This is a genomic window from Flavobacterium sp. RSP15, from assembly GCF_003968755.1.
Taxonomy (GTDB): domain Bacteria; phylum Bacteroidota; class Bacteroidia; order Flavobacteriales; family Flavobacteriaceae; genus Flavobacterium.
In genome coordinates this window covers 115,343-173,013 of sequence record NZ_RYDL01000003.1, presented here as the reverse complement: position 1 = coordinate 173,013, position 57,671 = coordinate 115,343, and the positions used below count along the sequence as shown (strand labels likewise).

Annotated in this window: 44 protein-coding genes and 1 tRNA gene (2 of these 45 running past the window's edge); 20 read left to right on the top strand and 25 right to left on the bottom strand. The window is 35.6% G+C overall.

Annotation, left to right across the window (positions count from 1 at the left end):
* On the top strand, window positions 1-154 hold the final stretch of the coding sequence (gene mnmD, locus EKM00_RS05235) for a tRNA (5-methylaminomethyl-2-thiouridine)(34)-methyltransferase MnmD (protein WP_126515489.1). It extends 509 nt beyond the left edge of the window; 154 of the gene's 663 nt are visible here — the last part of the coding sequence; its start codon lies off the left edge, out of view; it ends in the stop codon at window positions 152-154.
* 165 nt (window positions 155-319) lie between these two features.
* Complete coding sequence (locus EKM00_RS05230) at window positions 320-517, top strand: hypothetical protein (RefSeq protein ID WP_126455626.1); 198 nt, start codon at window positions 320-322, stop codon at window positions 515-517.
* Between the two features lie 30 nt (window positions 518-547).
* Here EKM00_RS05230 and EKM00_RS05225 read toward each other — a convergent pair whose 3' ends face one another.
* A complete protein-coding gene (locus EKM00_RS05225) occupies window positions 548-1,489 on the bottom strand; it encodes a LysR substrate-binding domain-containing protein (protein WP_126455628.1) in 942 nt (313 codons plus the stop codon).
* A gap of 117 nt (window positions 1,490-1,606) precedes the next feature.
* Between EKM00_RS05225 and EKM00_RS05220 the strand changes: the two genes are divergently transcribed.
* The 3 genes from EKM00_RS05220 (at window position 1,607) to can (ending at window position 4,977) form a co-directional block, all read left to right on the top strand.
* Window positions 1,607-2,086, top strand: a complete 480-nt coding sequence (locus tag EKM00_RS05220) for a Dps family protein (protein ID WP_126455630.1) — start codon at window positions 1,607-1,609, stop codon at window positions 2,084-2,086.
* A 499-nt stretch (window positions 2,087-2,585) separates the two neighbouring features.
* Window positions 2,586-4,244, top strand: coding sequence for a SulP family inorganic anion transporter (locus tag EKM00_RS05210; protein ID WP_126515488.1), 1,659 nt, complete (start codon window positions 2,586-2,588; stop codon window positions 4,242-4,244).
* A 97-nt stretch (window positions 4,245-4,341) separates the two neighbouring features.
* The gene (can, locus tag EKM00_RS05205; protein WP_126455634.1) at window positions 4,342-4,977 is read left to right on the top strand and encodes a carbonate dehydratase; all 636 of its coding nucleotides are present in this window, start codon (window positions 4,342-4,344) and stop codon (window positions 4,975-4,977) included.
* A 45-nt stretch (window positions 4,978-5,022) separates the two neighbouring features.
* Here the strand turns inward: can and EKM00_RS05200 are convergent, their stop codons facing one another.
* Together EKM00_RS05200 and EKM00_RS05195 are read right to left on the bottom strand one after the other, a co-directional pair.
* Window positions 5,023-6,222, bottom strand: a complete 1,200-nt coding sequence (locus tag EKM00_RS05200; protein WP_126515487.1) for an LETM1-related biofilm-associated protein — start codon at window positions 6,220-6,222, stop codon at window positions 5,023-5,025.
* A 218-nt stretch (window positions 6,223-6,440) separates the two neighbouring features.
* Window positions 6,441-7,214, bottom strand: a complete 774-nt coding sequence (locus EKM00_RS05195) for a superoxide dismutase (RefSeq protein WP_126515486.1) — start codon at window positions 7,212-7,214, stop codon at window positions 6,441-6,443.
* A 295-nt stretch (window positions 7,215-7,509) separates the two neighbouring features.
* On the opposite strand from EKM00_RS05195, the gene EKM00_RS05190 reads away from it, so the two are divergent.
* The 4 genes from EKM00_RS05190 (at window position 7,510) to EKM00_RS05175 (ending at window position 12,810) form a co-directional block, all read left to right on the top strand.
* Window positions 7,510-8,424, top strand: a complete 915-nt coding sequence (locus EKM00_RS05190; RefSeq protein WP_126455639.1) for a YihY/virulence factor BrkB family protein — start codon at window positions 7,510-7,512, stop codon at window positions 8,422-8,424.
* A gap of 682 nt (window positions 8,425-9,106) precedes the next feature.
* Entirely contained in the window at window positions 9,107-10,258 is a 1,152-nt protein-coding gene (locus tag EKM00_RS05185; RefSeq protein ID WP_126455641.1) for a hypothetical protein, read from the top strand.
* A 60-nt stretch (window positions 10,259-10,318) separates the two neighbouring features.
* Complete coding sequence (locus tag EKM00_RS05180; RefSeq protein WP_126455643.1) at window positions 10,319-11,944, top strand: BCCT family transporter; 1,626 nt, start codon at window positions 10,319-10,321, stop codon at window positions 11,942-11,944.
* A gap of 8 nt (window positions 11,945-11,952) precedes the next feature.
* Window positions 11,953-12,810, top strand: a complete 858-nt coding sequence (locus EKM00_RS05175; RefSeq protein ID WP_126515485.1) for a universal stress protein — start codon at window positions 11,953-11,955, stop codon at window positions 12,808-12,810.
* Window positions 12,811-12,942: 132 nt separating this feature from the next.
* Here the strand turns inward: EKM00_RS05175 and EKM00_RS05170 are convergent, their stop codons facing one another.
* From EKM00_RS05170 to EKM00_RS05105, 14 genes are all read right to left on the bottom strand, one after another.
* On the bottom strand, window positions 12,943-16,227 hold the full coding sequence (locus tag EKM00_RS05170) for an amidohydrolase family protein (protein ID WP_126515484.1): 3,285 nt from the start codon (window positions 16,225-16,227) through the stop codon (window positions 12,943-12,945).
* Between the two features lie 155 nt (window positions 16,228-16,382).
* Window positions 16,383-18,188 (bottom strand): acyl-CoA dehydrogenase family protein, encoded by a 1,806-nt coding sequence (locus EKM00_RS05165; RefSeq protein ID WP_126455649.1) that lies wholly within the window; start codon window positions 18,186-18,188, stop codon window positions 16,383-16,385.
* A 147-nt stretch (window positions 18,189-18,335) separates the two neighbouring features.
* Entirely contained in the window at window positions 18,336-19,517 is a 1,182-nt protein-coding gene (locus tag EKM00_RS05160) for an acetyl-CoA C-acyltransferase (protein WP_126515483.1), read from the bottom strand.
* Between the two features lie 109 nt (window positions 19,518-19,626).
* Window positions 19,627-19,983, bottom strand: a complete 357-nt coding sequence (locus tag EKM00_RS05155; RefSeq protein ID WP_126455653.1) for a four helix bundle protein — start codon at window positions 19,981-19,983, stop codon at window positions 19,627-19,629.
* A 62-nt stretch (window positions 19,984-20,045) separates the two neighbouring features.
* The gene (locus tag EKM00_RS05150) at window positions 20,046-22,436 is read right to left on the bottom strand and encodes a 3-hydroxyacyl-CoA dehydrogenase/enoyl-CoA hydratase family protein (protein ID WP_126515482.1); all 2,391 of its coding nucleotides are present in this window, start codon (window positions 22,434-22,436) and stop codon (window positions 20,046-20,048) included.
* A gap of 43 nt (window positions 22,437-22,479) precedes the next feature.
* Window positions 22,480-22,989 carry a MarR family winged helix-turn-helix transcriptional regulator gene (locus EKM00_RS05145; RefSeq protein ID WP_233590911.1) on the bottom strand — a complete coding sequence of 170 codons (510 nt, stop codon included), beginning with the start codon at window positions 22,987-22,989 and terminating at the stop codon, window positions 22,480-22,482.
* A 401-nt stretch (window positions 22,990-23,390) separates the two neighbouring features.
* Window positions 23,391-24,443 carry a proline iminopeptidase-family hydrolase gene (locus tag EKM00_RS05140; protein ID WP_126515481.1) on the bottom strand — a complete coding sequence of 351 codons (1,053 nt, stop codon included), beginning with the start codon at window positions 24,441-24,443 and terminating at the stop codon, window positions 23,391-23,393.
* A gap of 5 nt (window positions 24,444-24,448) precedes the next feature.
* Window positions 24,449-26,224, bottom strand: coding sequence for an AMP-dependent synthetase/ligase (locus EKM00_RS05135; RefSeq protein WP_126515480.1), 1,776 nt, complete (start codon window positions 26,222-26,224; stop codon window positions 24,449-24,451).
* A gap of 1,789 nt (window positions 26,225-28,013) precedes the next feature.
* Entirely contained in the window at window positions 28,014-28,418 is a 405-nt protein-coding gene (locus tag EKM00_RS05130; protein WP_126456139.1) for a response regulator, read from the bottom strand.
* 77 nt (window positions 28,419-28,495) lie between these two features.
* Window positions 28,496-30,016: a sensor histidine kinase gene (locus tag EKM00_RS05125; protein ID WP_441316548.1), complete on the bottom strand. Its 1,521-nt coding sequence runs from the start codon at window positions 30,014-30,016 to the stop codon at window positions 28,496-28,498.
* Between the two features lie 295 nt (window positions 30,017-30,311).
* On the bottom strand, window positions 30,312-34,064 hold the full coding sequence (purL, locus tag EKM00_RS05120; protein ID WP_126515478.1) for a phosphoribosylformylglycinamidine synthase: 3,753 nt from the start codon (window positions 34,062-34,064) through the stop codon (window positions 30,312-30,314).
* A 91-nt stretch (window positions 34,065-34,155) separates the two neighbouring features.
* On the bottom strand, window positions 34,156-35,991 hold the full coding sequence (locus EKM00_RS05115; protein ID WP_126515477.1) for an endonuclease: 1,836 nt from the start codon (window positions 35,989-35,991) through the stop codon (window positions 34,156-34,158).
* 398 nt (window positions 35,992-36,389) lie between these two features.
* On the bottom strand, window positions 36,390-38,234 hold the full coding sequence (locus EKM00_RS05110; RefSeq protein ID WP_126515476.1) for an endonuclease: 1,845 nt from the start codon (window positions 38,232-38,234) through the stop codon (window positions 36,390-36,392).
* Between the two features lie 151 nt (window positions 38,235-38,385).
* Entirely contained in the window at window positions 38,386-39,912 is a 1,527-nt protein-coding gene (locus EKM00_RS05105; RefSeq protein WP_126515475.1) for a hypothetical protein, read from the bottom strand.
* 115 nt (window positions 39,913-40,027) lie between these two features.
* Between EKM00_RS05105 and EKM00_RS05100 the strand changes: the two genes are divergently transcribed.
* The 4 genes from EKM00_RS05100 (at window position 40,028) to EKM00_RS05085 (ending at window position 42,461) form a co-directional block, all read left to right on the top strand.
* Entirely contained in the window at window positions 40,028-40,465 is a 438-nt protein-coding gene (locus tag EKM00_RS05100; protein ID WP_126515474.1) for a PaaI family thioesterase, read from the top strand.
* On the top strand, window positions 40,465-41,541 hold the full coding sequence (locus EKM00_RS05095; RefSeq protein ID WP_126515473.1) for a chorismate-binding protein: 1,077 nt from the start codon (window positions 40,465-40,467) through the stop codon (window positions 41,539-41,541). The genes EKM00_RS05100 and EKM00_RS05095 overlap by 1 nt, the downstream gene beginning before the upstream one ends.
* Window positions 41,542-41,594: 53 nt before the next feature.
* Window positions 41,595-42,311 carry a bacillithiol biosynthesis deacetylase BshB1 gene (gene bshB1 / locus EKM00_RS05090; RefSeq protein WP_126515472.1) on the top strand — a complete coding sequence of 239 codons (717 nt, stop codon included), beginning with the start codon at window positions 41,595-41,597 and terminating at the stop codon, window positions 42,309-42,311.
* Window positions 42,312-42,385: 74 nt separating this feature from the next.
* Window positions 42,386-42,461, top strand: a tRNA-His gene (locus EKM00_RS05085).
* Between the two features lie 104 nt (window positions 42,462-42,565).
* On the opposite strand, the gene EKM00_RS05080 is transcribed toward EKM00_RS05085, so the two are convergent.
* A complete protein-coding gene (locus tag EKM00_RS05080) occupies window positions 42,566-43,771 on the bottom strand; it encodes an aminotransferase class I/II-fold pyridoxal phosphate-dependent enzyme (RefSeq protein WP_126515471.1) in 1,206 nt (401 codons plus the stop codon).
* A gap of 279 nt (window positions 43,772-44,050) precedes the next feature.
* Here EKM00_RS05080 and EKM00_RS05075 point away from each other — a divergent pair, with 279 nt between their 5' ends.
* The 4 genes from EKM00_RS05075 (at window position 44,051) to lpdA (ending at window position 46,803) form a co-directional block, all read left to right on the top strand.
* Window positions 44,051-44,509, top strand: coding sequence for an Lrp/AsnC family transcriptional regulator (locus tag EKM00_RS05075; protein ID WP_126515470.1), 459 nt, complete (start codon window positions 44,051-44,053; stop codon window positions 44,507-44,509).
* 48 nt (window positions 44,510-44,557) lie between these two features.
* Window positions 44,558-44,803 carry a hypothetical protein gene (locus EKM00_RS05070; protein ID WP_126515469.1) on the top strand — a complete coding sequence of 82 codons (246 nt, stop codon included), beginning with the start codon at window positions 44,558-44,560 and terminating at the stop codon, window positions 44,801-44,803.
* A gap of 313 nt (window positions 44,804-45,116) precedes the next feature.
* Window positions 45,117-45,272, top strand: a complete 156-nt coding sequence (locus EKM00_RS14700) for a hypothetical protein (protein WP_158614880.1) — start codon at window positions 45,117-45,119, stop codon at window positions 45,270-45,272.
* Window positions 45,273-45,399: 127 nt separating this feature from the next.
* Window positions 45,400-46,803 (top strand): dihydrolipoyl dehydrogenase, encoded by a 1,404-nt coding sequence (gene lpdA, locus EKM00_RS05065; RefSeq protein ID WP_126454661.1) that lies wholly within the window; start codon window positions 45,400-45,402, stop codon window positions 46,801-46,803.
* 76 nt (window positions 46,804-46,879) lie between these two features.
* Here the strand turns inward: lpdA and EKM00_RS05060 are convergent, their stop codons facing one another.
* Both EKM00_RS05060 and EKM00_RS05055 read right to left on the bottom strand, forming a co-directional pair.
* Entirely contained in the window at window positions 46,880-47,260 is a 381-nt protein-coding gene (locus EKM00_RS05060; protein ID WP_126462598.1) for a DoxX family membrane protein, read from the bottom strand.
* A gap of 36 nt (window positions 47,261-47,296) precedes the next feature.
* Window positions 47,297-47,701, bottom strand: coding sequence for a VOC family protein (locus EKM00_RS05055; protein ID WP_126454665.1), 405 nt, complete (start codon window positions 47,699-47,701; stop codon window positions 47,297-47,299).
* 142 nt (window positions 47,702-47,843) lie between these two features.
* Between EKM00_RS05055 and EKM00_RS05050 the strand changes: the two genes are divergently transcribed.
* Genes EKM00_RS05050 through EKM00_RS05040 form a run of 3 tightly spaced genes read left to right on the top strand, consistent with a single transcriptional unit; the run spans window position 47,844 to window position 52,492 of the window.
* The gene (locus EKM00_RS05050) at window positions 47,844-49,130 is read left to right on the top strand and encodes an anthranilate synthase component I family protein (protein WP_126515468.1); all 1,287 of its coding nucleotides are present in this window, start codon (window positions 47,844-47,846) and stop codon (window positions 49,128-49,130) included.
* A gap of 27 nt (window positions 49,131-49,157) precedes the next feature.
* Window positions 49,158-50,468, top strand: a complete 1,311-nt coding sequence (gene tilS, locus EKM00_RS05045) for a tRNA lysidine(34) synthetase TilS (protein ID WP_126515602.1) — start codon at window positions 49,158-49,160, stop codon at window positions 50,466-50,468.
* Window positions 50,468-52,492, top strand: coding sequence for a protein-disulfide reductase DsbD family protein (locus EKM00_RS05040; protein ID WP_126515467.1), 2,025 nt, complete (start codon window positions 50,468-50,470; stop codon window positions 52,490-52,492). The genes tilS and EKM00_RS05040 overlap by 1 nt, the downstream gene beginning before the upstream one ends.
* Before the next feature lie 173 nt (window positions 52,493-52,665).
* Here EKM00_RS05040 and EKM00_RS05035 read toward each other — a convergent pair whose 3' ends face one another.
* The 5 genes in view from EKM00_RS05035 to EKM00_RS05015 are tightly spaced (at most 6 nt apart) and all read right to left on the bottom strand, a layout consistent with a single transcriptional unit that may run on beyond the window.
* Window positions 52,666-53,739 (bottom strand): alanine/ornithine racemase family PLP-dependent enzyme, encoded by a 1,074-nt coding sequence (locus EKM00_RS05035; RefSeq protein WP_126462586.1) that lies wholly within the window; start codon window positions 53,737-53,739, stop codon window positions 52,666-52,668.
* Window positions 53,739-54,890, bottom strand: coding sequence for an alanine racemase (gene alr / locus EKM00_RS05030; protein ID WP_126515466.1), 1,152 nt, complete (start codon window positions 54,888-54,890; stop codon window positions 53,739-53,741). The genes EKM00_RS05035 and alr overlap by 1 nt, the downstream gene beginning before the upstream one ends.
* Window positions 54,880-56,034, bottom strand: a complete 1,155-nt coding sequence (locus EKM00_RS05025) for an amidohydrolase (protein WP_126515465.1) — start codon at window positions 56,032-56,034, stop codon at window positions 54,880-54,882. Before EKM00_RS05025 ends, alr begins: the two co-directional genes overlap by 11 nt.
* 6 nt (window positions 56,035-56,040) lie before the next feature.
* The gene (locus EKM00_RS05020) at window positions 56,041-56,475 is read right to left on the bottom strand and encodes a GNAT family N-acetyltransferase (protein ID WP_126515464.1); all 435 of its coding nucleotides are present in this window, start codon (window positions 56,473-56,475) and stop codon (window positions 56,041-56,043) included.
* Window positions 56,456-57,671, bottom strand: the 3' portion of a protein-coding gene (locus tag EKM00_RS05015) for a sodium:solute symporter family protein (RefSeq protein WP_126515463.1). It continues 257 nt past the right edge of the window; the window shows 1,216 of its 1,473 coding nt (coding positions 258-1,473); its start codon lies off the right edge, out of view; it ends in the stop codon at window positions 56,456-56,458. The genes EKM00_RS05020 and EKM00_RS05015 overlap by 20 nt, the downstream gene beginning before the upstream one ends.

Sequence of the window (57,671 nt, the reverse complement as noted above, 5' to 3'; positions counted from 1 at the left end):
AAGAATGCATACAGCACTCAAAAGTAAAGGCGTTTTAGTGACTTATGCTGCCAGAGGAGTTGTAAAAAGAAGCATGTTAGAAGTAGGTTTTACGGTTGAAAAATTAGCAGGGCCACCAGGAAAAAGAGAAATGTTCAGAGCTACTAAAAAATAAATATTAGTTAAGTAGCTTATTATCAATAATTTATTATATTTTTGGTCTAAAGTAGTACAAAAACTAAAAAAACTAAAAACTACGTTAAATAACTATGTTTTAGTTGTAAAAAATGTATTTTTACAACACTTTCAATTAAAATCTAACCTAAAATCTTCATTAATTATGTCGAAAATCATGTATGATTATACTAAATCAGTTTTAGAAAGAGTAAGCTTTGATGTTATGCTTTTTAGCAAAGAATTAGAAAAAGCTATTAAGACATTATTGCCCTATGAAATGGATCAATTACGAGAGTGGTTATTAAATTTCACTATTGGTAAACCGGAATTAAAGCACTGTTTATTAATAGTAAATTCATAGTAAAAAAGGAACCATAAGCGGTTCCTTTTTTTATTTTTTTGCGATGGGACTTATTATCTGAACATTTTGAAAAACAATTGCTCCTTTTACAACTCCTGTTATGGTAGTGCGAAGTGCATCTATTATTTGAATTTTTAATTCGCTTTTAGGAAAAATCAAACTGACTTCTCGTGCGGGCTTAGGTTCTTTAAAATGACGAAGTTTTAGCTTGTCTTTTTCTTTTAAATCTAAGGTATGCAAATAGGGAAGTAACGTTGTTCCCAGACCTTCATCAGCTAATTTTATCAAGGTTTCAAAACTTCCACTTTGTATTTGAAAATGATCGATTTCGTTTTTACCGGCACTCTTACATAAGTTTAAAATTCCTTCTCTAAAACAATGTCCGTCTTGTAATAATAAAATTTCATCCAAGTTTAAATCTGAAACTTCTATTTCTTCTTTTTGAAAAGTATGGTGGTTTTCAGGAATGTACGCAACAAAAGGTTCGTAGTACAAGACTATTTCTTTGATTTTTTCTTCCATCAAAGGAGTTGCGGCAATGGCTGCGTCCAGATGTCCATTATTGAGTTTAATAATAATTTCTTCGGTATTTAACTCCTCAATGACGAGTTTTACTTTTGGATATTTTTTTATAAAATTATTTAAAAACATTGGCAGTAAAGTAGGCATAATTGTAGGAATAATGCCTAATCTAAATTCACCGCCAATAAAACCTTTTTGTTGTTCCACAATGTCTTGAATTCTATCAGCTTCATTGACTATGTTTTTTGCCTGATTTACAATTTTATGTCCAATATCTGTGAGCTGGATTGGTTTTTTGGTACGGTCAAATATTTGAATATTTAATTCTTCTTCTATTTTTTGAATTTGCATACTCAGTGTCGGCTGAGTAACAAAACATTTTTCTGCAGCAAGAGTGAAATTCTTGTGTTCAGCTACCGCAAGTACGTATTTTAATTGAGTAATAGTCATGATTATAATTATATCTGATACAAATTTAATAAAACAATAACTTTTTATTATGGTGTTTTTCGTTAATCTTGCACTAAATTTGTTTTGTAACGTAAATAAATATAAAACAACAATAATATGAAAACAAATATTTTAGGTTTACCGGTAAAAGAGTCAGAATTAATAGCAACTGAACTAAATGTTTTGTTAGCGAATTTTCAAGTGTATTATCAAAATTTAAGAGGAATTCATTGGAATATTAGAGGAAAGCGTTTTTTTGATTTACATGTGAAATTTGAGCAATTGTACACGGATTCTCAAATTAAAATTGATTTAATTGCTGAAAGAGTTCTGACCGTTGGTGGAACGCCACTTCATACGTTTGAAGACTATATAAAAAACAATCAATTGGTAGTTGGTAAAAATATTTCAAATGATGAAAAAGCAGTGCATTTAATTGTTACATCATTATCTCATTTATTAAAAATTGAACGCGTAATTCTTGACAAATCGGGACAAATTAACGATGAAGGTACCAATGCAATGATGAGTGATTTCATTTCAGAACAAGAAAAGACAATTTGGATGATGCAGGCTTGGCTCGAAGAAAGTTTGTAATACTTAGTTTTAAGAATATAGCCAGATAAAAATGCATCATTTTTATCTGGTTTTTTTTTGAATGTTAATTTTTTTAAAAAATAAATATAAACTGTTACTTTTATTTTAAACTAAATTCTATTTTTGCGGGAATGAAAATGATATCTAAAATATTTTTGCTTCTATTTTTAGCTTTCCTTATTATCCCAACTATTGTTATGGTGATTGAGAAAAGTTCAGATATCTCTGTTTTCTATAGTGTTTCTGAAGAAGAAAATATCCATAAACAAATTAAAGTACTATTTAGTTCTGAATCTTCTTGGGAAATAATTACTACTAAAAAATTATCCTCTAATACTATTCTTTCTGAAAATTTATCAAAGCACGATAATATTATCTTTTCCATATTTATACTACCACCGAAATACGTTTAATACATTTTAGAATTTTTGTTTTTTTAAATCGATTTTCACTTATATAAAGTAGAAAATTCTTTGTATTTAATCTTAAGTACGGTATTATGACCAAAAAAATTAATCTTTTTGCCACCCTCAAATCTGATTTTGCATCAGGATTAGTGGTTTTTTTAGTGGCTCTGCCCTTGTGTATGGGTATTGCAATGGCTTCGGGTGCTCCATTATTTTCAGGAATTATTTCAGGAATTGTTGGAGGAATTGTCGTTGGGTATTTAAGCACATCGCACATCAGTGTTTCAGGCCCTGCAGCAGGTCTTACCGCAATTGTTCTTACCGCAATAACGGATTTAGGTGCATTTGATGTTTTTTTGACGGCTGTTTTTATTGCAGGTATAATACAATTAGTTCTAGGATTTCTTAAAGCAGGAAGTATATCTAATTATTTTCCAACAAATGTCATCGAAGGAATGTTGGCCGGTATTGGGATTATAATTATTTTGAAACAATTGCCTCATGCCTTTGGATACGATAGCGATTTTGAAGGCGATTTAGCTTTTATGCAAAAGGACGGAAGTAATACATTTTCAACCTTATTAAACATTTTTGATTATATTCAGGTTGGATCTGTAATTATCACTTTAACTTCTGTAGCGGTATTGATTTCCTGGAATAAAGTCCCTTTTTTGAAGGATTTAAAATTAATTCCAGGCGCATTGGTTGCTGTAGTTTTAGGTGTTGTTTTGAATGAGATTTTCATCACAATAGGAAGTCCGTGGGCTATAACTAACGAACATTTAGTTTCTTTACCGGTTCCTACCAGTCTGGAGGAATTTAAGACGATTATAGTTACTCCAAATTTTTCTGTAATTTCGAATCCAAAAGTTTGGATAGTAGCCTTCACTATTGCAATAGTTGCCTCGATAGAAACGTTATTGAGTATTGAAGCAGCAGATAGAATGGATATTCAAAGGCGTTATACGCAAACTAATATTGAATTGAAAGCACAAGGTGTTGGAAATGTCATAAGCTCACTTTTAGGAGGTCTACCCTTGACCTCGGTAATTGTGCGTACCTCGGCAAATTCTAATTCAGGTGCTAAATCAAAGATGTCTACTATGATTCATGGGGTATTATTATTAGTGAGTGTACTTGTAATCCCTGTTATCCTGAATAAAATTCCATTGGCTACATTAGCTGCAATTTTAATTTTGGTTGGTTACAAGTTAGCTAAACCAGCCACTTTCAAACATTTTTTGGAGAAAGGGAAATATCAATTTGTTCCTTTTATTGCGACTCTATTAGCCGTTGTTTTTACGGATTTATTAAAAGGGGTGGCATTAGGAATTGCCATCAGTGTTATTTTTGTTTTAAAAGGAAACCTGAAAAGAGCTTACAGTTTTAGAAAAGAAGAATATGAAGATGGTGATGTTATCCACATTGATCTGGCGCAGGAAGTTTCTTTTTTGAACAAAGCAGCCATTAAATACACTTTAAACGAGATTCCTGAAAATTCTAAAGTAATAATTGATGCCAAAGACACCGTGTATATAGCGCATGACATTTTAGATTTGATATATGAGTTCAAAACAACAAGAGCTATAGATCATAATATAAAAGTCAAACTCAAAGGATTTAAAAAAGCCTATGATTTAGAAAATACTCAAGAAACCAAAAACCATGTAACTATTGAGCATTATTATGATGCAGCAAAAAGGGTAATGGTTAAACGAGAGGTGCCTGACGAAGAATTCGGTAAAGAATAAAAATTAATTTCGCACTAATAAATTTAAAAATGAGTCCTTTACAAAGCATTAATTTGTAACTAAGTAAGGATATAAACAAAATAAGTACACAACGATTATGAGTGATTTTTATAAAAAAATACTGGAAAATAATAAAAAATGGGTAGAAACATCTTTGGCTTCTGATCCTAATTATTTTGAAGACTTGGCCAAAGGACAAACACCACCCTTATTATGGATAGGTTGTTCTGATAGCAGGGTTCCTGCAAATGAAATTGTAGGAGCTAAACCAGGCGAAGTTTTTGTTCATAGAAATATTGCTAATATGGTGGTTCATTCAGATATGAATATGTTGAGTGTACTGGATTATGCAGTAAATGTATTGAAAGTGAAACATGTACTGGTATGCGGTCATTATGGTTGCGGCGGTGTCAAGGCAGCGATGGGTAATGATTCTATAGGTATCATTGACAACTGGATTCGTCACATAAAAGATGTCTATCGTTTGCACAGTGCCTACTTAGATTCTATTTTAGATGAAACAGAGCGATTCAACACTTTTGTAGAATTGAATGTTAAAGAACAAGTTTTTGATTTGGCTAAAACTTCAATTGTTCAGGCAGCATGGCGAAATGGTCAGGACTTAACCTTACACGGATGGGCTTATGGTCTTAATTCCGGTTTTGTAACGGATTTAGAGGTAAATATCAGTTCCGAAAAAGATTTGGATGAAGTCTATCAGTTGAAATTTTAATCCCCCAAATTTGTACTAAATTAAAGCCGCTTTTAGTGGCTTTTTTTATTCGCTATCAAGATTTTCGTTAAAAGCGGAGGGTAGTAATTGAGGTATAAATTTAATTAAAATAGGCAGCAATAAGCTACCGCCGGGAAGAAGAAAGATAGTCAATGACGGAATGGTTTTACAAATTTCCAATAGTTGTTTCTTTACTTTTTTCTTCTCTTTCTCGTCTAAATCACGGCGAGTAGAGTAGGCTAATAGTACCATTAACTCCTTGCTTTGTGCGATTTCCTTTGACAATCTATTCTTATTACGACTAATAAGAGTAACCACACTTTGAGTCGTTTGATCATAAAAATGTTTTACTGGATTTGAATAATTAAAATAAGGAATTTCCTTTTTATGTTTTGTAATAAAGGCATTCGTACTGCGGATACTTTCATCCGAAAAACCATCCGGAATCGAAACCGTTTTAGCAAGTGAATGCAAAAAATAAGCCTCATTATCTTCAATTTCTCCATCACTCCATAAAGCCATTCCTGCAAGATCTATCAAATAGTATTTTTCTAAGTCGTTTGAAAAATAATCCAGTTCAAGTGTCTCTAAGTTTTGTACTGATACCTTAGAAAATTTACTATAGCGAATAGAAGCTTCAAAAAGCTTGATTAATAAATCATCATATTGAGATTTTTTTGTTTTAATTTTTAAAGCAAGTGTGACTACATTTACAATAGTTTCCTCGATCTTTTTTAAATACTTTTCTGGAATTTCACCATGAATTAAGTATTGACGAAAGGCCAAAACATCAATAAATAATAAGGCATTAGTGACTAGGTGGGAAAAATTTTTACTGATGATGCTATCATTTGTTTGAACACGCTCATCAATTATTTTTTCTAAAGTTAAAGCAGGAGAATTCTTTGGGAGTATTTTTTTAAATAGGTTAAAGCCTTGCGGATTCATTTGATTGTAAAAAGTAACTGCTTTTTTAATAAAATTATCAGGGCTGATATCTTCATTTGTTAAACAAAAAATTGCAAACAAAGTATTTAAAAGTGCGACTTTTGAAATCTCTTCTTTGAACCAACCCTTAGTTTCAATAGGTGCTACAGTTTCAAATGCAATGATATGTCCATATATAAAACCTGTTTCTCTAACTTTTTGATAAAATGTATCGGTAGTTTTTGAAACTGTTTCTTTTGAAAACTTTTGTTCAATAAAAAATTTATCTATCCAACCTGATGCTGAAGGGTTAATCATTGCTTTAATTTGAAGATACAAAGCTATACTTTTTTTCGTAATTTTAACTTCTGTTTTTTAGTTTAACACAGATATTACTTTTAATTAGTATTGGTTTTTTTAATATTGAACAGTCCGGATTTCTAACGTATAATTATTAAAAAATCAAGTCTCAAGGATCCTTTTTTTTAAATAAAAAACCCTGAATCCTTCTTTCAAATTCAGGGCTTTTATTATTTTTAAGAATTAAATAAATTTTCGGCGGCATCCCAATCGACTACATTCCAAAAGGAGTTTATATAATCAGCTCTTCGGTTTTGATTTTTAAGATAATACGCATGTTCCCAGACATCTAAAGCTAAAACGGGTTTCCCTTTAAGTCCCTTCCCTCGTAATCGCATCAAAGGATTGTCTTGGTTTGCCGTAGAGCCTATTACTAATTTTCCGTCTTGCACTACTAACCAAGCCCAACCGGAACCAAATCGTTTCATAGATGCATCACTGAATTGTTTCTTGAATTCATCAAAAGAACCAAAAGTTGTGGTTATGGCTGCTGCCAATTTACCTTTTGGAGTACCGCCACCATTAGGTTTCATCAAACTCCAAAACAAGCTGTGATTGTAATGTCCGCCTCCGTTATTCCGAATGGCTTCTGGGAATTTAGACATTTTTTCAAAGATACTTTCTAAAGATTTCGAATAATCAATTAAGTTTTTATCCAAAGTATCAATGGCTTTATTCAAATTTGTCACATAAGCTTGATGGTGTTTACTATAGTGAATTTCCATTGTAGCTTTGTCAATATGAGGCTCTAATCCGTGATAACTGTAACCTAATTTAGGAAGACTGTAGGTTCCAGGAGTATCTGTTACAGCTGCTTCGTAGGGTAGATCGTCAATTTGCAGTACTGGTTGGGCAGCAAATGCAGCATTGAATAAACCAGATCCAATAATTGTACCTGTAGACAATAGGGCTGTTTTTTTTAAAAAATTTCTTCGTGTATTATTTTCCATAATTTATCTGTTTGTCTTAAATAAGCGATTAAATATTTGTATAAAAATAATCATTAATAGATCGGCATGGGTTAATAAAGACTTAAAATTTGATTTGTTTTACCTACAATGATTTTTTAATAGCTGTTTTTTTATGGGAATTATATAAATTTCATTTTGAATTGACATCCAATATCTTTGTAATTTTGAAAGCATCAGTTTTGATATAATGATCAGGTTTTACTTTTTTGGATTAATAAATGAGAATATAACAGTGAATTTTTCTTTTTTCAAAGAGAATAAAAATAACTTTAAGATGAAGCATAAAAAATTAGCCCAGACTAGTTGGGGATTATTAAAACGCACCTATCAAGAATTTGATGATGATAATGCCATTAAATTAAGTGCATCATTGTCGTATTACACTATATTTTCACTTCCGCCATTGTTGATTATTATAATGTCGATTTTTAGTTTTTTCTTTGGTAGAGAAGCCGTTACGGGACGGTTTTTTAGCCAGATTAATGGAATGGTTGGGAACGAAGCTGCAATTCAAATACAAGAAACTATTAAGAACATTGAATTGTCTAACAGCAACACATTTGCAGCTGTTTTTGGTGGAATCATGCTCCTGATTGGTGCCTCGGGTGTTTTTGCCGAAATACAAAGTTCGATCAATTATATTTGGGGTTTAAAAGCAAAACCGAATAAAGGGATTTTGAAATTTATTACAAACAGACTTATGTCATTTTCTATGATTGCTTCTGTTGGTTTTTTATTAATGGTCAGCTTGATGGTTAATACAGTGATGGATGTGATAAATACCAGATTACTTATTTATTTTCCTGACACAACAGTTTATCTATTTTATGTTTTTAATATTTTAATATTATTCGCAACTACAGCGATGTTATTTGCTATTATATTCAAGACTTTGCCTGATGGAAACATTGCTTGGAAAGATGCCTTAGTAGGATCCAGTTTTACTTCTTTTTTCTTTATGTTTGGCAAATTTGCCATTGGTTTTTATTTAGGAAGTTCTACCGTTGCCACGGTTTATGGTGCCGCGGGTTCTGTAATAATTATTTTGATTTGGGTGTATTATTCGGCCATTATTTTATATTTTGGTGCTGAATTTACTAAAGTATATGCCAATGCTCATGGAAAAAAAATCATACCAAATGCTTATTCTGTTGCAATTAAGGTCGAGGTTGTGGAGCTAGAAAACTAGTGCAATGTTTTTTATTACCCGTAGGTAATCTTCCCGAAATCTATTGGTGTAGGTCCGTTGAGTACCAAATCGTATCGAAAAGCTTTTTTGTGACTAAACAAAAAATAGTTGATCGAAGTCCTCAATAAATATTCCCATTGGGTTGAATATCTTTGAAGAAAGGGGATGTCTTTCTATTTAAAAAGACCAAAAGAGAATTACATCAGATTCTAGAATGATTGAACATTTAAACGTATAGGGTTACGTTTTTTTATGACGATAGTTCATTTCATTGGTTCGATTTACAGTTTTAGAGTTATTAAAACGACTTTTTTTTAGCAATAAAAACATACATTGTGTGTTTTTTGACTTTTATTAGTATGAAATTCTCTAAAATTAATTGATCTTTTTATTTTTAGGGGCTTAACCTTCTATTTTGACTACTTTTGTACATTAATATTTTACTTTTTTAAGACTGCTTCTGATCAAACAGGTTGATTCTGATTGAAGACCTTTAATCATCTACTTATTCAAGTTTTTTTTACAATACCTGCAATGGTATTTATCCAATAGTGTTTACAATGATTTTGTTTGCAATTATTTGCACAATAATAGATGATCAGTGATTAAAAAAAATTACTGCATTCATCGTAAAAGCATTCTATTACTTTATACACTGTTAATTAACTTTTTTAATAAATATATGTTAGAAAAAATTACTCATTTACAATTATCGAAAACTCTTTATCTTTCGATTTTAACAATTCTATTTGCATTTCCTACAATGGCTCAGGACAAACCAGAACTCGAAATTGGCGGAGCATTGCGTTTCAATTATAATTTGTCCTCTTGGAAAGAGGGTCAGAAAAAACGCGGAGGCGATTTTGGATATGATATGTTCAGAATAAATGCAAAAGGTGCTTACAAGGGAATATTTTTTGATGCCGAATACAGGCTGTATTCGGAAGAGTTTGGTGGTGGATTCCTAAAACAGGGTTGGCTTGGTTACAATTTTACTGAACAGGATCAAATTCAAGTTGGGTTAACACAAGTGCCTTTCGGTATTCAACAATACAATTCAAACAACTGGTTTTTCAATATGACATATTATGTCGGGTTGGAAGATGACCATGATATGGGTGTTAAGTACATGCATACAGGAGAAAAATTCGAATATCAACTAGCATTTTTCAAAAACGCGGAAGAATATAGCTTTGGAAGTAATTCAGAAGTTTCTCCAAGCCGATATGCTTATGATATCGCCGGTAGAAACAAGGAAGTAAATCAATTTAACGGAAAAATTATTTACAAATTTGGAAAAGAAACCGCAAGTAGATTTGGTCTTTCCCTACAATACGGCGGCTTATATAATCTTGATACCGAAGAAGTGGGAGATCATAGTGCATTTGCTGTACATTATGAAATTACTAAGGGGAAATGGAATGGAAAAGCTCAATTTATAACAGCATCACATAATCCTGAGAATACTGAAGGGGAGTCTAGAGATGTAGTTACAATGGCTGCGTATGGAGCGCCTTATGAAGTTGCGGCTGATTTTAATATGTACACTTTAGGAATATCAAGAAATGTTCCTGTAGCATTAGGACCTATTTCAAATTTACAGTTTTATAATGATTTTTCCTATATGGAGAAAAAAGCCGAAGGATTTACAGATTCATATATGAATGTAACTGGAGTTTTAATCTCTGCGGGTAGTGTATACACATATATTGATTACGCTGCAGGATATAATCATTCTTGGCTTGGTGGTAATTTTGTAGATGATTTTGCTAAAGGAAACCCTGATGCTAAGTGGGAAGCAAGATTTAATATTAATGTAGGCTACTATTTTTAGGTTTAAAAATAATGCAGAGAGTGCTAAAAAAAATAAATTAAATTAAAAACAATATGTTTTATGGCTAAGAAAATTATACGGAGTGATGAGAGAAAATCCATTTTTGGGTTAGAAGTGAATGGTCCTGTGTTTTTTACATCAGCGATTATCGTCATCATCGTCACAACATTAACCCTTATGTTTAAAGCAGGGGCTGAACATATTTTTACAGCGACCCAGGAGTTTGTTGCAAATAAGGCAGGTTGGTTTTTCATATTAAGCATAAATATTTTTCTGATATTTATGATTTATCTGGCATTTAGTAAATTTGGCCATTTAAGGATTGGAGGACAAAATGCGAAACCTGAATTTAAAACACTTTCTTGGTTTGCAATGTTATTTAGTGCGGGAATGGGAATTGGACTTTTGTTTTGGAGTATTTCAGAGCCAGTTTATCATTTTTTAAGTCCGCCAATGGCGAAAGGAGGAACCGCTGAAGCTGCTAAGGAAGCTATGAGCTTTACCTTTTTGCATTGGGGCTTTCATGCCTGGGCAGTTTATGCCTTGGTTGGATTATCCTTGGCATATTTCACCTATTCTCGGGGGCTTCCACTTACTATCAGATCAATTTTTTATCCTTATTTAGGAGATAGAATTTATGGTAAAATTGGGGATGCCATAGATATCTTCGCGGTACTTGCCACTTTATTTGGTCTAGCTACTTCATTAGGAATGGGAGTTCAACAAATTGCAGCAGGTTTAAATCATCTGTTTGATATAAATAGCGGAGTACAAACCCAAATTCTTCTAATTGCCGGTATAACCTTGATTGCTACCGTTTCCGTAGTTTTGGGAGTAGATAAAGGGGTGAGAGTTTTGAGTGAATGGAATATGATAGTAGCAGTCCTCTTTCTTGTAATTGTAGTGCTTTTAGGGCCTACAATCTTTATTTTTGAATCTTTCATACAAAATACAGGGAATTACTTATCCAGTTTCCTTGAAGTAGCCACTTGGACAGAAAGTTATACCGGTGGCAACTGGCAAAACGCTTGGACCATTTTTTACTGGGGATGGTGGATTGCTTGGTCTCCTTTTGTAGGAATGTTTATTGCACGTATTTCGAAAGGGCGTACAGTACGGGAATTTATTTTGGGTGTTTTATTAGTACCTTCTATAGTAACTTTTTTCTGGATCTCCGCTTTTGGAAGTACAGCCATACATAAAGCAATTCTTGGTGATAATACTATAGCAAATGCTGTGAATGATAATATTGCCACAGCCTTATTCGTGTTTTTGGAAGATTACCCTTTTGCTTTTATTCTTAATATTATTGCAATAATTTTAATTGCAGGATTCTTTATTACTTCTTCAGATTCGGGGTCTTTAGTGGTAGATAATTTAACCTCCGGAGGAAAAATAGACGCACCTGTAGGACAAAGAATCTTTTGGGCCTTGGCAGAAGGTGGAATTGCAGCAGTTCTTTTAATTGGTGGCGGATTGCAGGCACTTCAAACGGCTACTATTGTGACCGGACTGCCTTTTGCCTTGATTCTGATAGTCATGTGCTTCTCCCTCTATAAAGGTTTAGATGAAGATTTGAAGAAACTAAAAAAGCGCGAATCCCAAAAAGAACTTGAAAATTATGAAGAAATAGTTTCTGACATCGTTAATAAGCAAAATAATAAACAACAAAAAACCATTAAATAGCACTAATAATGACTGAAATAAAAAACATCTTGGTCGCCTTAGACCTCTCTGATATTGACAGTACTTTAATTGAATATGCCTCTTTTATTGCAGAAACTCTTAAGGTTAAAAAAGTGTATTTTGTTCATAATATCAAAAAGCATGAAATCTCTGAATTATTTGAAGAACAGTTAAAAGATATTAATCTTGATGAAATAATTGGTAATGAGTTAAATGAAAAGGTTGAGGAAAAATTCACCTCGTCAACAGATTGGGAAGTACTTATTTCAGAAGATCCTTATTCGGAATCTCTAATCAATTATATTGTTAATAAATATGAGATTCAGTTGGCTTTAATTGGAAATAAAAACAAGATCAAAGGAACTGGAGTCGTTAGTGGGAAATTATTACGTATGCTTAAATGCAATATTTTGTCTATCCCTAAAAATGCGAAACCGCTTATTACCAATATTTGGGCGGGAACAGATTTTTCTAGTGCTTCCAACAAAGTTTTTAAAGTGGCTGAAAATTTGCAAAAAACTTTGAAAACTACAGTAAAAGCAGTGCATGTTTATAATATACCTTTACAATTTTCGCCGTATATTCCAAAAGAACATCTGAATATAAAAATAGAGAATCATCTAAAAGAAAAATTCGATAAATTCATAAGAAAGGTTGGATACAAAGGGGACTTAACCACTGAAATTATTCCTGGAAAAGGTAGTGGGGTTGCAGAAAAACTACGTTCTAAAGCGGAAGCCTCGAAGGTTGATCTTATTATTGTTGGGGACAAAGGTAGAAACACATTCTCTTCTTTACTGGTAGGAAGCGTTACCGAAGAGCTTTTTAATCAAGATTTAGAAATGCCTTTATGGATCGTTAAGTAGTACTAATACGTCACATTTTAAAGGGAATTGACAAGATTTAAAAAAAACCGAACCAGGTATTTTTTAACAAGTTGAATTTAAACAAAAAAACCATTCGTTTAGCGAATGGTTTTTTTAGTTTAAAATTAATTCTTAGTTGTGGCTAAAGCCAGAACTACAACATTGTTGATGCATAAAGCTATTGGACTCCTCATGCCATGGGAAATTAGCATTGTATGCGTTGTTTTCCCAATAAAAATTTTGTCTTTTTTTAGGTTCGTTACCTATTTCATTCATTGTTTCGGATTCGTACATTCGGCCATTTGCGATGGTATACAATAATGTATTGGAGTTTTGGATGTTTTCTAATGGGTTTTTATCCAAAACTAAAATGTCAGCTAATTTTCCGGTTTCTAATGAACCAATGTCTTTTCCGGCTCCGATATAATTAGCTGCATTAATGGTGGCTGTTTTCAAACTTTCTAAATTGCTCATTCCACCTTGCTGTATACTCCATAATTCCCAGTGTGCTCCCATTCCTTGCAACTGTCCGTGTGCTCCCATATTGACTTTTACGCCATTGTCAGCAAGCGTTTTCACGGTTTTAGAGGTCAAAATATGATCGTTTTCATACTCTTCATCAGGAGCCATCATGCGGTATCTCGAGCGGGAATCAATTACGGCCCTTGGGGTGAATTGGAGTAGTTTTTTGTTTTCCCAAACATTTGTTTTTTGATACCAATAATATTCGGCATTCAATCCGCCATAATTTACGATTAGGGTAGGAGTATAGCCTACTTTACTGGTGCCCCAAAGTTCGAGTACATCTTTATAAACGGGTGCTACTGGTATATTGTGTTCCACTCCGGTATGACCGTCAATCACCATGGTCATGTTAGTAAAAAAGGTCGAGCCGCCTTCTGGTACCACATTAATTTCTTCTTCTCTTGCTGCTTGTAGTACCTGCTGGCGTTGGTCTCGTCTTGGTTGATTATAGCTTTTTACGGAAAGGGCTCCAAAAACTTTGGTCCGTTTTACCGCAAAACGAGCATCATCAAGATTATTGACAACTGCTTTAAAGTCTCCTTCGGCACCGTACAAAATAAATCCGGTTGAATATATTCGGGGTCCTACAATGGCACCACTTTTTACCATTTCCGAAAGGGTAAAAATAGATTCCGTGTTAGAAGACGGATCATGCGATGTCGTTACTCCAAAGGCTAAATTTGCATAGAAAGGCCAATTTTGTTGTGTGGTTAATCCATAACGAAAAGCACCTACGTGGGCATGAGCATCTACCATTCCGGGCATAATAGTTTTACCAGTCAGGTCATAAACCATAGCCGTTTCAGGAATACGAATGTCACTTGCATTACCAATGGCTTCAATACGATTTTCATTGATTATTATACTACCGTTTTCAATCACTTTGTCGCCGTCCATAGTGATGATACGAGCATTCGTTAGGGCAATTCTGCCTTTTGGTTTATCAACTTTTGATTTTAAATCTATTTTAATACCCATATCAGATGGTTTTTCAACTTTTTCAGGTGAATCCGGTAAAAAAGTAAATCTGTTTTTTACGGCATTCGAAAAATAAGTATTGCCTAACATCCACATCACGTTTTTACTATTGGGTGACCAATGTAAATTAATTCCAGCCTCTTTTGACAATTCTGACACAGGGACATTCTTAGTTTTTTCGTCCAAATCTACTTCTTGGCCGTTGATGTTTAATGGAGCCACATAAGCTTTGTGTAAATGGGTGAAAGCGATCCACTGATTGTCTGGACTGGGTACCAATCGGTTGGCATATTTGGATTTAATATGGGTGCGTTCTTCTTTTCCGTTAAGATCAACACTCTTGAGTCCTTTGGTTAAATCCCCAAAAAACACACCCCCAGTTTGGAAGAAAATACGATTTCCTTCTTTAGTAAATACAGGATATTCTCCTTTTGAGGTAATAAATTTTGATTTGTCACCTGTAACATTCATGGTGTAAATCCCTGGTTTTTTTGAAAAAGCAAAACCTTGATCCATATTCCCGCCTTCCTTGACGTAGACAATTGTTTTTTGGTCAGGAGAGAGACTTGGTGTTCTGTAAATTCCTTTTTCAGAGGTTAATTTAACAGATTTTTTACTTTCTAAATTAAATTTTTTGATGGCTCCTAAATTAGTATCGTTCCAACTAACATAAATTATTTCTTTTCCATTAGCGGTAAAAGTAGGTTCTGCTTCAAAATCAGTATCTGTAGTCAATCGTTTTGGACTTCCATTAGGCAAGCTTTTAGTCCATAAATATCCTAAAGCTCTAAAGACTACTGTTTTTCCATCGGGAGCGGTTACAGCATCACGGATCATTTTTACTGTAAAGTCAGTGTCAGTTATTGGAGTCTCAGAATGAACACGATCTGCAATGTCAATGGCAACTTCGGCTGTGAAAGGAATCTCTGTTATCTGATTTGTTTTTGTATTTATTTTTTGAATTTTACCTCCGGTCCAAATTATAATGTCTTCATTGTTGGGCATCCAATTGAAATTAGGATACACGCCAAACAATGCCCAAGCGGTTTGTTGATCTTTGTTAAGTTTATCATAAACGGGACCTTCTTCACCTGTTTCTAAATTATGAACATACAAAACCGTTGCGGTACGCACTCGTTTTACATACGCTAACAGTTTACCATCTCTTGAAATTTGTGGTCGAGCGGCGCCTCCTGGTCCACCGGTAATTTTTTCTATTTTGCCCGTTTCAAAATCATAGCGATTGATGGCATAGATTTCACTGTTAGGATCTTTATTGTATTTGAAATAACCACCGGGAGAAACGTCTTCACTGTAATACATGTATTTGCCATCAGGAGAAATTACAGGTTCGTTAACATCTTGCTGGTCGTTTTTTCGTTTGGTCAATTGTACGCCACTACCACCGCTAATGTGGTATTGCCACATTTCACCAGCGCCAAGAGAACGGCTTGATGTAAAGTGTTTTCTTGCGACCAGATAATTGCCGTTGGGCATCCAAGTCGCATTGTTCAGTAGTTGAAAATCTTCTTTAGTAACTTGCTTTGAATCACTTCCATCAGCTTTCATGATCCAAATATTATCGCCACCACCAGCATCGCTAGTGAACGATATGTGTTTTCCGTCAGGGCTGAATCTGGGTTGTACTTCAAAAGGAATACCGGAACGAAGTATTTTTGCTGTTCCGCCTGTTATAGGCATCTGGTAAATATCTCCCAAGAGATCAAAAACGATAGTTTTCCCGTCTGGACTCACATCGAGGTTCATCCAAGTTCCTTCGGATGTGGTAAATTTATGGGTCTTGTAATTGAATTCTTTTCCAGGTTTTGCGACATCCCATTTCGGCTTTTCCTGTCCATAGATGTTAGAAATAAAAGAAAATACGAGTAGAAATAAGCTTGTTTTTTTATACATTAAAAAGAAGTTAAAGGGTGATTGTGGATAAATATAGGCAATAAAAATGAAGTAGTTTGTATCTCTCTTTAGATCTTATTGGTATAAAAGCAAAAAACCACCCGCAGCTGCGAGTGGTTTTTGTTTCAATTAAAGCAATAAAAAGATCTTTGTAATTAAAAACAATATTCGTTTTCAGCTACTAATTTAACCGTTATTGTTTCTCTTAATCCTACAACATTTGGCATATTTGTATATTTAGTAAAACGACGTAATCCCATCAACATCATACGTTGTTCATCGCCTTCAGCAAAGGAAATAACACTTTCTTTTCCTTTTTGAGTAACAATATCTACGGCTTTGTACAAGTATAATTTGGCCATTGCGATTTGTTCTTGTACTTTAGTTTCTCCTTCTTTTTTGGCTAATTTCTCCGTTCTAAGGATTGTACTTTCAGCCATATAGATTTCGATCAAAATATCTGAAGCAGCCATCAATAATTGTTGGTGTGCATCTAAATCTGGACCATATTTTTGAACCGCTCCACCAGCAACCATTAAGAATGCTTTTTTCAATTTGCCAATCATTTCTTTTTCCTCAGCAAACAATTCAGAATAATCAGGAGTTTCAAAAGATGGAATTCCCATTAATTCTTCTTGTACTTTTGAAGCAGGACCTAATAAATCTACATGACCTTTCATCGCTTTTTTAATCAACATCCCTACTGAAAGCATTCTGTTGATTTCGTTAGTTCCTTCGTAAATACGGGCAATTCTAGCATCTCTCCATGCACTTTCCATCGGAGTGTCCTCAGAGAATCCCATTCCACCAAAGATTTGAATTCCTTCATCAGCACAGTTTTGTACATCTTCAGAAACCGCTACTTTTAGGATAGAACATTCAATAGCATATTCTTCGACGCCTTTCAATTCTGCTTCTTGATGTGAAATTCCTTCCGCTTCACGAGCGGAGATTCTATCTTCAATATCTTTAGCAGCACGGTAAGAAGCGCTTTCTCCAGCGTAACAACTTGTAGCCATTTCTGCTAGTTTTGCACGGATAGCACCAAACTGAGAAATCGCAGTATTGAACTGGATTCTTTCATTCGCATATTTCACTGAACCTGAAATAACTCTGCGCTGTGCATCCAAACAAGCAGCTGCTAATTTGATGCGACCTACGTTCAAAGCGTTCATGGCAATTTTGAAACCGTTTCCTCTTTCGGACAACATGTTTTCTACAGGAACTTTTGTTTCGCTGAAGAAAACCTGACGTGTAGAAGATGCACGAATCCCTAATTTATGCTCTTCTTCACCCATTGAAATTCCGTTATCTGGAGTGTTTTCAAGGATAAAACCGGTGATGTTTTTGTCATCGCCAATACGGGCAAAAACGATAAACAAAGAACAAAATCCGGCATTCGAAATCCACATTTTTTGTCCTGTGATTTTGTAATGTGTTCCATCTTCTGATAAAACGGCTTTTGTTTTACCAGAATTAGCATCAGATCCTGCGCCTGGTTCTGTCAAACAATACGCGCCAAACCATTCGCCAGAAGCTAATTTAGGTACGTATTTTTGTTTTTGTTCTTCTGTTCCGTACAAAGTGATTGGCATCGTTCCAATTCCAGTATGTGCTCCAAAAGCAGTCGAGAAAGAACCCGTTGCTCCCGAAATATAATCACAAACCAACATTGTTGATACAAATCCCATTCCTAATCCACCATAAGCTTCAGGTACAGCAACTCCTAAAAGGCCTAAGTCCCCAGCTTTTTTCATAGTTTCTTGTGTATACGCATAATCCTTTTTCTCAAAACGATCTTTGTGTGCCCACAATTCTTTATCTACAAATTCTTTTACAGAGTCACGCATCATTAATTGCTCTTCTGAAAAATCTTCTGGTGTAAAGATATCTTCGCACTTTGTTTGTTTAACTAAAAACTGACCGCCACGGGTTACGTTTTTTTCAATTGTATCTGCCATTTCTTGTTATTTTAAATGATGAATTTTATTTATAAATTGAATTGTCAATATTGTCACTCCAAACAAGGAGGAATCTCAGTAGCTAATTCTGCATTAATAGTAAAGATTCCTTCTTTGTCGGAATGACAAACGGATGGAAATCTTTGACTACAAAAGTTCGTAAACCCCAGCAGTTCCTTGTCCAGTTCCCACACACATACTCACAATTCCGTATTTGTTGCCTCTTTTTTTCATTTCGTCGAAGAGTTGAACAGACAGTTTTGCTCCGGTACAGCCTAGTGGATGTCCCATTGCAATTGCTCCACCGTTGACGTTTACGATATCAGGATTCAATCCTAATTCACGAATAACGGCTAACGATTGTGAGGCAAAAGCTTCGTTTAACTCAATTAAATCAACATCATTTAATGTTAATCCGGCTTGTTTCAATGCTTTTGGAATCGCTTTTACCGGTCCAATTCCCATGATTCTTGGTTCGACTCCTGCCGAGGCGAAGTTCACCAAACGAGCGATAGGAGTAAGGTTCAATTCCTTAACCATTTCTTCGCTCATGATTAAAACAAAAGCTGCTCCATCACTCATTTGAGAGGAGTTTCCTGCGGTAACGCTTCCGTTTGCTTCAAAAACCGGTCTCAGTCCTGCCAAAGCTTCTACTGAAGTTCCAGCTCTCGGGCCTTCATCTTTATTTACGATATAGGATTTGGTTTCTTTTTTACCATTTTCATTGATAAATGTTTGTTCTACCGTAATAGGAACAATTTGTTTGTCAAATTTGCCTTCGGCTTGTGCTTTAAGAGCTTTCAGGTGTGAGTTGTAAGCAAACTCATCTTGGTCTGCACGAGACACATTGAATTGTTTGGCAACAGCTTCTGCAGTTAGCCCCATTCCCCAATAGTAATCTTCGTTCCCCGCTTTTGCAACAGCATAATCCGGTGTTGGTTTGTACCCTCCCATTGGAATAAAACTCATGCTCTCGGCACCACCGGCAATAATACAATCTGCCATTCCCGATTGAATTTTGGCTGTAGCCATACCAATTGTTTCTAATCCTGACGCGCAATAACGGTTTACGGTTACACCTGGTACATCTTCAATTTTCAATCCCATTAAGGAAATTAATCGTCCCACGTTTAGTCCTTGTTCTGCTTCTGGCATGGCATTTCCTACCATCACGTCATCGATACGTTTTTTGTCAAAATCAGGCAACTCATTCATCATAAACTGAATGGTTTCTGCTGCCAATTCATCAGGACGTTTAAATCTAAACACGCCTTTTGGGGCTTTCCCCACGGCTGTTCTGTATGCTTTTACTATATAGGCTGTTTTCATTGCAAAAATGTATTAAGATTTTAAGTATTAAGTATTAAGATTTTGGAATTAGTTTAAGACTTTTTGGTTTAATACTTAATTCTATTTTCTTATTTCTTTTTCTTTATAATTATTGGTTTCTCAGTGTTTTTTGAAGTGCGAAATTCATATTACTCACTTCGACTAATTCATTTATTATTGGTGTAATTATTTCTTCATCTATTAATCCAAGACGTTTAGAAATCATTAATTGAGTGATCAATTCAAAAGTTGAACCATTTGCAATTCCTAAAAAATGTGCAAATTCATTTTTAGAATTTCTTCCAGATCCTTCAGCAATATTTGAAGGTATTGAAACAGAACATCTTTTCATTTGACTTGTAAGATTGAATTTTTCTTCTTGAGGTAGAGTAATGCAGGCACGGTAAACATTTTCAGTAATGTCCATTGCTTTTTGCCAGATTTTTAATTTTTCAAATCGGTGCATAATTGTTTTACTTTAATTACTGACTCTTGATACTTTATACTCAAATCTTAATACTCAAATTTCTAATTGCGTAACGGTTTCCCTTTGGTTAACATAAACTGGATTCTTTCTAATGTTTTTCTTTCTGTACAAAGAGATAAGAATGCTTCACGTTCCAGATCCAATAAATATTGTTCGGTTACTAAAGTTGGTTCTGATAAATCTCCACCAGCCATAACATAAGCCAGTTTGTTAGCGATTTTCTTGTCGTGTTCTGAGATGTATTTACCGGCTTCCATTTGGTCTGTTCCTACTAAGAACATTCCCAAAGCTTGTTTTCCAAGAACTTTTACGTCGCTTCTGCGAATTGGTTGTGTGTAACCTGCTTCTGCCATTAATAAAGCGTGTTTCTTTGCTTCAGCAATCTGACGGTCTTTATTCACAACGATGATATCTTTTCCGTGTTGTAAAAGTCCGGTATCAAAAGCTTCGTAACCTGAAGTAGATACTTTTGCCATAGCGATCGTCAAGAAATATTCTTGCAATACGTTCAACTCCACATCATTTTTATGGAATAAATCTGCAGCACGCAATGCCATCTCTTTAGATCCGCCACCGCCAGGAATAACTCCAACGCCAAATTCAACTAATCCCATATACGTTTCGGCTGCAGCAACAACTTTATCAGCGTGTAAGCTCATTTCGCAACCACCGCCAAAAGTCATTCCGTGTGGCGCAACCACAACTGGAATTCCGGAGTAGCGCACGCGCATCATTGTGTCTTGGAACATTTTGATGGCCATATTCAGCTCGTCGTATTCTTGCTCGACGGCCATCATGAAAATCATTCCTATGTTAGCACCCACAGAGAAATTCGCTGCCTGATTTCCAATAACCAATCCTTGATATTCTTTTTCAGATAAGTCAATCGCTTTGTTGATCGCCTGTAAAACATCGCCACCAATCGTATTCATTTTAGACTGGAATTCTAAGTTCAAAATTCCATCTCCTAAATCTTGAATAATAGCGCCGCTATTGCTCCACACTTTTTTGCTTTCGCGTATGTTGTTCAGGATAATAAAGGCATCCTGACCAGGAACCTTAGTTGCAGATTTTGTTGGAATATCATAAAAATAAGTAGCACCTTCTTTTATTGAATAGAAACTTTTAGTTCCATTAGCAAGCATATCAGTTACCCAAGCAGCTGGTTCAAGGCCTTCCGCTTTCATCATTTCGATTCCTTTGGCAACACCAATGGCGTCCCAAATTTCGAAAGGACCATTTTCCCATCCAAAACCGGCTTTCATGGCATCGTCAATCTTGTATAATTCATCTGAAATTTCAGGAATTCTGTTGGAAACGTAAGCAAACATTCCCGCAAAACTTTTACGGTAAAATTCGCCTGCTTTATCTTTTCCTTTTACCAAAACTTTAAAACGATCAATAGGTTTATCAATCGTTTTTGTCAGTTCTAAAGTGGCGAAAGACGCTCTTTTAGCCGGACGATATTCTAAAGTATCTAAATCCAATGATAAAATATCCTTGTCTACTTTTTTATAAAAACCTTGACCAGTTTTGCTTCCCAACCATTTGTTCTCCATCATTTTGTTGACAAAATCCGGCAATTTAAACAAATGGTGTTGTTCGTCATTCGGACAATTTTCGTAGATTCCGTTGGCAACGTGCACCAAAGTATCCAATCCAACTACGTCAACAGTTCTGAAAGTAGCTGACTTTGGTCTTCCAATAACTGGACCGGTCAATTTATCCACTTCTTCAATCGTCAATCCCATTTCTTTAACTAAATGAAACAAACTTTGAATCCCATAAATCCCGATTCGGTTTCCAATAAACGCTGGAGTATCTTTGGCCACGACCGAAGTTTTACCCAAGAATTTGGATCCATAATCCGTAAGAAAATCCAAAACTTCCGATACTGTGTGCGGGCCAGGAATGATTTCGAATAATTTCAAATAACGCGCAGGGTTAAAAAAGTGTGTCCCGCAGAAATGCTTTTGGAAATCGTCGCTTCGTCCTTCACTCATAAAGTGAATTGGAATTCCAGATGTGTTTGAAGTTACTAGAGTTCCCGGTTTTCTGAATTTTTCAATTTGTTCAAAAACCATTTTCTTGATGTCTAACCGTTCTACAACAACTTCAATAATCCAATCCACAGTAGCGATTTGCGCCATGTCATCTGTGGTATTTCCAGTAGTAATTCTGCTGGCAAATTTTGGATTGTAAATAGGAGAGGGTTTCGATTTCAGGGAATTGGCCAAATGCTCATTTACCAATCGGTTTCTAACGATTTTGCTTTCTAAAGTCAGTCCTTTTTTAGCTTCCGCTTCGGTAAGTTCTCTTGGAACAATATCTAATAACAGGACTTCAACTCCAATGTTAGCAAAATGACAAGCAATTCCTGAACCCATAATTCCGGATCCAATCACTGCAACTTTTTTAATTGTGCGTTTCATATAAATAATATTTGATTTTCATTAGAAAATGACAGCGCTATTTTTATTGAAGGATTTCAATTTTGGCGGTATCATTCGCTGTTTTTTCAGTTTGTTCCGCCAGTTCGCTGGCGCTCGTGTGCGTAAATATATTTTTCTCTTGAATTAATTCATTGATGGCTTCTGCAACTTCAATAAAGTGCTGCAGCTTCTCTTCCGAGATCGTTTTTTTTACCGTTTCATTAAATTTCAACACCGTATTTTTTGACAATTCCCTTTTTTCTTTACCAAAATCCGTGAGGTAAATCAATACTCCACGGCCATCCACTGGATTTTTCTTGCGAATAATCAAGCCTTTTTCCTCCATAGATTTAAGGGTTCTGGTCAGGCTGGTAGCTTCCATTCCCATTTTTGGACCTAATGAGGTCGATGGCGTCCCACCATCCTTATCAATACTTAATAAAGCGAACCCAGTAGCCATGCTCGCATCGTATTTCGAAGCTTCTTCATTATACATTCTGGCCACTGCTTGCCAGGTGGCACGTAAAATATAATCTATCGTTTTATCTTTCATAAGTAACTATATCGATTTCAAATATAATAAAAAATACTATGCATGCATAATATATTAAAATATTTTTTTGTTAAAAAGCACTAAATATAAAAAAATGACAATTAAATAGAGTCGATTATACTGTTTTTATGAGTAATTATTTTTTGGGCGTATCCCTTCGTAAAAACTCCGGGTCGGGCTGTACGTTGTATCCACGCTAAAAAGCGTGCGATGCCACTTCCATCCCTTACGCAATTCCTGATGAGAGGAATGATTGGGGATTTTAGTTTAATTGGTGGGATTATGGGTTTACGTAATAAGTAGTTTACTGTCATTAAATTTGATTTTTGAGTTTATTGTTCTTGACTAAAAACCAAAAAACCACGAAAATCAATTCGTGGTTTTTTATAGTATGCTTTTATTTAACCCTTCTTAAACTCCCCTTTATCCACATCTTTCAAGAACTTAATCACACCCGGAAAATAGGTTTTTGGGTCATCGTATTGTGAAAGGTGACTTCCGTTAGGACAAAACAAGAAACGTCCGTTTTGGACTTCGTTAGCAATCCATTTCATGTGTTCGGGATCCATAGTATCGTATTTAGAACCAATACTCAAGGTTGGAACAGTAAGGGTTTTTAGTCTGGCTTTGACATCCCAATTTTTAAGGGAGGCATTTCCAGTGATGCCAAATTCACTGTGGCCTTGCATAAAAACATATACATTAGGATTAATGTGCTTGAAACATCTGTTGATGGATTCTGGCCATTTTTCGAGTGGCATTCTCAAAATATGTTCCGTGTAGTAATGTTTGAACAGTAATTCGCTGTATTTTGGATTATCAAAATCATTATTTTTTTCGATATCCTGTAATTGCTTTAGGATTTTAGAATCCATTTGCGGTGCCAGAACGTCTTTTGCGTAAGCGTTATATTCCTGAGCACTCGCCATCATATTTGAGATAATTAATCCTTTCAGGTTTTTTTGGTATTTCAAAGCGTATTCCATTGCTAGGATTCCGCCCCAAGATTGTCCCATAAGGTAAAAATTAGAACTGTCCAAGCCTAATGCGATGCGCACTTGCTCGACTTCCTCCACAAAACGTTCATTGGTCCACAAACTGTTGTCGTTGGGTTGGTCGCTGTAATACGAGCCTAACTGATCGTAATAAATGTATTCAATGCTTTCGTTGGGAAAATAACCGTCAAAGGCCTCGTATAATTCATGGGTCAAACCTGGACCGCCGTGCAGCAACAACACCTTTATTTTAGGATTATTGCCCACTCGTTTGGTCCAGACTTTAAACGTGCCTTTTGGCGTATGAATCGGAATCATTTTGATGCCGCCTGTGAGTTGGTCGTCCCGTTTGGAGAAATCTAAATAATTTGCTTTTATGGAATCTTCCTTAGGTTTTTCCTGACAATTAGAAAAAAAGAACACACTGACAACGGAGTAAATCAAGACTTTTAGTTTCATAACGGCTAGTTGTAGATTTTATGGAATAAATCAATGTATTTTTCCATTACTATTTTTCGTTTTAGTTTCAGGGTTGGCGTAAGCTGTCCACCTTCCACAGACCATAAATCCGGCGTTAGCTCAAAACGTTTTATCTTCTCCCAATTTCCAAATTTTTCGTTCAGATTGTCAATTTCCAATTGGATTCTTTCGATTACTTTTTCGTTGGCAATTATTTCTTCATTGCTTTTTCCTATGTTGATTCCGTGGATAACGGCCCATTCTTTGATGAAATCAAAACTCGGCTGAATAAAGGCAGCCGGCATTTTTTGTCCGTCACCAATAACCATGATTTGCTCAATGAAACGAGATTGTTTCATCGTATTTTCGATTAATTGTGGTGCTATGTATTTTCCTCCTGACGTTTTGAACATTTCTTTCTTACGATCGGTGATTTTTAAGAATCCATCTTCGTCGAAAATCCCAATATCTCCCGTGTGGAAAAACCCGTCCGTTATTACTTCATTTGTCAGTTTTTCGTCTTTGTAATAGCCCATCATTACGTTAGGTCCTTTGCATAGGATTTCTCCGTCTTTGGCAATAATAACTTCCACATTATCGATTACTTTACCAACTGTTCCTACCCGGAAACCACCATTTCTAATATCATTTACGGAGATTACTGGAGAGGTTTCTGTCAATCCGTAACCTTCCATAACTGGGATTTCGGCAGCGGCAAAAATGCGGGCTAGTCTTGGTTGCAAAGCAGCGCTTCCAGAAACCATTAAATCGAGGTTTCCGCCCAAACCTTCCTTCCATTTACTGAAAATAAGTTTGCGGGCAATTTTAAGTTGAAACTCGTACCAAAATCCATTTTTGCCATACGGTTCATAGATTAAACCTAAGTTAATAGCCCAAAAGAACAATTTTTTTTTGATGCCGGTTAATTCGGTTCCTTTAGCATAAATTTTGTCATATACTTTTTCTAAAAGTCTGGGAACAGCAGTGATTACTGTTGGTTTCACTTCTTTGATATTGTCACTTATTTTTTCAATAGATTCTCCAAAATAGACTGAAACACCATAATATTGGTACAGATACAAAATCATTCTTTCAAAAATATGGCAAATAGGAAGGAAGCTTAAAGCACGGGTTTTTCCGGCTTCAAATGGAATTCTCGCAGCACTGTCCAGCACATTTGACACAATATTTTTATGCGAAAGCATGACCCCTTTCGGTCTTCCAGTTGTTCCTGAAGTATAGATTATTGTGGCCAAATCTTCGGTTTTTACGCTGTTTTTGCGTTGTTCCACTTCGTTTTGGTTTCCGTTGTCTACGCCAAGAATCAGTAATTCATTCCAGTTGGAGCAGCCTCCGATTTCGTTGAAGGAATAGACTTCTTTGAGTGTAGGGACTTTATGTTTGATTAGGTTTACTTTTCGAAGCACTTCGGCATCCGATACGAAACAATACATAGAACCGGAATGGTTTAGAATATATTCGTAATCTTCTTCTGAAATGGTAGGATAAATTGGAACGGTTTGTGCGCCGGTTTGTAGCACACCAATGTCCATAATATTCCACTCGGTTCTATTATTAGAGGAGATGATGGCAATTTTATCGTCTTTTTGAACACCCATTCGGAGTAGTGCTCTCGAAACGGCATTGGCTTTAGCGATATATTCCTGTGTAGATGTTTTGATCCAGACACCGTTTTGTTTGCTTACTAAAGCATCCGGAATAGAATTGTATTTTTCGTGCTGATAATAAGGGAAATCAAAGAGGCGAGTGATATTTATCATTATGGAAATATTGGATTTGTTCGCAAATTAAAAAAAAAATAGGTATAAATTTTAAAAATTATGAATTATATCGCAAAATATTAAAAGGATTCTTACTATTTAACGCAATCGTTTTCATGAAGTATAATTTTTAGTGTAGGATTATAACAATAAATCGCACAAAATATGCACGGTCTCTTGCTTTAGGTACTATTCTTAAGTGCGGTTAAACTCTGTACCTACTTAAGTTTAGGTTAAATAGTTCTCAAGGTCTTTTTGGAGGTTGTACGATTTAATTTTTTAAGCACCAACATCAGGCTTAATACTCTAATGTTAATAGTGATTTTTATGTAGTAAATAGATGTTAGAACGGACGTGCTTTTTATAATTTACTCATCTAAAAGTACTCTTTTATCCTGTAAATTTTTAATGTTATAGTTAATTATGCTGTTCTTTCAATTTATAAATTTTACTTTTATTGTTAAAAGGAACTGCTCCGCTTAACTTTTCGTTGGTTAAAAGTTAAGCGAATACAATAGGCATCTGTATTCATCGCTAAAGTTCTAGTATTTGTTTACTAATTCAAAATATTAGAAAAGGAAAATATTACAGTGCAAATTTTTAGCACGAAAGGTCATACTGCAATTCCATTTACAATTTTTTTGTACCACTCATTAAAATCCGTAATTATTTTTTAACTAAATAAATTATTCACTAATGTACAAAAGTGGTTTTTTTTCTTCACAAGTTTTTATTAATGTTTGTAATGATAGGCATTAAATAAATTTATGTTATTTTAAATAAATTACTTTTATTCTGTATAAAGTAAATAAATTTCAGGTGAGGGTCAAGCGATGCATATATCGCACAATTGGATTTTATGGTCCTTTTTTTGGTTAAAATAATGCTAATATCAAAGTATAGTTCGGCTATGATTTAATGAAGTACTACAGCCGACACAGCTTTTGGTAATCTGGTTACTGTAAAATATAAAATCAGTTATGTAGAGTAGGTTCTAAAACGGATATTCACAAGCTTAAATTTATACTAAAAGCTCAAGTTTTGTGTTCATGGCAAAAACAATATTATTTCCTTCGACGCTAATTTATAATGAGTTATTATTTATTTATGTGAATAAAACGCAGCTTTTTTAAATCTTTTTTCATTCTTTTTTGAATAGTCACTTACGAATGTTAACTATAAAGCGTTTGTTATGCAGAGATATAATCTGTTTTGTAAAAACTATCAAAAAATATTTAGCGATCCACATTGCAAATGCTATAGTTTGTGTCTTAATTTAAGTTGGTACTCGTTGCAAAGGAGCACTAGAGAACATGGATAAACCAGTGCCAGTGGAGAAAAGCATTCCCTAGACCGCGAGTATTTACAGAGAATCGTTGCGGCATTTTTGCAAACTGTGTCAATTCCAATTAGGCACAAAAATTAGTCTAATAAAACTAATTCTAATTCATTTTCTAATCTAGTCTTTAGTTTTTATAGTTTTATTCATAGCAGAAATATTGTTTCTAGTAAAATAGTAAAAAGTAATGAAGTACTCATAGTTTTTTCGTTGTTTGCTCTCTGTTGCGGGTACAGTTTGCAAAACTGCGCTAACGATTGTGGAATATCAGCGCGGTAGGGCTAATCAGCGCGGTGATAAGAAAGGACTCAAATTAGTATTTGAACGATGAAAAGTATTCTTGCTATTGGCAATGAAGATGTTTTAAACATACTAGAGATTTGCAGTGAACCTAATCTGAAAACGTAATCTGTGTTGCAATTGGTTTAAAAGTTGATGTAAAAATAAAACTTAATTAAGAATTCCTAAAATAACTTCCATTATATTTTGGGTTGATATCGGCTTTACCAAATAACCTGACAGTGCGCTAATGCTTTTAGCTTTTAAAACATCTTTTTCGTCTACAGATGAACTCACCATATAAATTACTACTGTCTTAGGCATCATATGCTTAATAAGCAGGTATTCCTCCAAAAACTCCCACCCATCCATAACAGGCATGTTTATATCTAAAAACAGAACGTCAGGAATGTTTTCCTTATTGCCCATTTCATCCTTTAGGAAATTAATTGCTTTCAAACCGTTTGAAAACACAATAATCTTATTTACTAGGTCAGTCTTTTTCAGCAAAACTGATGTAGTAAACTGATAGATATCATCATCGTCTACAATGCAAAAAGTATTTATCTTATTCATTAATGTTATTTTAAATGTTATTTTAGGAAATGTTCAAAAGTCTAGTTCAATTTTTTTTTCAAAATTAACACATTTTTTTAGATTAAAGATTTATTGGCATTGAAGTAAATAATAAATTTTGTTCCTTTATTTACTTCGCTTTCAGCAAAAATGGTGCCTCCCATTGTTTCGACTTGATTCTTAGTGATGAACAAGCCTGTACCTTTCGCATCAGGATGCTCGTGAAATGTTTTATTTAGTCCAAAAAGTTTTGCTCCGTACCTTTCTAGATTAATGCCCATTCCATTGTCTTGGCAAGTTAAGGTAATCATTCCATCTTCATTGATGTACGATTTAAAAATAATTTGCGGTGCTCTTTTTGAAGATCTATATTTAATCGCATTAGTTAATAAGTTTAAAAAAATGCTTTCAAGGTAAATTTTGGGATAATTAATTTTCTCACAAGCATTGAAATCGTAAGTAATAGTGGAAGCCGTTTCCTTAATCTGCATTTCCAGATTGATTATATGCTTTGATACAATATCTTGAAAGAAAAGTTCTTCTTTCGGTATTTCAGTATCTTGTCGTATTCGAACAACATTCGTCAAATCCATTACCGTAGCAGAAAGATTTTCAAAGGCGATGTTGATTTTTTCAAGGAACATGTTTCGCATTTCATCATCTGTCTCGTCTTTCAGTAGATTTAACAAAGCGGCTAAATTGGCAACTGGTGATCTTAAATTATGTGAAACGATATACGTAAAATCTTCTAATATCTTCCTTTTTTTCTCAATCCGATCTGCCAAAAGCTCGAGATTATCAATATTACGTTTAAGTTCTAACTCATACAGTTTCTGATGCGTAATTTCTCTGGTTATTGTTAAGACATCTTCAGGCATTTCACCCGCTTGCTTTTCAAGCGGTATGATTGATAGTTGAAAATAGTTATATTGATTGATATTAGTATAAGTTTCAAATTCAAACGTTTCGGTTTTATTTGTTTTGAAAGCGGATTCTACGTGGCGAATGAATGATTCATTTATCTGGTTATCACCTTCCCACTGAACTTCCCGCATATTCTTACCAATAATATTTTCAGCTTCCATGTTCCGTACTTTGCTAATCGAATCATTGATGAATTGATAGGTTAAATTTTTGTCTATACGCGTAATGATATCCGGATTACTATTTACTAGTGTCTTGAATTGATTCTCACTGATTGATAACTTTTGGTAGGCAATGGCTAAGTCTTTCGTTTGTTCTTCAATGATTAGCTGCAAATCTGCGGGCGATCGATATTGTAATGCTTTTGGAAGGAAGCGGTAAAGCACAAAAACAGTAATCCAAGATATCAATGCGGTCATGCTCAAGACTATTGCATTTAGCCGGTATAACGGAATCCAAAATATAATAGCGTCCACAATATGCGTAGTGCCACAAAAAAAGATGAATAGAATAAAGCATATGAACACCCTATTGTATATTTTTTCTTTCCTTTTTTTGAGAAATTTAAATAGGAGGATCGGGATAGACAGGTAGGCTACTCCAATGGCGATGTTTGCCATAATGTAAAGCCAACCGAGTGTCTCTGACCACTGCCCACAAATCCATCGAGGCATAAAGCCACCAGAGCTGAAAAGATTTTCTACGATTTCAAAAATTTCATTCATCTTAACTATTTTTTTTTTGTCCTATCAGCATTCTAGTATCAAAGCATCGAGGGTATAACTAACCATTTTCCATATAACGTTTTAGTGGCTTGCCCATAACTCGTATATCGGAGAAGGTTTGTTTCACTTTGTCTATTTTCAAATATATTAAAATTTTCTTACAAATCATCAAAAGGGCTTTTAAATTAATTCTACAAAAAAAACGTTCCTTTTCAGGAACGCTTTAATATGGTAAATCAAAAAATTATTGTTTATCCACCCATTTTCTGGCATTGACAAAAGCTTCATGCCAAGGCGAAACTTCATCGTCTCTATCTTTTGGATAATGTGCCCAGTTCCATTGAAATGTAGAGCGCTCAATGTGTGGCATCATTACTAAATGTCGTCCTGTTTTGTCGCAAAGCATGGCCGTATTGTAATCCGATCCGTTTGGATTAGCAGGATAACCTTCATAGGCATATTTAGAAACAATAGTATAATTTTCTTCCCCCATTGGCAAGTTAAATTTTCCTTCGCCATGCGAAACCCAAACTCCAAGCGTACTTCCTGCTAATGAAGAAAGCATCACTGAATTGTTTTCCTGTATAGTCACTGATGTAAAAATACTTTCGTGTTTATGACTTTCGTTGTGTAGCATTTTTCCGTGTACGTCATGCTCCGGATTAATGACTTCCAGTTCCATGAACAATTGACAACCGTTGCAGATTCCAACAGACAAGGTGTCGTCTCTTTTGAAGAAATTGTCTAAAGCTGTTTTTGCCTTTTCATTGTATAAAAATGCTCCCGCCCAACCTTTGGCAGAACCTAAAACATCTGAATTAGAGAATCCACCAACAGCTCCAATGAACTGAATGTCTTCCAAATTTTCACGACCTGAAATTAAATCGGTCATGTGAACATCTTTTACATCAAAACCGGCTAGGTACATGGAATTTGCCATTTCGCGTTCCGAATTACTTCCTTTTTCACGGATAATAGCTGCTTTAGGACGCGGTTTAGAAGCATCAATTACAGGTTTTTTTCCTGTAAAATGTGCAGGGAAAGTATAGTGTAACGCTTGATTTTTATAATTATCAAAACGCGCTTGAGCCATTCCGTTCTTCGATTGTTTTTGGTCTAATAAAAAAGAAGTTTTGAACCAAATATCTCTGTATTTAGCGATGTCGAAAGTCAAAGTTTCAAGAGAAGAACTGATTATTTCCAGTTTGGCTTCCTCTCCTTCCGGCAGGGCTGGGGAGGGGATTCCTAATTTATAGAAAGAAACGGTATTTTCTTTTAATTTGGATTCCACTTCAGCATCCGATTTTGCTTGGAAAACAATTCCGATATTTTCAGCAAAAAGATATTTGATGATGTCTTTTTCTTCGAATCCCGAAGCTTCGGGAGAGAAATCTATTTTAGCTCCCAAATTCACATCGGCAAAACACATTTCTAATAAAGTCGTAATCAAACCACCACTTCCAATATCGTGTCCTGCAAGAATATTGTTTTCTAAAATTAATTCTTGAATGGTATTGAACGCTCTTTTGAAAAATGCAGCGTCTTTAATCGTTGATACTTCTTGTCCAATAGTGTTCAACGTTTGTGCAAACGAAGAACCGCCTAATTTGAAATCATCTTGTGATAAATTAATGTAATAAATAGAACCGCCATCTCTTTGTAAAACAGGCTCTACTACTTTTCTAATATCGGTACAATTTCCACCTGCTGAAATAATCACCGTTCCCGGCGCAATTACTTCTTCATTTGGATATTTTTGTTTCATAGAAAGAGAATCTTTTCCGGTTGGAATATTGATTCCCAATTCGATTGCAAAATCCGAACAGGCTTGAACAGCTGCGTATAAACGGGCGTCTTCGCCTTCGTTTTTACACGCCCACATCCAGTTTGCCGAAAGTGAAATTCCGTCTAATCCGTCTTTTATTGGTGCCCAAACAATGTTTGATAAAGATTCAGCAATGGCAGTTCTTGTTCCTGCCACCGGATCAATTAATGAAGCAATAGGCGAGTGCCCAATCGAAGTGGCAACTCCTTCTATTCCTTGATAATCCAAGGCCATTACGCCACAATTATTCAAAGGCAATTGCAAGGGTCCGGCATTTTGTTGTTTGGCAACTTTACCACCTACACAACGGTCTACTTTATTGGTCAACCAGTCTTTACAAGCTACGGCCTCCAATTGAAGTACCTGCTCTAAATAGGTTGAAATGTTTTTCTTGTCGTAACTTAAATCAGTATACTTTCTTTGAATTGTTTTGTCTGTCATAACCACTTTTGGAGAACTTCCAAAAAAGTCTTCTAAAGCGAAATCCATTGGTTTAGCTCTTGTTGATTTTGATTGGAAAGTAAAACGGTGATCTCCAGTTACGTCACCCACTTGGTACATTGGAGAACGTTCCCGATCGGCAATTTTTTGCAATAAATCGATGTTTTCCTTTGCAATAACCAATCCCATTCTTTCCTGAGATTCGTTACCAATGATTTCTTTTGCCGAAAGGGTAGGATCTCCCACAGGCAATTTGTCTAAATCAATTAATCCGCCAGTTTCTTCCACTAATTCCGAAAGGCAGTTTAAATGTCCGCCAGCACCGTGATCGTGAATCGAAACAATTGGATTAATATCGCTTTCTACCAAACCACGAATGGCATTGGCAGCACGTTTTTGCATTTCTGGGTTCGAACGTTGGATGGCGTTCAACTCAATTCCTGAACTGAAAGCTCCGGTATCTGCTGAAGAAACTGCAGCTCCACCCATTCCAATTCTATAATTTTCACCACCAAGGATAACAATTTTATCGCCTGTTTGTGGTTTTTTCTTAATCGCTTGATCTAATTTTCCGTACCCAATTCCGCCCGCTTGCATAATTACTTTGTCGTACCCTAATTTTCGACCCGTCACACTGAGCGTATCGAAGTGCTCGTGTTCGAAAGTCAGGATAGAACCTGTAATTAACGGTTGTCCAAATTTATTCCCAAAATCAGAAGCTCCGTTGGACGCTTTGATCAAAATATCCATTGGCGTTTGATACAACCATTTTCTTTCGGCCATACCATTTTCCCAAGGTCTACTGCCCTGAGCGGAGTCGAATGGGGCTTCTAAACGAGAGTAGGAAGTCATGTAAACTGCAGTTCCTGCCATTGGCAACGAACCTTGTCCACCTGCTAAACGGTCCCGGATTTCTCCACCAGAACCAGTTGCAGCTCCGTTAAAAGGCTCTACCGTTGTTGGGAAATTATGTGTTTCTGCTTTTAATGAAATAACCGAATCAAATTCTTTTACTTCATAAAAATCAGGTTTATCAGCGCTTTTTGGAGCAAATTGTTGTACCCGAGGCCCTTTTACAAAAGCAACGTTATCTTTGTAAGCCGAGACAATATCGTTCGGATTTTCTTGGGATGTTTTCTTGATTAATTTGAATAAAGAAGATTCTTTTTCTTCCCCGTCAATGATGAATTTTCCATTGAAAATCTTGTGACGACAGTGTTCTGAATTGGCTTGTGAAAAACCAAAAATCTCAGAATCTGTTAGTTTTCGCCCTAATTTAAGCGCTAGATTATCTAAATATGCTACTTCTTCCGGACTCAAAGACAATCCTTCTTGTTTGTTGTAAGCAGCAATATCATCGATGTCCAAAATAGCTTCCGGAAGTACATTAATAGTAAAAATATCTTGATTCAATTCGCTGTACTTTTGCGAAAGCATCGGGTCAAAATCAGAAAAATCAGCGGTCGCTTTATGAAATTCCTCGATTCTAATGATGCCGGATATTCCCATGTTTTGGGTGATTTCCACAGCATTAGTACTCCAAGGGGTTATCATTGTGGCGCGAGGACCAACAAAAAAATCCGTCAGTACGGATTTTTCGATTTTATTTGAATTGGCAAAAAGCCAGTTGAGTCTTGAAATGTCTTGAGCTGACATTCCGACTTCGCTCAATGCGTTTTGCGTATGTACGGCATAAACAGTCTTGCTTTGGTTTTCAAAGAAATGGATCATTGTTATGTAGTTTGTTGTATTGCGGTGCAAATTTAGTCAATTAAGATTAAATTTGGAGTAAAAAAAAAGCGGCAATTTGCCGCTTTGTTAATTAGTTGATTATTAATTTCTTGAGGAATGAATTGGAATCAATAGTCACTCGAACCAAGTACGTTCCTTTTACACTATTTGGCAGCGTAATTTCTGATTTGGTGCTGTTTTCGTCGCTGTAAATTTTCTGACCAATTATAGAATAAATTTCGATAGCATACCTTTTATTCGAATTATTGATAGAGAAAGTTCCATTGGATGGATTTGGATAGAGGGCAATATCATTTATATCTAAAGCCACACTGGTTTTTGGTGTTTTTTCAATCGTACGACTTCCTAAATTGTTACACGTATCTGATGTAAAGGAATCCCATTGGGTTGTTTTATTAAAAGTAGTTGTTGGTGCCGTAACGGTAGCTTTTCTCCTCAGGGTTTGATCTGCCGCAAAGTTTGCAGTTCCACCGTTAAAAGTTCCAATGATATCAATTAAGACGCCATTTTTGAATAAACCTACAGCATCATTCCCATTAAAAGTCATTTCAGTTGCTGATGTAGAAAGGTTTGCTGAGCTTGTAGGATAACAACTAGACGCCATTAAACTATTTACGATTGTGAATTTACTGCCGGTATTCAAAGTCCCTGTTAGGGCTAATCCTGTACTCCAGGCACCGGAACCATTCGTTTGTTTTTTGATGCTATAAATCGATAAGCTGATCGCGGCGCCAGTTGCGTTCGAAATTTCCAAAGCTTTATTGCTTGAAGAGCCTTCAATATATTCTGAAAATAATAAATCTGTTGCAGTTGAACCACTTGCTGCAGCAGTTGTCACATTCACCGTGTTACTTGGGCCAGAGATATTTCCTGCAGCATCTTTAGCTTTTACAAAGAAAGAGTAGGCAGTAGAAGCGGTTAGCCCAGTGATAGTGGTTGTTGTTCCGGTTGTGGTTGTTTTTAAAGCACTGTTCATATACACATTATAGCCAGTTACTCCACTATTATCAGAGGAAGCCGTCCAGTTTAATGAAACGGAATTTGATGTTGTTCCGCTAGCAACTAAATTCGTTGGAGTAGTTGGGGCTTGTGCATCAGCGCTTGGGTTCCAAATTGCCTGTACATACTCAGGATGATCAATATAAGGATTCCTATTGTTTTGAGAATTATAAATGGCATTGTTGCGATCAATTTCTCTAGTGCTGACAGGATCTTGGTTGTGCCAAGTAATCAATACGTTTAAAAAAGCGGTCGTGAACACTTGATTACTCGATCCATTGAACATTGCATAGGAATAACCAGCAACTGTATTTTCATAACGGGTGGCAAAATAAAAATACATTCGGGCAATATCGCCTTTGAATTCATTGATAGGTTCAAAAATAGGTCCTGAATAACCAGAAGTTGTACTCGTTCCAAGTTTACTTCCGTTTAAGGAAGTCCAAGATGCTGAAGTCACCGGTCCGTGCGGATAATTAGAACGCTGACCGTTTACTTTTCCGTCTGTGGGTGTGATGAAATGGGCATCTGAAACCATTGGGGCTGCAGAACCAAAAGTAGATTGCGGAATGATGTGTTCTCTATTGTAACAATCTCCTTCTACACTATAAGTGCCACATCTTTGGGTTGTTCCGGCGGAGTAGTTATAAGGGTCTGTTCCGGCAGGATTTTCAGAATACATGTCTAAAATTGTGGCGTCATTTTCAAAGTAATAATCCCTATCCGAGGTTTGATATATGGTGTATAAACCGCCATATCCGTTATCCGTATGCCCTTTGATGACGTTGTATAATTGTGTTTTGAGTGTGTAGCCAGTTCCTGTGGCGGTGTTGTAATAACCACTTGGTATTTGGGCTATCGTTGCTGTGACGAACAGTAATAATAATGCAGAGTAGATTTTTTTCATATGTAGATAATATTTGTTTTTTATAGGAATATGGTATCGCTAGATCTTCATTGGTGTTTGAGACAGCTTCTGTCATGGCGATTTCATAATTTAAATTTGTTTTGGTTATTGGGGTTAGTCTCAGGCTTCCAAATGGGAAAATACTGAAGACTCACAAATTTATAACATTTAGGATGGTATATGTTATGAAATTATGAAGGTATTTGCATTTTTATTAACATAATTAGTAACATTTGAAGTACAACAGGTTGCATTTTTTTTAGAAAAATAAACAGGAAACCTGTAGCGCTAAGTTGTAAAGGAGCTAAAAATTTTCTTTTTATGTATAAAACAAGTCTAAAATGAAACAAAAAAAGCGGCAATAAATGCCGCTTTAAAAGAAATGGTTCGTGCTTAAATTAGTTTACAATTAGTTTTTTAGTAACTGATTTAGAATCGTTGGTTATTTTAATTAAATAAACTCCTTTTTGAAGATTGTTAACCGCTGCAGAAGAACTGTTGGTATACTCTTTTTCAAAAACTTTTTGTCTTAATACTGAAAATACTTGAACCGAGTATTTTTCATTTGAATTATTGAAATTTATTTTGATATTTCCATTGGATGGATTGGGATAGATATTAAATTCATTAGAATTAAAATCAACATTAGATAAAGTTGCTAATGAATGACTACCAATTCCATCACAAGTATTACTAGCGAAAGAATCCCACTCAGCAGTTTTATTAAAAGTAGTGTTAGGTACTGAAATACTTGGTTTTCTTCGTAATGTAACATTTTCTCCAAACATCACTGTTCCTCCATTAAATGCTCCTATAATATCAATTAATACTCCATTTTTAAATAATCCCATCGGATCATTTCCGTTGAAAGCTTCCTGAGATGAGGATAGATTGGCATTTGCTGCTGTGTAACAGGTTGTTGCTATTCCTGGATCTACTAACACAAACACAGTACCAGTATTTAAAGTCCCGGTTAAATTAAGTCCAGCAGTCCATGTTCCAGCTCCATTTGATTGTTTTCTAATAGAGTAGCCTGTCAAGTCAACTGTTGCTCCAGTAAAGTTGGCAATTTCTAACGCTTTGTTAAAACTGCTTCCTTCAACGTATTCTGAAAAGAATAACTCTGTAGCTCCCGATCCACCTGTTGGGGTGGCTTTAGTTGTTCCAGCGACTGTTGCGCTTGCTAAAGATGAGTTCCTCTCATCATCTCTTGTAATTACATAAAAGGTGTAGCTTGTAGAAGCTAATAAACCAGAAACAGTCGCAGTAAGTCCGGTATGAGTAGATTTTAAACTGCCATCAAGGTACACATCATAACCGGTAACACCCACATTATCTGTAGCTGCTGTCCATGTTAAAGTAGCCGAGTTTGATGTGGTACTAGTTACTGTCAAATTTGTTGCAGCTGTTGGAGATTCTGTATCGGCAGGTTGTGTAGTCCAAACTGATGCTACATAACTTGGATTGTCAATGTAAGGATTTCTATTGTTCTGGCGCGCATAAATAGCGTTGTTACGGGCAATTTCTCTGGCACTTACCGGATCTTGATTGTGCCAAGCCAGCAGTTGATTTAAAAATGCGGTGGTAAATACTTTACTAGTTGAATTGTTGAACATTGGGTAATTGTATCCGGCAACTGTATTTTCATAACGAGTAGCAAAATAGAAATACATACGGGCAATATCCCCTTTGAATTCATCTATTGGTTCAAAAACAGGACCTGTATACCCTGCTGTTGTACTGGCTCCAAGTTTACTTCCGTTAAGGGTAGTTTGAGTAGCGGTTGCTACTACAGAATGCGGATAATTAGATCGGATTCCATTTACTTCTCCGTCAGTAGGCGTTATGAAATGCGCATCAGAAACCATTGGTAAGGCTTCGCTGAATATAGATTGCGGTATAATGTGTTCTCGATTGTAACAATCTCCTTCTTTTGCGTAACCACTGCTTCCGCATCGTTGCGTAGTTGCAATAGTGTATGTGTATGGATCAGCTCCGGCAGGATTTTCAGAGTACATATCTAAAACTGTTCCGTCCTTTTCAAAGAAATTATCAATATCGGAAGTTTCATAAGTTACATATAATTCTGCATACGTTTTTACTGTATGGTCTTTGATGATGTTGTATAATTGAGTTTTCAACGTGTAGCCCGTTCCTGTGGCATTGGTATAATATCCTGCTGGCGCTTGCGCAAAACCTGCCGTGAAAAGAAATAAAAAGAGAAGTGAGTAGATTTGTTTCATAGTCTGATAATAGATTAAATTGGTTTTAAAATAAATTGGATATTCCAGTTAAATTTTTGATAAAACTACTCTTTAAATCGGTGTATCAGGTTACTAAATAGTTAATTATAGGATGCGTTTTGTCTTAGTTTGTGTTGTCATTCAAAGTTGTTTATTTTGGGAATACTTTGTTTTGATATGCGCCTAAATCGGGGGGTAAACTTCTGGTGTTTCCTGTAATATCTAACGGAATCAGGTATGTCGTATTCCCTTTTGCGAAAGCAGCCGAAGTTTCGTTAATATTAAATTTGTTCTGTACTATATTAAAGAATTTTGGATCCTTGTTCAAAAGGATCGCATTGTAATGTGCCGTATCCGTACTGAATTGATAATCAGGATTCGTTGCAAATTGATTCGATGTGTTATCAAATTTAATCAGGCAATTATTAAATTGGTATTCAAAAGTGGCTCCCGTTTTCTTGTTTAAACTCATTTCGTTTGAATAGGAACCGTAAATAATGCAGTTGTTAAAAGTAGCTGCGGTTAAATCTTTCACTTCTGGAATTGCTCCCAAAATATAATTACTTACCAAAACCGCCACTTGTTGCGAACTGTTCCAGTTGTTATTGAATGTGGAATGTGTAAAGGAATAATTTCCGCCATAGGTGCAGGCTAAACTGGCTAATCCGGCATTATTAATAACTACGTTTTTTCCATTTATTTTTGCGGTCTGCGCCAAAATTCCAAAGGTACTGCTGTTGTAAATTTGAGTGTTTTTGATAGAAACCGTACTGCCATCATTATTTTGAATCAATAATCCGATAGTGGCATTTTTAATCGTCAGGTGATTCAATGTGTTATTAGTACTGCCATCAGTAAGCCAAATGGTTCCCCATTGTCCCGGAACATCCGAAAAATTAGTTTCTAAACGATCGCCTTCAAAAATAACTTCGTTTTCCAGTTTATCCGTAATAGATACTGTTCCATTAATATTAATGGAGGCTTTATTGGCTACAATAAGCCCAGAATTAGCATGGAAATGAACTCGGGTTCCCGCCTCAAAAGTGGCCGTTTTATTCGAAGGAATCGCTGCATAGCCATAAATCACATAGGGTTTGTCATTCGAAAACTGTAACTCATTTCCATTTATAGGATCGTTTTCATCCAGATAAAAACCATCTATTTTTTGATCTCCAATAGGTAATGTTTCAGTGGTTCCATCAGCAAAACGGGATGGATACAAGAAAATAGCGTCTTGAATTAGCGTTACCAGTTCCACATTTTGAAGGTTTTCGCCACTGTCAAACTGAATTTGATCGGTGTATAAAAAATCGCTTGGGTTAGCATCAGCGATATTAGCAGTTGTTTCGATGAAAATATACAAACTGTCTTTGGCTAAAAGGGTCACATTGTTGAAAATTTTACCGTTCGTTCCTTGCATTCCGTCAACGGTCATTCGGTATTTAGAACTTAATCCTTTTCCTAATTTAATACTAGGAATGCTGATGTCATTTTTACTTTTGTTGAATACTTTGAGTCGGTACGTGCTGGAACCAATGTTTGAGAAAACAGTGTCGAGATAAATTGTATCCTTAGAAAATGTTAAATCACCGGTGCTGGCTACGGTCTCAAAATCAGATCGGCAGGAACAAATGGAGAATACTATTCCAATAAAAAGCAGGACTATTTTGGCACGCATCTAGTTGTATTTTTTGTAAAAATAAGAAAAATCTATTTCGAAATCAGAATAACAATTGTAATTACTATTTTGTGACTTATCTTTTATTTAATTTTACATTTTTAAAGCCAATAATATGACATTCGATAAAGAAAAAATACTTCAATATTGCAATCACGTGTCTAAAAACACCTTAATGCAAACATTGAATATTGAATATACTGATGCAGGAGAAGATTTTTTAGTAGCCACAATGCCCGTTAATCCATCCGTACATCAGCCAATGGGATTGTTGCATGGTGGTGCTTCAGTAGCTTTAGCAGAGAGTGTGGGCAGTGCCGCTTCTATGCTGTATGTGAATTCTGAGCTAAGTGAAGTGCGCGGAATCGAGATTTCAGCCAATCATTTGAAAGCAAAGCGGGACGGAATTGTAACGGCAACAGCTCGAATCGTGCACAAAGGGCGAAGCATTCATCTTTGGGAAATACGAATTACGGATGAAAATAATACCTTAATATCGCTTTGTAAATTGACTAATATGATTTTGCCAAAAAGAAAAAGCGAAAACAAATAATGGAAGCAATTATAGCTAAAGCCAAAAAACAGTTTCAGGAAAAACTACCTTTTGTTTTGTATTGTAAGCCTGATTCAGCAGAGGTAATTGGTTTTTTTCAACAAAATGATACGGTATTTTCAGCTGTTGATTTTACCGAAAAAGGGTTTGTTTTTGCCTCTTTTGATGGAGCAAAAACGCATTTGATTCCTGAAAATGAATCGGAAATGGTGCGGGTTACTTTGGAAAAAAAAGAAAATGCTATTTCTAAAAATGAATTTACGATTGTAGATGCCTTGGCTAAAAATAATTTTGAAGCTTTAGTTTTCAAAGGGATTCAGTCCATAAAGAATAACGAATGTAATAAAGTAGTGCTTTCCAGAAAAGAAACCGTTGAAATAGCAGATTTTGATTTGGTTTCCACTTTCGAAAAATTAGTACAGCTTTATCCTTCTACTTTTGTGTATTGTTTTTATCATCCAAAAATTGGAACTTGGTTGGGCGCTACACCGGAGCAATTACTGAAAGCAACTGAAGCCGTTTTTGAAACGATTTCTTTGGCGGGAACGCAGAAAGATTTGGGTTTATCCGAAATTACTTGGCACAAAAAAGAAAAAGAAGAACAGCAGTTTGTAACGGATTATATTGTTTCAAAACTGGAAAGTGTGGCTTCCAGAGTTTTGGTGACGGAGCCGTACAGCGTCAAAGCGGGAAGTATCTGGCATATAAAAACAGATATTTCTGGACGTTTAAATTCTGATTCCAGCTTGCAAAAAGTAATTCAGTTATTGCATCCCACACCTGCCGTTTGTGGATTGCCAAAAGAAAGTGCTAAGACTTTTATTCTAGAAAACGAGCAGTACGACAGGAGTTTTTACACCGGTTTTCTGGGGGAATTAAACAGCAGTTTCACGACCAATACCGTAAGTTCTGATTTGTTTGTAAATTTGCGGTGCATGCAAATTGATTTTGATTCGAATCTCGCATTGACTAGCGCATATTTGTATATGGGTTGTGGCATCACAAAAGATAGCGTCCCTGAAAAAGAGTGGGAGGAAAGCGTCCATAAATCAATGACAATGAAAAAAGTATTGTAAATAATAGAGAGAAGGCGTGTTCGTATAACTTCTAATAAAATAAACAGAAAATAATGAAATTAGATATATTGGCTTTTGGTGCTCATCCTGATGATGTAGAGTTGGGTTGTGCGGGAACCATTTTAAAAGAAATATCCTTAGGGAAAACCGTTGGAATTATTGATTTGACACGTGGTGAATTAGGGACTCGCGGTTCCGCTGATATCAGAGATCAGGAGGCGAATGCTGCTGCAAAAATACTGGGTGTTTCAGTGCGTGAGAATTTAAAAATGCGGGATGGCTTTTTTGTCAATGACGAAAAACACCAATTAGAAATTATACAAATGATTCGCAAGTACCAGCCGGAAATTATTTTGTGCAATGCTATTGATGACCGCCATATTGATCATGCAAAAGGAAGTGAATTGGTGTCTGATGCTTGTTTTTTATCCGGGTTGATCAAGATAGAAACTTCATTAGCAGGCGAAAAGCAAGCGCCTTGGCGGCCAAAAATTGTCTACCATTACATTCAATGGAAAAATATAGAGCCGGATTTTGTAGTCGACATTACAGGTTTTACCGATAAAAAAATTGAAGCAATTTTAGCCTACAGTTCCCAGTTTTATGATGCCAACTCAAAGGAACCGGAATCCCCAATAACAAGCAAAAACTTTCTGGAAAGCCTGAATTATCGCTCCAGAGATTTAGGAAGGATTGCAGGACTGGATCATGCAGAAGGTTTTACGACTGAAAGATATTTGGCAGTCAGTAGCTTAGCAGATTTGATCTAATTTTCATGTAATTTTTTGAAATAAATATTTGCAGAAATAAACTTATATCGTATATTTGCAACCGCTAAGCAAATGGTGGTTGTAGCTCAGTTGGTTAGAGCATCGGTTTGTGGTACCGAGGGTCGCGGGTTCGAGCCCCGTCTTCCACCCAGAAAGCAAAAGCTTCGAAGAAATTCGAAGCTTTTTTTGTGTTTTCTAGTTTTCCTTAAAAATGATAGGCGGCTAAAGGATAATCATTCTATGACTATGGCTCCTTATTTTAGCAGATTTAATTCGATGATACAGGCCTTCATACTTTGATACGTTCTTTCAATATCATTGTCTAATCCGATAGAAAACCGAATCAAACCGTCTGTCAATCCCATTTCAATTTGTTCCTCCATAGGGATTTCGCTCGAAGTTGAGGTTCCAGGCGCGCTGAATAAGGTTTTATAAAAGCCTAAACTCACCGCCAGATACCCTAGATTTTTGGCCTGCATCAACTCCATCAAAGCATTGGCTTTCAACAAAGTTCCAACATCCAGTGTCATCATCCCGCCAAAACCATATTCAGGATTAATCATGCTTTTATAGATCTCATGACTCGGATGGCTTTTTAACCCCGGATACACTGTTTTGATTCCGTCTTTTTCAAAACGTTCCGCCAGATACATCGCATTATGGCTGTGCTGTTTCATTCTGATGTGCAGCGTACGCAAGTTTTTCATCACACTGGCAGATCGCAGACTATCCATCGTTGGCCCCAATAACATGCTGGCTCCACTGTTTACATTTTTTAAACTATCAATAAATTCCTGAGAGGCGCATGTTACTCCGCCCACCGTATCACTGCTTCCGTTGATGTATTTTGTCAAACTGTGAATCACAATATCAGCTCCTAATTTAGCAGGCGAAACGGATAGTGGCGAAAAAGTATTATCAACAACTAATTTCAAATTATGTCTTTTTGCAATTTTTGATAAACCTTCAATATCAGCCACTTCCAATAAAGGATTGCTCACCGTCTCACAATACAAAACTTTAGTTTCAGCAGTAATAGCAGCTTCTACAAGTTCAAGTTTTGTGATGTCAACAAATGTGGTTTTGATACCTAATCTAGGTGTAAAATTCTTCAGGAATGCATACGTTCCGCCATAAATGGTTCTGCTAGAAACAATATGGTCGCCGGAACCGCACAATTGCAACAAAGTGGGCGTAATCGCTCCCATTCCGGATGCCGAAACGTTCGCTGTTTCCGTGCCTTCCATGGCTGCCAAGGCTTTGTCCAGGTATAAATTACTCGGCGAGGAATGACGTGAATACAAATAACAGCCTTCCATATTGCCTTCAAAAGTATCGAACATCGTTTTTGCCGATAAAAAAGTGTAGGTTGAGGAGTCAGAAATAGAGGGATTCACACCACCAAATTCGCCAAAGTACTGCAAATCCTGAATGTTGTCTGCGGGATTGAAATTTTTCATAATTATTTTTTATTGTTATTTGAAGCTATTCCTGCTATTCACTCTATCTTTTACTTTTTAAAGAAAAAAGTAAAAGGATGCCGTTGCTATCAGGGCTTGGACATTCCGGTATGTCAAGAAATCCTATTCAAAATAAAATATTTTAAGATTAAAAATCAATAGTCTGTAGTTTTATTAGATTATAAAACTATATAACACTAAATAATTAATTTTTTTACTAAATTAGTTCGGTAATCAGGATTTTTATAGATTATCTATCAATTTGAAATTTGCAACACAATGACATTAGATTCAACAGACAAAAAAATACTTTTTTTATTGCAAACAGATAGTAAGAAAACAACCAAAGAATTGTCCTTAAAACTCAATCTTTCCGTTACTGCCGTTTATGAACGCATTAAAAAACTAGAAAGAGAAGGGGTTATTGACAAGTATGTTGCGTTGATTAATCGCTCCAAAGCCGAGAGAGGATTTGTGGTTTTTTGTCACCTCAAATTGATACAACATACCAAAGAGTTTCTTACGAAGTTCGAAAGTGAAGTGGTGAAACTAAAAGAAGTTTTAGAATGTCATCATGTGAGCGGTGATTATGATTATATCTTGAAAATTGTGGTAAAAGATATGGAAGCTTATCGAGAGTTTTTAGTAACGAAACTAACGACATTACAACATATAGGAAGTACGCACAGCACATTTATGATTAGCGAAGTAAAAAGCACGACTGTCGTTGATATATAAATGTTGATTGTTTTAATGGTATTAAATTTAGAATACATCAATTGCTCCATGAAAACTAAAGAAATTAGACAAAAGGGTATTGTGAATTTTGGAAAACTTATCCAGGATGATTCAAAATTAGTCGTTTTGGAAGGAATATTTGACGCTATTTTAAACGAAGAAAAAGCTTCCCTAGTTTCGGATAATCAGTATCAAAAAGTGGAAGAAGCCAGAACCGTCTACCATTCCGGGAATAGTTTATCAACTTCTTGGGAAGATTTGGAGAAGCAATTAAATGCTAAATATGGTTTTTAAAATAGTTATTTCAAAATTAGCAGAAATTGAAATAAATGAGGCTATTGAAATTTATGAAAGTAAAAAAAGGGATTAGGCAAAGTTTTTTTGCTTAAGCAATAAGAATAAAACAATGTTGCATTTTTTTTTACCATATAAGCCATGTAAGTTTAAGTTTCGATTATGTTAGCCTTATGTAGCTATAACAATCATAAAGTCATTTAAGGTTTAATTCTTATATGACTTATATGTTAAATATTATTTCACTCATTTTTTAGTATGACATTAAATAGTTCCAACTACTTATCTTAAAAGATATTTAAAAATATTAAAAATGAATCCTGAACTATTCCCACTAAAAAAAGAACCGTTTTTCAGAGAATTATCCTTTAAAACATTCCCTTTTGTAATTATTTTTGAAGTATTTAATGACGGAATTATTATTTACTCTGATTTTCATACTTATAGAGATCCTTCTAAAAAGCCATAAATAATTTCTTGATGAATATTAGTTATGTCATTTTCATAACAAAAAACCTTCTGAATTAAACTTCAAACAAAACTTAATTCCTTAATTTTGTGGAACATTTTATAAAAACACAATAAAAAAAAATACTATGAGTTCATTTGACGTAGTCATTATAGGTTCTGGGCCAGGCGGATATGTATCAGCAATTCGTTGTGCACAACTGGGTTTTAAAACAGCAATTATCGAAAAATATTCCACTCTTGGAGGGACTTGCCTCAATGTTGGTTGTATTCCTTCAAAAGCACTACTAGCTTCTTCTCATCATTACAGTGAAATTGCACATTTTGCAGATCACGGAATTGAAGTTTCCGGGGAAGTAAAAGTAAACCTTGAAAAAATGATTGCGCGCAAACAAGCGGTTGTAGATCAGACTTCTGGTGGTGTTAAATTTTTAATGGACAAAAATAAAATTACAGTTTTGGAAGGATTGGGTTCCTTTGTTGATGCTACACATGTTGCGGTGGCAAAAGCAGACGGAACTTCGGAAACTGTCGAAGCCAAAAACATCATCATCGCTACAGGTTCAAAACCATCTTCTTTGCCTTTTATCAAAATAGATAAAGAAAGAATCATTACTTCAACCGAAGCATTGAAACTTAAAGAAGTACCAAAACATTTAGTAATTATTGGTGGTGGAGTTATCGGGATCGAATTAGGTCAAGTGTATTTGCGATTGGGATCACAAGTTTCTGTTGTAGAATATTTAGACCGAATTATTCCAGGAATGGATGCTTCATTGTCTAAAGAATTGACTAAAGTATTAAAAAAACAAGGCATGAAATTCTATGTTTCACACAAAGTGAAATCCGTAGAACGAAATGGTGAAGGCGTTGTCGTTCAAGCTGAAAATACAAAAGGAGAAACAATTACGCTGGAAGGAGATTATTCCCTAGTTTCTGTAGGTCGTCGTCCGTATACTGACGGATTAAATGCTGATAAAGCAGGTGTAAAAATCTCAGATAGAGGAATGGTAGAAGTAAATGATCATTTGCAAACTTCAGTTCCTACTATTTATGCAATTGGCGATGTGGTGCGTGGCGCAATGTTAGCACACAAAGCAGAAGAAGAAGGAGCCATGGTGGCTGAAATATTAGCAGGTCAAAAACCACATATCGATTATAATTTGATTCCCGGAGTTGTCTACACTTGGCCAGAAGTGGCTGCTGTAGGACAAACAGAGGAGCAATTGAAAGCTTCCGGAGTTGAGTATAAAGCAGGAAGTTTTCCTTTCAAAGCTTTAGGACGCGCAAGAGCTGGTGGCGATCTAGACGGATTTGTAAAAATTCTTGCTGATGCAAAAACAGATGAAGTACTAGGCGTTCACATGATTGGGGCTCGTTGTGCGGATTTAATTGCTGAAGCAGTAGTTGCAATGGAATTCAAAGCCTCTGCTGAAGATATTTCCAGAATGTCTCATGCTCACCCAACATTTGCAGAAGCGATCAAAGAAGCAGCACTAGCCGCTACTGACAATAGAGCGTTGCATGTGTAATTAAAGAATAAATTTTTGCTATAGAATAAAAAACCCGCTACATTGAGCGGGTTTTTTTGTTATGAGGTGCACTTATTTAGTCTTTAGCAATAAATAAACTTTTATAATTGTTCCAATGGTTAAAAATTAGAAACATATTTCCCAAGAATAAGAAAAGAGCAGTAGGAATTCCCTCTGGAGACAAGAAAAAATTTATGAATAAAATGTTGATGGTTATTGGTAAAATCAAAATACTGGCAAGAGTAACATAACGCCCTGTCAAAAAGGCTAGGCCACATAACAACTCAATAGACTTGGCTAATGGCATAATGTAAGTAGAGGCAACTAAGCCTACATTAAAAGCCTTGAAATTTCCGGTAACCTCCGGTTCTGGAGCTAGTTTCAGAAAAAAACTAATTGATGCATAAAGAAGTAAAATTCCAATTAAAGTTCGGATAATAATAATTACAATTTTCATAGTATATGGTTTTATTGGTTACATATTTGAAAATAATTATTGGGGAATTTGAGGTTCATCAATACACATAATTTCCCATTGGTGTCCGTCCAAATCCGCAAAACTATGGGCATACATCAATCCGTGATCTTGTGGCTCCATATACGTTGTACCACCCGCAAATATCGCTTTTTGTACTATTTCGTCCACTTTTTTTTTGCTTTCAACATCTATTGCGATTAATACTTCGGTATTTTTATGGGCATTGCAAATTTCTTTTTTGGTAAAGTCTCTAAATCGTTGTTCAGTAAGCAGCATCACAAAAATGTTTTTTCCTGTAATCATGCAAGTGGCTTGTTCATCAGTAAATTGAGGATTGAAAGAAAATCCAAGTTGTGTAAAAAAAGCAATGGATTTTTTAAGGTCTTTAACTGCTAAATTAAGGAAAATTTTTGAAGCCATAACGGGAATGATTAAACGATTAAAAAAATCCAAAATTGATCACGCACTATCAAATTTACAAAAAAATAAGCTAATTTTAGCATAACCAGTTATTGAAGAATTTTTTTTGTTGTAATTTTGAATTTTTAAACATTAAAACTTTTTGAGAACTTCAATTTATAAGTCTATTTCTGATTCAAAATTGTTCAAACAACAACTTTTACTCTGGTCACAACAATTTCGTGAAGTTGTTTTTATGGATAGTAATGAGTATCCGCAACAGTACTCCAGTTGCGATTGTATTCTTGCCGTAGATGCTTTTACCTCCATCAAAACAGATGTTTACAATGCCTTTGAGGATTTGAAACAGTACCAGCAAAACACGAAAGACTGGCTTTTTGGTTATTTATCGTATGATTTAAAAAATAATATTGAGCAGTTGCAATCTGCTAATTTTGACGGGCTGGATTTTCCGGATTTGTATTTTTTCCAACCTAAGAAACTGTTTTTATTGAAAGGAAATCAACTCGAAATTCAATATCTCAATATGTGTGTGGAGGAAGTGGAGGCAGACTTGAAAGAAATTAGTGTTCAGTGTTCAGCGTTGAGCGTTCAAAATCCACAAATAACGATCCAACAACGGATTCCGAAAGAGAATTATCTTCAAAAAGTTTCAAAAATATTGGAACACATTCATCAGGGCGATATATATGAAGCCAATTTCTGCATGGAATTTTTTGCTGAAAATGCAACGATTGATCCCATAGAAAAATTTATAAAACTCAACGAAATTTCTCAGCCGCCATTTGCCGTTTTTTTTAAAAACAACAATCACTTTTTACTTTCGGCGACACCGGAACGTTATTTAAGGAAAGAAGGAGAACTAATTATTTCGCAACCGATTAAAGGAACTGCAAAACGATTTTCAGACCCAATTGAAGATGAAAAATCGAAAATGCAATTGGCTTTAGACCCAAAAGAACGGGCCGAAAATATTATGATTACGGACTTAGTGCGCAATGATTTGTCTCGAACAGCACAAAAAGGATCCGTTGAAGTACAAGAGTTGTGCAAAATTTATTCTTTTTTGCAAGTGCATCACATGGTTTCTACAGTAACCTCAAAGTTTGAGGCGCACTATTCCGTAGTAGATGCTTTAAAAACAACTTTCCCAATGGGAAGTATGACAGGAGCACCAAAGATTTCGGTGATGAAAATCATTGAAAAACTGGAAGAAACAAAACGCGGTTTATATAGCGGTGCTGTAGGGTATTTTACACCAAATGGTGATTTCGATTTCAATGTAGTTATCCGAAGCATTTTGTACAATCAAGAAAAAAAATATGTTTCTTTTTCAGTTGGAAGCGCTATCACTTCGCCATCAATTCCTGAAAAGGAGTATGAAGAATGTTTGCTTAAAGCAAAAGCGATGCGAGAAGTTTTAAGTTAAATCAAAATGAATGAATTAAATTTGAATATGCTACAGAAATTCCAAAACCATCTTCTTCATAATTTCCAGTTCTTGAACGGAAAAAAAATACTTCTTGCTACAAGTGGCGGGAAAGACAGTATGGTATTGGTGCATTTGTTTCAGCAATTGAATTATAAAATTGGAATTGCACATTGTAATTTTCAATTGCGTGGAATGGAAAGTTTTGAAGACCAAAATTTTGTCCAGGAATATGCTGCGGCAAATGCTATTCCAGTATTTATAACACAATTTGACACCAAAGCTTTTTCTGAAGATTATAAAATTTCGACACAAGTTGCCGCGCGCGAGTTGCGATATAACTGGTTTTATGAGTTATTAGAGACTGAGAAATTCGATTATATTCTCACAGCACATCATGCCGATGATAATTTGGAAACGTTCCTAATCAATCTTAGTCGTGGAACAGGATTAGAAGGTTTGACAGGAATTCCGGAGCAGAACGATAAAGTAATTCGCCCACTTTTGGCCTTTAACCAAAAAGAAATGGAAGATTATGCCAAATTAAATAATATTAAATGGCGCGAGGACAGCAGTAATGCATCCGATAAATACCTTCGGAATAAAATTCGGCATCATCTGGTTCCGATGTTAAAAGAATTGAATTCTAATTTTCTTTCCTCGTTTCACAAAACACAACTGTATTTGCAAGACGCGCAAGTTATGGCTGAAGATGCTTCGATTATGATTTATCAGCAAGTGGTAAAGCAAGAGAATGAGACTCTTTATTTTGATTTAAAAAAACTAAAAAAATTACCCAATTATAAATCTTATTTGTACCAATGGCTGAAAGAATTTGGATTCAAAGCTTGGGATGATATTTATGATTTGGTTGATAGTCAATCTGGAAAACATGTTTTTTCTCCAGAATATAGAGTATTAAAAGACAGGGATTACTTAATCCTAAGTCCGATAAATTTCGTAAAGGTAGAGGACAAATATTTTATAGATGAAAATCAAAAAGAAGTTAATATTCCCTTAAATCTTACGTTTTGCAAAGTAGCCGACATTGGGATCGTTTCAAATAAAACTATCTTTGTAGATGGTGATAAAGTGCAGTATCCATTAATTTTACGCCATTGGAACGAAGGCGATAGTTTTCAGCCTTTTGGGATGAACGGTAAGTCAAAAAAAATAAGCAAGCTTTTTAAAGATGAAAAATTATCCTTGCTAGAAAAAGAAAATTCTTGGCTTTTATGTTCGAATGATGAAATAGTCTGGATAATTGGTCTACGTCAGGATGAACGTTTTAGAATAGACAACACAACTAAAAATATACTAAAAATACAATCAGAATAATGAAGAAACTACTATTTATACTTATTGCTTTTTTGGCTTTTGCCAATGGAAATGCCCAGATTCTAGATCCCGCCAAATGGACAACTAAAATAGAAAAAAAATCGGACACTAATTATATCCTTACTTTTAATGTTGTTATAGAAAAGGATTGGCATTTGTATTCTCAGTTTACTCCAGACGGAGGGCCGTTGCCACTGGAAATCATTTTTAAAAACCAAAAAGGGAACTTCACTCTAGTGGGCAAAGCCAAAGAAAGTAAAACGAGAAGTGCTTTTAATGACATATTTGAAGTTAACGAAACATTCTTCGAAAAGAAAGGCCAAATTCAACAGGAAATTACACTAACAAATCCTAAGCTGACTGAAATTAAAGTCGATTTTAATTATCAGGTGTGTAAAGAGGTTTGTATTAATATGGAGAAGAATTTCACGTTTGCAATTCCTGCAGTTTCAAAAACAACGGCAGTAGCAACGGATGTAACCATAGTAGATTCTGTAAAAGTTGATACCGTAGTTTCGCAAATTGCAATTACGGAGGACCAGGTGAGTACTCCTGAAAAAATCGTTCCTCTAGACTCTGAACCAGCTACAAAAAGAGGATTATGGTCTATTTTCTTCATTGCTTTTTTATCTGGATTTGCCGCATTGCTTACGCCTTGTGTCTTCCCAATGATTCCTATGACAGTCAGTTTTTTTACTAAACAAAGCAAAACAAAAGCAAAAGGGATTAGTAATGCCATTATTTATGGAGTAGCTATCATATTCATTTATGTAGTTTTAGGATTCTTAGTGACGTGGATTTTTGGTGCCGATGCGCTGAATGCGTTGTCCACGAATGTTTGGTTCAATATTATTTTCTTTGTTTTGTTAGTCACTTTTGCAGCTTCATTTTTGGGTGGTTTTGAGATTATGCTGCCTAATTCTTGGGCAAATAAAGTGGATAATCAAGCGGATAGAGGTGGGATAGTTGGAATTTTATTCATGGCTTTGGCGTTAGCGATTGTCTCGTTTTCGTGTACCGGACCGATTGTAGGAACCCTATTAGTCGAAGCGGCTTCTAAAGGCGGAATAGCTCCAATTGTGGGTATGTTTGGGTTTTCATTGGCTCTAGCCTTACCCTTTATGTTGTTTGCGATGTTCCCGGGTTGGTTGAATTCATTGCCAAAATCTGGTGGCTGGTTGAATACCGTTAAAGTAGTTTTAGGCTTTTTAGAATTGGCTTTGGCATTCAAATTTTTGTCGAATGCTGATTTGGTTTTGCAATTGCATTTCTTGGAAAGAGAAGTGTTCTTGGCAATATGGATCGCTATTTTTGGTACATTGGCCTTTTATTTATTTGGAAAAATCTCACTTCCACACGATAGTCCGATGGCACATATTTCAGTAGGAAGATTGTCTTTTGGATTAGTAGTTTTGGCCTTTACAATCTATTTGATTCCTGGGATTTGGGGAGCGCCATTAAAATTAATTTCTGGTTTTCCGCCACCAATGACCTATAGCGAAAGTCCATACGGAGTAGGAAACTCAAAAGGTGGCTCAAATACTTCTGCCCAAATTTTGCCGGAAGGCGCACACTTAGGGCCACATGGTCTTATTGCTTTTGATGATTATGAAAAAGGATTGGCTTACGCCAAATCAGTGAACAAACCCATTTTGCTAGACTTTACGGGTTTTGCTTGTGTGAATTGCAGAAAAATGGAAGATTATGTGTGGTCAGATCCTGCGATTTTAAAAATATTACAAGAAGAAGTAGTTTTGATTTCTTTGTATGTTGATGATAAAAGAGAATTGCCAAAAAGTGAGCAATACGTATCTAAAGAAACGGGTAAAGAAATTGTAAGCGTGGGTAATAAATGGAGCGATTTCCAAATTACAAGGTACAAAGCCAATGCGCAACCGTATTACATTGTTTTAGATGTAGAAGAGAATATGCTGTCTGATAAACCAGAAAGTTATAACTCAAATATCAATGCCTACAAAGGATGGTTAAGAGAAGGAATTGATAGATTTAAAAAGGTAGAATAACAGGTACGTCTGGAAAAATACTAGATCTAATATTAAACACGAATTGCACTAATTTCTACGATTCAATTCGTGGAAATTAGTGCAATTTGTGTTTATATTTAATACTATAGACTTAATTTACTCAGTATTGATGCGTGAGATGCCGTATACAAGGTAGGGTATAAAATTGCCTTTTATTCGATTATTTTCTCGATATAAGCAGAATTTAAAAGGTACAATGCGCCCATATATCGTATTTTGAACGCCACTAAATCCCCAATTTTATAATTTTTTTTAGAATTTGAAATGTCTATAACCAGCATGTCAGAACTGGCGTCTACTATAGTGATATCCGTATCATCAGATTCGATGTATTGTGGTTGCATGTCTAACAAACCAATGTCTAGAATAGCTCTAAGGGAAGTATCGCCTAAATCAGTGACAGCATCCATCGAAAAGGAATTTCCGGCTACATTCTCGCCTAACTCCCCTGTTGGTGTATTTGGTTTTTCTGTAATTTCGATGATTTCAGCGTATAATTTGAAAACATCATTGTGCATTCCTTCTATGGTATTTCCTGTAAACAAATCTTTCCCGAAAAATAGGGCTTCCCCTATTCGAAAATGATTCACGGCCATTGGTCGGGCATTTTTTAGGAGTAGCGGTACAGTAACAGAAGTTCCTCCGGAGACAAATGGAATACTGATATTGAATTTAGCTTCAATTAGCTGTTTGTATAAGCTCAATTGAATCAATTTGTCCTGCGTGGGCATTACACCGCTAAGGCAATTGAAATTGGTACCAATTCCAGAGATTTCAATATTAGGCATTTTTAGAATTGTGCCATAAAAATCGATCAATTCTTCACCCATTACACCTTCACGAAGGTCTCCCATTTCAATCATAATGATGATTTTATGGGTCTTGTTTTGTTTTACGGCTTCCTCTGAAAGTAATTGTATGGTATAGATTTCAGTATTAAAACTGATGTCAGCATACCGCACAATACTTTCAATACTTCGTTTAGCAGGTGGTTTAATATACACGGTTTGGATTTCCGGATCCAAGGCTTTAATTTTTTTCAAATTACTTACTCTGGAATCATGAATTTCACGTACTCCTAAAGCGATGATTTCTTTGAGATAAATTTTATTTCCACACAATAGTTTGGAAACCACTCCCCATTGTATATTTCTGGATTTAAAAATAGTATCCAGAAAGGCATAATTTTCTTCAAGTTTTTTGCGATATAGTTTTATAAAAGCCATTATTCTATGATTTTACGTGGAATTGATTTGGAAATCCGAGTTAATAATTCGTAATTGAGTTGGTTGCTGAAATCACTAAAGGAAGCTACAGAAACGGATAGCTCTTTTTGTGTGCCTATCAAGACCACTTCATCTTCTTTTTTTGCCATGTCGATATCAGTAACATCGACAGTCATCATGTTCATGTTTACGGAACCCACTACAATACAGCGTTGTCCATGAATAAGTACACGACCTTGGTTGCTCAACGAACGGCTGTATCCGTGGCAGTAACCAATAGGGATAACAGCAATTTTCATTTTTCTTTTGGCCATAAAACTGGTTCCATATCCAATAAAATCACCAATATTTACTTTCTTTACGCTCATTATAGCACTTTTCCAAGTGATAACGCGTTGCAGCGGATCTATTTTATTTTTTTTAGAATTGAGATAGGTAACAAATACTTCCGGACTGGACCACAATCCGTATTGCATTATTCCGATTCGCACCATATCCATTCTGGTTTGTGGAAACATTATTGATGCTGCAGAGCAAGCAGAATGTCTCATTTGTGGCTTCAGATCATTTTTACAAAAAAAGGCATAAATTTCTTCAAACTTCTTGATTTGCTGATCCACTCTGTAATAATTAGCGATACTTTCGGCCCCGGCATAATGAGTACAAAGCCCTTTGAAAGATAGATGTTGTTCTTCTCTCTTTAAAAAAGTAATAACAGTATTCAGTTCGTTTTTGTCAAAACCAGTTCGGTTCATTCCGGTTTCTACTTCAATGTGCAGAATTGCTTTTTTTTCGAGTTTTTTAGCTGTTTTCATAGCTTTCGTCAGTCGAGTTTTATCAAAGACAAAAAATTCAATATCATTTTTGATTACCCATTCCATATCTTCATCCTGAACGAGTCCCATAACCATAATAGTTGCTTTGTCCTGTAGTGTTGTTTTTACGACTTTGGCTTCCTGAACATCAAAAACAGAAAAATGAGTTACACCACATTGAAAAGCCATAGCCACAAACGGCTGTACTCCATGACCATACGCATTTCCTTTTACGACAGAGGAAATCAGTACTTTTTTTCCAAAGGTCTTTTTTAGAAAATCGATGTTCTTTTGATACGCGGAGCGATTAAGCTCTATTATTGAGTTAGTGTGCATTTGTAATTTGTTTGCTGATGTGATGAAAAACAGCCACTCCAGTTGCTATAATTTCGTCAGGAAAATCATAATCAGGATTGTGTAGTGCGGCAGTGTTTACCCCAGCTCCCAGTCCGAACATGGAACCGGGATAGTGCTGTGTGAACAAACCAAAATCTTCGCCCCAAGTGAATGGTTTTTCTTTTTCGAATAGTTCAAAACCATTAATTTCTGCTGCCTTTTTGATGAATGCTACAGCAGTTTTGTCATTCTCATTGGCTTGGAAACTTTGTATCCATTGTGTTTTACACTTCAGTTGATATTCTTTTGCGATTGATCGGGCTGCATTTTCTAAAGCTATTTCGATCTTTCTCATCTGTAAATTGCTATCACTTCGTACTGTAAAATGAATTTCTCCCGCACCAGCTGCTACACCATATGCTTTTTTACCTATTTTGGTATAAATGGGAGTTATCTGGCAATAGTTTTCTTTGGTAATATCGGTCTGAATAGTAGCATTAAATTGATTGATAATGGCGGCTATTGCCAGAGTAGGATTAATTCCTCTTTCAGGCTCACCGGCATGGGCTGTTTTTCCTTTTAATTTTATGATAATGCTATTTACGGCGCAGGTAAAAGTTTCGTTTTTTACTACAATTTGATGCATTGGAAACCCTGGTAAATTGTGCAGCGCAAAGACGTAATCAGGTTGAATCAAAGTGAATTTAGTATCTGAAAACACCTTTTGAGCACCACTACCATCTTCTTCAGCCGGTTGAAACAGCAAAATGACGGTTCCTGAGTCCGGTTTGTTCTGATGCAATTCAGCTGCCAAACCACAAAGAATAGCCATGTGTCCATCATGTCCGCATTTGTGTGAGACACCATCAATTAGTGAACGATGTTCAAAACGATTCGTTTCTTCAATTGGCAAAGCATCTAATTCACATCGGAATAATACTATTTTCCCATTTTTTTTACCTTTATAAATTGCAACCACACCAGTTGTTCCTACTCCGGTAATCAATTCATCCGGAGGGTAATTTTCGAGAAAAGATAGGACGCGTTTTGCTGTTTGATTTTCTTTACCCGAAACCTCTGGGTGTTTGTGAAGCTCCTTTCGTAACCGTACAAGTGTCTCGATGGACGGGTTTGAGTTTTCCATTTTGGATTATTTAATGAGGCGCATTTCCAAATATTTATTGGTAAAACCTAAGCTTTCATACAGTTTTTTGGCAGGATTATCAGGTTCTACATGCAGGGCAATATTTCCTTCGGCAATTGATATTGCTTTTTGCATCAATTGTTTTCCAAACCCTTTTCCCCGTTGGCTGTTGTCCACGGCAATGTATACCAAAATATTTTCAGGAATAAAATCTTTCATTCCCGTGTTGTTCAAGATGACAACTCCTACGATTTTTTGATCTTCGATTCCCACTACAATGTTGCCTCCTTTTGTAGGATTCATAACGTAATCAATACATTTTCGAATGTCTTCAATCGTATCGCCATATTGTTCTAAATGGGTATAAAGGAATAATGCTATAATTTGATTGGTATAAATTGTATCTTCTCCGGTTGTGTCATTAATTTGTTTGAATTCCATTTTGTCTTTCTTTTTTGTTATAGTGATAAAGTGATATTGTAACGAATAAAATAAGAGAAATACTTATTCCATAAAGGTTTGCATCTAAATGTTCCGGTAATTTTAAATCTAAAGGTAGTTTATTCTCTGTAACAATTAGCAGGATTGTGGTGGCACCCCCAAATAACATGCTCCAAAAAGCAGCTGTTGGATGGCTTTTCTTCCAAAATAAAGCGCCTATTACCGGAACGAATAGTCCCGACACCATAAAAGCATAGGAGTAGAGCATCAGTTCCAGTACATTTTGCATTTGGGAAGCAATTAAAATAGCAAGAAGACCTACAATTAAGGTGACCAATTGTGAGAGCCGAAGCTCTTTTTTATGACTCAATTCTTTTTTTGAAAATTTAGCAATAATATCAGTGACAATATTTCCGGAAGCTGCCATTAAGCAGCTGTCCGCGGTAGAAAGTATAGCCGAAAAATAGGAAGAAAGCATCAGCCCCATTAATCCAACGGGGAGTATGGTGGCCAGTAAAATAGGCAATCCCATTTCGCTATCCATATTGGCTGCATCTGTAATACCGTTAAACATTCCTTTGTTTGCAGCCACTTTAGCCAGCATTCCCAGAATCACTCCCATAAATGCCATTATAGGCCATTCAAAAACACCCGCAATCAACCATGCTTTTTTAGCTTCTTTCTCTCCTTTGCTAGCATAAATCCGCTGGTATAAAGTCATTCCTACAAACCAAATGGGTATAATGGTTATGGACCAGTTTAAAATCTGATACCATTTTACATTGGTCAGTGATAAATATTCAGGTGCCAGGGTAGTCTTGATCGCCTCATACCCTCCCACGGCATTGTAGGCAACTGGAATCCCTATAAAAACCAATCCGCCAATAAGGACTAACCACTGGATTGTATCGGTATAAATAACGGCTTTTAATCCTCCAATAGCCGTATAAATTACCGCGATAAGTCCCATTACAATTAGCGCTGTTTGTAAATTAAGTCCTTCTATGGTTGCCGACGCTAATTTGGCTCCAGCCAAAACCTGAGAACTTGTAAATCCAAGATATCCAATAGCCGAAATAATTCCGGCCAGTAGCGCTACTTTAGCATTATAAAAATGATCAAATATTTGGGGAAAAGTGAAAAACTTATATTTATGTCCTAATGCACTTACTTTTGGAATTAGAAAAACAGCACTC

What these genes read in the sequence shown, in the direction of transcription:
- EKM00_RS05020 (WP_126515464.1), bottom strand. Translation starts at nt 56,475, where the DNA reads ATGGAATTCAAACAAATTAATGACACAACCGGAGAAGATACAATTTAT.
- can (WP_126455634.1), top strand. Translation starts at nt 4,342, where the DNA reads ATGAGTGATTTTTATAAAAAAATACTGGAAAATAATAAAAAATGGGTA.
- EKM00_RS05165 (WP_126455649.1), bottom strand. Translation starts at nt 18,188, where the DNA reads ATGGCAGATACAATTGAAAAAAACGTAACCCGTGGCGGTCAGTTTTTA.
- EKM00_RS05105 (WP_126515475.1), bottom strand. Translation starts at nt 39,912, where the DNA reads ATGCGTGCCAAAATAGTCCTGCTTTTTATTGGAATAGTATTCTCCATT.
- EKM00_RS05135 (WP_126515480.1), bottom strand. Translation starts at nt 26,224, where the DNA reads ATGATAAATATCACTCGCCTCTTTGATTTCCCTTATTATCAGCACGAA.
- alr (WP_126515466.1), bottom strand. Translation starts at nt 54,890, where the DNA reads ATGCACACTAACTCAATAATAGAGCTTAATCGCTCCGCGTATCAAAAG.
- EKM00_RS05160 (WP_126515483.1), bottom strand. Translation starts at nt 19,517, where the DNA reads ATGAAAACAGCCTATATAGTAAAAGCATACAGAACAGCCGTGGGGAAA.
- EKM00_RS05225 (WP_126455628.1), bottom strand. Translation starts at nt 1,489, where the DNA reads ATGACTATTACTCAATTAAAATACGTACTTGCGGTAGCTGAACACAAG.
- EKM00_RS05220 (WP_126455630.1), top strand. Translation starts at nt 1,607, where the DNA reads ATGAAAACAAATATTTTAGGTTTACCGGTAAAAGAGTCAGAATTAATA.
- EKM00_RS05230 (WP_126455626.1), top strand. Translation starts at nt 320, where the DNA reads ATGTCGAAAATCATGTATGATTATACTAAATCAGTTTTAGAAAGAGTA.
- EKM00_RS05025 (WP_126515465.1), bottom strand. Translation starts at nt 56,034, where the DNA reads ATGGAAAACTCAAACCCGTCCATCGAGACACTTGTACGGTTACGAAAG.
- EKM00_RS05075 (WP_126515470.1), top strand. Translation starts at nt 44,051, where the DNA reads ATGACATTAGATTCAACAGACAAAAAAATACTTTTTTTATTGCAAACA.
- EKM00_RS14700 (WP_158614880.1), top strand. Translation starts at nt 45,117, where the DNA reads ATGAATCCTGAACTATTCCCACTAAAAAAAGAACCGTTTTTCAGAGAA.
- EKM00_RS05080 (WP_126515471.1), bottom strand. Translation starts at nt 43,771, where the DNA reads ATGAAAAATTTCAATCCCGCAGACAACATTCAGGATTTGCAGTACTTT.
- EKM00_RS05170 (WP_126515484.1), bottom strand. Translation starts at nt 16,227, where the DNA reads ATGTATAAAAAAACAAGCTTATTTCTACTCGTATTTTCTTTTATTTCT.
- EKM00_RS05060 (WP_126462598.1), bottom strand. Translation starts at nt 47,260, where the DNA reads ATGAAAATTGTAATTATTATTATCCGAACTTTAATTGGAATTTTACTT.
- EKM00_RS05195 (WP_126515486.1), bottom strand. Translation starts at nt 7,214, where the DNA reads ATGGAAAATAATACACGAAGAAATTTTTTAAAAAAAACAGCCCTATTG.
- EKM00_RS05125 (WP_441316548.1), bottom strand. Translation starts at nt 30,016, where the DNA reads ATGCCTCGATGGATTTGTGGGCAGTGGTCAGAGACACTCGGTTGGCTT.
- EKM00_RS05115 (WP_126515477.1), bottom strand. Translation starts at nt 35,991, where the DNA reads ATGAAAAAAATCTACTCTGCATTATTATTACTGTTCGTCACAGCAACG.
- EKM00_RS05055 (WP_126454665.1), bottom strand. Translation starts at nt 47,701, where the DNA reads ATGGCTTCAAAAATTTTCCTTAATTTAGCAGTTAAAGACCTTAAAAAA.
- tilS (WP_126515602.1), top strand. Translation starts at nt 49,158, where the DNA reads ATGCTACAGAAATTCCAAAACCATCTTCTTCATAATTTCCAGTTCTTG.
- EKM00_RS05200 (WP_126515487.1), bottom strand. Translation starts at nt 6,222, where the DNA reads ATGATTAACCCTTCAGCATCAGGTTGGATAGATAAATTTTTTATTGAA.
- EKM00_RS05095 (WP_126515473.1), top strand. Translation starts at nt 40,465, where the DNA reads ATGGAAGCAATTATAGCTAAAGCCAAAAAACAGTTTCAGGAAAAACTA.
- purL (WP_126515478.1), bottom strand. Translation starts at nt 34,064, where the DNA reads ATGATCCATTTCTTTGAAAACCAAAGCAAGACTGTTTATGCCGTACAT.
- EKM00_RS05180 (WP_126455643.1), top strand. Translation starts at nt 10,319, where the DNA reads ATGGCTAAGAAAATTATACGGAGTGATGAGAGAAAATCCATTTTTGGG.
- EKM00_RS05130 (WP_126456139.1), bottom strand. Translation starts at nt 28,418, where the DNA reads ATGAATAAGATAAATACTTTTTGCATTGTAGACGATGATGATATCTAT.
- EKM00_RS05140 (WP_126515481.1), bottom strand. Translation starts at nt 24,443, where the DNA reads ATGAAACTAAAAGTCTTGATTTACTCCGTTGTCAGTGTGTTCTTTTTT.
- EKM00_RS05070 (WP_126515469.1), top strand. Translation starts at nt 44,558, where the DNA reads ATGAAAACTAAAGAAATTAGACAAAAGGGTATTGTGAATTTTGGAAAA.
- bshB1 (WP_126515472.1), top strand. Translation starts at nt 41,595, where the DNA reads ATGAAATTAGATATATTGGCTTTTGGTGCTCATCCTGATGATGTAGAG.
- EKM00_RS05100 (WP_126515474.1), top strand. Translation starts at nt 40,028, where the DNA reads ATGACATTCGATAAAGAAAAAATACTTCAATATTGCAATCACGTGTCT.
- EKM00_RS05110 (WP_126515476.1), bottom strand. Translation starts at nt 38,234, where the DNA reads ATGAAACAAATCTACTCACTTCTCTTTTTATTTCTTTTCACGGCAGGT.
- EKM00_RS05210 (WP_126515488.1), top strand. Translation starts at nt 2,586, where the DNA reads ATGACCAAAAAAATTAATCTTTTTGCCACCCTCAAATCTGATTTTGCA.
- EKM00_RS05040 (WP_126515467.1), top strand. Translation starts at nt 50,468, where the DNA reads ATGAAGAAACTACTATTTATACTTATTGCTTTTTTGGCTTTTGCCAAT.
- EKM00_RS05035 (WP_126462586.1), bottom strand. Translation starts at nt 53,739, where the DNA reads ATGGCTTTTATAAAACTATATCGCAAAAAACTTGAAGAAAATTATGCC.
- EKM00_RS05190 (WP_126455639.1), top strand. Translation starts at nt 7,510, where the DNA reads ATGAAGCATAAAAAATTAGCCCAGACTAGTTGGGGATTATTAAAACGC.
- EKM00_RS05155 (WP_126455653.1), bottom strand. Translation starts at nt 19,983, where the DNA reads ATGCACCGATTTGAAAAATTAAAAATCTGGCAAAAAGCAATGGACATT.
- EKM00_RS05185 (WP_126455641.1), top strand. Translation starts at nt 9,107, where the DNA reads ATGTTAGAAAAAATTACTCATTTACAATTATCGAAAACTCTTTATCTT.
- lpdA (WP_126454661.1), top strand. Translation starts at nt 45,400, where the DNA reads ATGAGTTCATTTGACGTAGTCATTATAGGTTCTGGGCCAGGCGGATAT.
- EKM00_RS05145 (WP_233590911.1), bottom strand. Translation starts at nt 22,989, where the DNA reads ATGAAAGATAAAACGATAGATTATATTTTACGTGCCACCTGGCAAGCA.
- EKM00_RS05150 (WP_126515482.1), bottom strand. Translation starts at nt 22,436, where the DNA reads ATGAAACGCACAATTAAAAAAGTTGCAGTGATTGGATCCGGAATTATG.
- EKM00_RS05175 (WP_126515485.1), top strand. Translation starts at nt 11,953, where the DNA reads ATGACTGAAATAAAAAACATCTTGGTCGCCTTAGACCTCTCTGATATT.